Here is a 45,930-nt window from a genome sequence, read left to right on the forward strand (position 1 = left end):
AGGATCAACCAAAACGCTTGCCACCACAACCCTTCCGGGAAATCGGCGCAAACGCCATACTCAGATGGAAAGAATGGAAAGCAAGAGACGAGTAAGGGTTTCAATGATCCCGTCCAGCAGCAAACGCTTGCTAGCGCAACCTAGTAGAAAACCAGATTTTCCAAGTTTTTCTGGTTTTCGATAATTTTCGGCACCGGTGTTATCGTTGCAGCTGCCGACCAAAACGATCTTAACCGATGGTTGCCCGAAAATCATCCTGAGGCACACGCGCAGGCCGCTGAATAAACTCCGGCCAACCACTAAAATGCCCGCCGCCCCATTCGGGCGGCGTTTTTCGATTTAGAAACCAAGCCGACATAAATGCAAAATCAGCGTTTCTTTGTCGTTTGCGGGCCAACACTGTCGCGAACCGGCACGCCCAAGTAGAGCGATCGCTCTACCCATGTTTTTATGAATGACACTCAGACCCAAATCGAAGAACGCCCCAACCGTCAGTTTTCTGAAAAGGGCTTTTCCACCCAATGCGTTGACGCGGCAGGGGTTGAAGCAAAGACTTCGCCGAGAAGGCTAACCAAGTACTTCCACAACCGCGAAACGGTGGTGATTGCGTCCCTGGAGTCTTGCGTTGCAGCACATTCGGGCTGGGTGAACCAGAACGATTCAGAAGACGCTGATCACATGCCACAGGTTTTGTTCGATTGTCGGTTTGGCTGCGTACTTGCGATGCGCCCGGGCACTGCTGGCAGTGACAAATACTCGCTGAAGCAGGAGCAACTGGCGATCCGGCAAGAGATAAAGAACGTGAAGATCAAGAAAATCCACATGCTTGCACATAACCTGATCGGCAATAAACCGGGCGTCACAGCCGCTGATCTGCTGGAGCAGGCAATCGCAACTTAGGAGAACTAGGAAATGTTTGAAGGCCAATGCGCGTTGGTAACTGGCGCAGCCGGAGGCATCGGGCGGGTTATCGCAGACAAGCTGAAGGCGAGTGGTGCAAAAGTTGCCGTCGCCGATCGCACGACGGACGGCATCGAGGCCGATGCGCATCTGCCCGGCGATCTGCTTGACCCGACCTACAGCGACCACCTGGCTGCGGCGGCACAAAAGGCCCTGGGCGGCTTGGATATTGTCATCAACAATGCCGGTGTCATCACCCGTGGTCCGGTCACGGAAACCAGCGACGCCGATTGGGCCTTGTCCATGGGCGTAAATGTCGAGGCTCCCTTTCGAATCTGCCGCGCTGCCATCCCTCTGATGGCCGAAACCGGCGGTGGAGCTATCGTCAACACATCGTCCTGCTGGGGCGGAAAGGCCCCCGGCCCGAACCATGCCCTGTACTGCATGACCAAGGCTGCGATTGCGTCGCTGACCGAATGTATGGGCATGGATCATGCGCATCAGGGCATCCGGATCAACGCGGTCTGCCCCAATGAAGTGAACACGCCGATGCTGCGCTCGGGCTTTGCCAAACGCGGTTTCGATCCGGACAAGGCTGTGGCCGAACTGGGCAAAACCGTCCCATTGGGACGCATCGCCGAACCCGAGGACATCGCCGATGTCGTTCTGTTCCTCGCATCGGATGCGTCGCGTTACATGTGCGGTGCGCTGGTCGAAGTAAATGGCGGGAAACCGGTCGCATGAGGCGTTTTGAGGGCAAAGTCGCGCTTGTTACCGGTGGTCGATCCGGTATCGGGCGAGCCATCGCGGCACGGTTGGCTGATGAAGGCGCGCGCGTCTTCACAGCGCAGCGTGGAGCGGAGGACAGGTTCGAAGGGATCGCGGCGGATTTCTCGGACCCTAATTCTCCGGCGCAGGTCGTGGCCGAGGTCGTGGACCGGGCGGGGCAACTGGATGTTCTGGTCAACAATGCGGGCATGATGCAAGAGGCTCGTGTCGAAGACATGACACTGGAAGATTGGCAGAAAAACCTGACCGTCAACCTGACCGCACCCTTCCTGATGATCCAAGCCGCCCTGCCCTATCTGCGCAAGACGCGTGGCAGCATCGTCAATACCGGCTCGATCGAAGGTTTGGGCAGCAATCCAGGCCACGCGGCCTATTGTGCCTCCAAGGCCGGGTTGCACGGTTTGACACGTGCCGTAGCTGTCGACCACGGGGCGGAAGGCGTTCGTTGCAATGCAATCGCCCCGGGTTGGATCGACACCGAGTTAAATCTCGACTTCATCGAGACGATGCCTGACCCCGACGCCTTTCGCCGGGACATCGGAAAGATCCATCCGGTCGCGCGTACTGGCAAGCCCGAAGAAGTTGCTGCGCTGGCCGCTTTCCTTGCCGCCGAAGAAAGCGGCTTTATCACCGGTCAGGTTTACACCGTCGACGGTGGGCGCATGGCGAAACTGAGTTTGCCGTGAGAAATTCGCGGCGCATCATTGCTGCAGCGTTAAACTTGGACGTTGGCAAATCGACCTCAAGTGTTGATTTGCCAACGGTCTGTTCAAGCGAACCGAGCATCGACTAGTGAGGGTTCAATTACTCTCGCATCGCGCCACCTCGGCCTGTGCTTGGTGAGTGCGGTCCTCTCGACTTAAAGATACTTCCCACTTTGCGGGCAAAAAAAAGCCCGCCCATTTTCAGGGCGGGCAAGTCGGGGAGTATTATATCTTAGTAAGTCTGGTTCAGCTCATCGGCAGCAGGGATTTCCCGCTCGCGCCGTGCAATGTAGTCCAGAAGCTCTTCGTTCTTGGCTTCGTCCAGCTTGGGCTCTTCATACTCGCCCAGCAGTTTCTTTGCGTGTTTCAGCGCGCGCTCGGTGATCTCGACGCTGCCTTCTGCCTGCCATTGCTCGATCGAGTTGTTGTCAAACAGTTCCGGCATGAAGAACGCAGTCTGAAAGTTCTCTTGCGTGTGCGGGTGGCCCAGATAGTGGCCGCCTGGGCCCACGTCCGGAACCGCCGAAATCGCCTGATCGAAGTCGTGCCATTTCGGGCCTTCCGCCATGCGATAGGCCATTGCACATTGTTCCGCGTCGACGATGAACTTGGCGACCGAGCAGTGCATGCCCGCTTCGTTCCAACCCGCCGAGTGCCAGATGTAGTTCGCACCTGCATGGACAACCGCGCTGAGCGTGGTCGCGGATTCATAACCCGCCTGCGCGTCAAAGGTCTTGGCCCCGCCCAGCGTGTTCGACGTACGCCACGGTACATCGTAAAACCGCGCCATCTGGCCGATCATGAAGTTCATCAGACTGATCTCGGGCGTGCCCGCCATCGGTGCACCCGATTTCATCGACACGGTCGACAGGTAGTGGCCCCAGATCGCAGGTGCGCCTTTGCGGATCACCTGCGTATAGGCCAGCGCCGACAATGCCTCGGCGGTCAGCTGTGCAACAGTTGCCGGAACGGATGCGGGCGTGTTCGCGCCACCCAAAACAAAGGGCGAGCACAGCACGGGCTGATTGCGGCGGCAGAAGGCGCGCATTGCGCCCAGCATGGTCTCATCCCAGACCAGCGGGCTGTTACCGTTACAGTTGCCGGTGGTGACGGGATGGCTGTCGATGAATTCGTCACCAAACAGAATGGCGCACATATCCATCACGTCTTCGGCGTTCTTGGGCGACGTGGTCATTCCCATGAACATCTTGTCCGAGTACTTCATCGATGAATAAGTGATGCGCAGGTGGCGCTGGCTGATCGGGTGATCGTAAGGCTCAACGATATGGTGGGCCGAGCTGTGCAGCGCAGGCATCATGTGGCTGAGCTTGTGGAACATCGCCAGATCTTCCAGCAGCGGGTTACGGCGCACATCGTCCAGATCGCGCAGGAACGGTGCGCCGGTCATCGGCACGAAAACCGAGTGCTTGCCGCCCAGCCTGACGTTGTTGTTGGGGTTGCGCGCGTGATAGGTGAACTGCGCAGGAATGGTCGAGATCAGCTCCCGCACCATGTTGCGGTCCAGATAGACCAGCTCTCCATCCACCTTGGCGCCGGCTTTCTTCCAGTCTTCCAAGGCGATCGGATCGCGGAATTGAACGCCGACATTCTCAAGAATGTCCATGGCAGCGTTGTCGATGCGTTCAACCTGGCTGCCGTCCATAACCTCGCAATCGGGAATTGCGCGGGTCAGGCCTGGCAACATGTCAAACTTTGGAGCGGTACGGATTGCCCGGCGGGCAGAGCGCCCGCCTGAGCGGGAACGAGTGCGGGTTTCAGTGGTCATCGGGATTCTCCAGAATTTTTCTGAAAATCACATATTCCAGCTATTCCCGCGTGCCATCTTGCGAAGCAAATTTGATAGATACGACATGTATCCGATGTGTGTACCCGACCTTCTGACCCACGAAAATTGCACCATCTCAACCAGACTTGCGCACAGGTTTCAGCTGATTTTGTTGCGTTGAGCGTGAGGGGAAACACCAAAGCGTGCGCGGTAAACCTTGGAAAAATGGCCGGAACTTTCGTATCCACATGCCATTGCAATGTCCGTAATTGAATCTTCTGTTTGCAACAGAAGCGTCCGGGCCCGGTCCAATCGCATTTCGACGTAGTACTTTTTTGGGGTCGAGTTTAGGTATTTCCCAAAAAGCCGCTCAAGCTGGCGAGTCGAAATACCAAGCCTGGACGCGATCGATGATGGCGGAATAGGGTCGTCAATCTGATCCCGCATAATGCGAATTGCCGCCACTAGGTGTTTATTCCGCATCCCATTTCTGGATTGCAAAGATACACGCTGCTCTGCCGTGGCGTTTCGAACCGCGACATAGACCATTTGATCGGCAACCTCGAGCGCCAGATCCTCGCCATGGTCTGCTTCGATCAAATGCAACATAAGATCTGCGGTTGCAGTGCCCCCGGACGCTGTGATGTGCTTTTCATCCGCGACGAAAACGCTGCGTACCAGATTTATGTTTGGGAACTCTTCCATGAAGCTGTCGTGGTATTCCCAGTGAATGGCCGCTTTCATACCGTCCAGGAACCCAGCCTCAGCCAATATCCACGCGCCGGAACACAGGGCCCCGATTTCGGCTCCCTTGACCCGCTCCCGACGCAGCGCCGACAGCAAGGGGCGGGTGACATGCGCGCGCATGTTGATACCCGACAAAACCAGAAGCCTGTCGCATTTTTGAACCGAAGCGAAATTTCCGTCTACAACAGTCTTGGTTCCGTTCGAGCAAGTGGCGAATTCACCATCTTCGGAATGCAGCGACCACTCATACAAGTTTTTGCCGCTCAGCAGGTTTGCAATTCGCAGAGGTTCAATAGCGCAGGAGAATGCGAGGTGAGAAAACTCGTCCGTGAGGAAAAACACGAACTTTTGTGCCTGGGACTTTTCCGCCTCGGTCACCACCTACCCGCCTTTCAAAACTGCCTGAGAGGCAATTCGAGTATAACACGGGCTTGTGAGCGTCAAGCGGACCTGTTCCATCACGAGGGTGGAGAAGCAGTGCAAGATCGCGCAATCGAAAACTTCAGAGGACATCGATTTCGAAAACGCTTGTTACCAGTTTGGCCAATTCAATTGGGCAAGACTGTACAAGCGGTCCGGCCATTTTCATTGGTGAGCGACCGACGCTTGAGCCCAAACTTTTGCGTTTAGAAATGTTTGTACGTGGTCCGTTTTGATGGCGCAGGCTCTGATCGCTCTTATCCGGAAGGCTTTGCCATCATCGGTCCTGCAAGGCGCGAAGTCGTAGCTCCAGACATGGTGTCGACGTTCAGGCCGCAGTCTGACGCAAGATCTGTCATTCAGCCAGAGCCACCCTTTCTTTGGTTGTTTCATTTGCACTCTCAGGCCCTCACGACGCCACAGACGTTTCTCATGCTTGTCGTTGACCTGCCAGCCCGCGCCTCTCAGCAATGCCGCGATCCGCCGATAGCCATAGCGACCGCATTAACGGGCCAGCTTGATCAAATCCGCGACCAATCTGTCTTTGTTGGCTCGGCGCCTTGGCAGATTTCGTTGTGTGGATTGGTGCTGTTTCAATACACGACAGGCCCGGCGGTCCGAGATCCTGAACTGACAGCGAACCTGATTGATACAGGCACGACGACATGCGGGGCTCAGAAGGGCTTCGCGTTCAGGGCTGAAAACCACCCGCTGGATGGTTTCCCCGACGCCCTTCATCCTTTGTGGCTTCCGCCAGGATCAGCTTGTCCTACGTCGGGTCAGACGCGGCCTTTCCAAGCCGCTCATTCTTTTTCTGAAGGTGTTTGAGTTCTCTGAATTGGTCGATTCCCGTGCCGCCATATTGCTTGCGCCAACGGTGATAGGTCTGCTCGGTTATGCGAACCTCGCGGATCGCATCGACCCGCGCCATACCTTGCCCGACAAGCACTTCAACCTGCCGTAACTTCGTAACAATTTCCTCGGGCTCGTGTCACTCGGTTCCTATCGTAAATCCTCCACCCCCTGTGTCCCGAAAATCAGTGCAGCTAGCTTAGTTATTGATTTTTCAGTCAAAGGAACGCTGTTCCTTGGCGTGTTTTGCCAACCGATCCAACCTAGCTCAGGTCCGTCAGATAAATGGAGCCAAAGAGTACTGTATGCATAACCCGGCAGCTATCTTGGTCTAAGCTAGGGCTAGTTTGTTCTCTACATTTTTTCCAAGTCCGACCCATCTATGCTCGGTGAAGAACCTTGCCATGAGTCAAGCCATTCACTTTCTCCAGGATAGCATCTGCATCAATGCAGTGGTGGCGATAAAGATCGCCGATCGTTCCGGTCTGACCAAAATGCTCGACGCCCATGGGGATGGTCTGATGTCCAAGCACCGCGCCGAGCCAGGAAAGAGTCGCAGGATGACCATCGATAACGGTGACAAGCTTGCAGTGGGGCGGCAGGTCGGACATCAGGGTTTCGATGTGAGAGCGTGCCGCTCGATTACCGCGAGAACGCGCTCTTTGAGCGGCAGTCCATCCGGCATTCAGGCGATCTGCCGATGTCACGGCCAAAACGCCTATATCGCGACGCCCCTCGCCGATCATGCCGGCGGCCTTGATTGCCTCGGGCGCGACGGCGCCTTGATAGGCAATTACAACTTCGCAATTGGGTCCCGGTTTACGTAACCAATAGGCCCCATCGATGGCACCTTGGCGGAACTCGTCGTCTACGCGCTTGCCGGGTTGTTCAATTGGATTGGTCGTCAGGCGCAGATAGACAGAGCCTCCGGTTTCATCGCGCAGCCAGGTGCGCTCATCCGGTTGCCCTTCGCCGTCGCGCTGCATGTAATCAAAGGCCCACTCCATAATCACCGCCAGCTCGTCGGCAAAGGCGGGTTCAAAAGCGGCCAGCCCGTCTTGGCTCATCCCGATGAGTGGTGTTCCGACGGATTGGTGTGCTCCACCTTCGGGTGCGAGCGTGACGCCTGATGGTGTGCCAACCAGCATGAAGCGCGCGTCCTGATAACAGGCGTAATTCAGCGCATCGAGGCCGCGGCTGACAAAAGGGTCATAGACGGTGCCAATCGGTATCAACCGCTTGCCGAACAGGGAATGGGACAGCCCTGCAGCACCCAGAAGCAACATCAGATTCATTTCGGCGATACCAAGCTCGATATGCTGCCCTTCCGGCGTGAATTCCCATTTCGCCGTCGAAGGAATCCGGTGTTCTATGAAGGCGTCGGATTGTTCGGATCGGGCAAACAATTTGCGCCGGTTCACCCAAGGACCGAGGCTTGTCGTGCCTGTCACATCTGGGGAGGTCGTCACTATGCGTTCGGCCAATGGGCTGTCGCCTTTTGACAGATCATCAAGGATCTTGCCAAACGTCATCTGGGTCGAGGTCTCGCGACTGGTGTCAATCTCGATTGTCGGCACATCCAGCTTGTCATCAAGATAGCGGCGCGGACCTTTGGCAAAGAACGGGGTGCTGGCCAGAAAACCCTTGAGCGCCTCTGGGTCTTGCACCGTCGCAAGCGGCTCCCATTCTTCGCCTTCTGGCACACCCATATGCGACTGCCACGCAGCAAACTGGCTGTTGTTCATCAGCCCGCCATGATTATCCTTGTGGCCAGCAATGGGGGTGCCCCATCCTTTGACGGTGTAGGCCAGGAAACATGTTGGGCGATCATGATCTATGGCGGCAAATGTCTGAGCCATGGTCTCGGCGCAGTTGCCGCCAAGGTTTTCCATCAGTGCTGCGAGCTCTGCATCCGTGCGCCGTTCGATCAGAGCGGTTACATCCCCCTGATCCCCCAGATCGTCCATGAGACGCTGTCGCCAATTCGCACCACCCATGAAAGTCAAAGCGGAGTAATCCTGGTTGGGGCAAGCGTCGATCCAATCACGCAGGCGGTCTCCGCCGGGCTCGTCGAAGGCAGCGCGTTGCAAGACGCCATATTTCACACGAACGACATCCCAGCTGAAAGCATCGAAGATTTTCTCGATCCGTTCAAACAGTCCTTCCCGGACGATACCGTCCAGCGACTGTCGGTTGTAATCGATGATCCACCATGTGTTTCGTAGGTCGTTTTTCCAGCCTTCTTGTAATGCCTCATAGACGTTGCCTTCATCCAGTTCGGCATCGCCTACCAGGGCTACCATGCGCCCCATTGGGGCGTCGGAGCCCCAGCTTTTGGCCTTGATGTAATCCTGAATGATCGAGGCAAACGAGGTGATCGCGACACCTAAACCCACGGACCCGGTCGAGAAATCAACATCGTCGATATCCTTGGTCCGGCTCGGATAGCTTTGCACGCCGCCAAATCCGCGAAAATTCTCCATCTTCTCGCGCGTTTGATTGCCCATCAGATACTGCATCGCGTGAAAAATCGGCGAAGCATGGGGTTTGACTGCAACCCGGTCCTCGGGGCGCAAGGCTGAGAAGTAGAGCGCAGTCATGATCGATACCATCGAGGCAGAAGAAGCCTGGTGACCACCGATCTTGATCCCATCCACCTTTGGCCGAACATGGTTGGCATGGTGGATCATCCAATGCGACAACCACAGCAAACGTTGTTCAACGATCTTCAGTTGGGTGGGATCAATGTGCATGACTGTCTCCGGGTTCAGGCGGCGCTGCGGGCAGGGTAGGGCAAGGCTTGCTCCAGGTCTGCAAGGATATCTTCGACATCCTCCAGCCCGACGGACAGACGGATCAGGCCATCGCTGATCCCATGCTCGGCCCGCTCTTCCGGGGTATACGTCGAATGGGTCATGGATGCGGGGTGCTGGATCAGGGTTTCCGCGTCGCCCAAGGACACCGCACGCTGGATCATGTTCAGGCGGTTCATGAACTCAATCCCGCCTGACAGGCCGGACTTGATTTCAAACGCTATCATGGCACCGGGTTGGGACATCTGACGCTGCGCAACATCATGCTGGGCGAAACTCTCAAGCCCGGGGAAATAAACCTCGCCGACGGCGGGATGTGCTTCGAGGAAATCTGCAACGACCTTGGCGGACGCACAGTGGCGATCCAAACGCAGGTTCAGTGTCTTCAGACCACGCAGGATCAGCATTGCGTTAAAAGGGGCCATCACCGCGCCGGTCATGTCCTTCATCCCAACAAGGCGAATCTCAGCAATCTGTTCTGCGGACCCGACAACCAGACCGGCAACCACATCGCCATGCCCACCGAGGTATTTGGTGGCCGAGTGCAGAACGATATCTGCCCCGTGCTCGATCGGCCGGGTCAGATATGGGCTGGCATAGGTGTTGTCGACGACGACCGTTGCACCGACCGAGTGCGCAATTTCGGCGCTCGCGGCGATGTCCACCAAGCGCATGTTCGGATTGGCCGGAGTTTCGAAATAGACAACGCGGGTTTTGTCAGAAACGGCCGCTTTCAGGTTCTCAGGGTCTGTCATGTCGACGTGCGTGATCGTGACTCCCCATTTTGCCAAACCGTGACGCATGAAGGCGAAGGTGCAGCCATAGAGCGTTTTGTCCACGATGACTTCGTCACCTGGCGACAGCAGGGTCCAAAGCACTGCCGTAATTGCCCCCATGCCGCTTGAGAGAGCTAGCCCGGCCTCAGCCCCTTCAAGCACGGCAATGCGTTGTTCAAGAAGGTCGCAAGTGGGGTTTGAAATACGACTATAGATATGACCTTCACGCTCACCGGCGAACATCTCTCCGCCAGCTTCTGCGGTTTCAAAGGTAAACGTGGACGTCAAATGTAGCGGTGGTGTCAGAGCGCCGTCATTTTCCAGAGGGTTATATGCGTGGTGAATGGCGCGCGTGGCAAATCCGGTTGAACGAGTCATTGCAAGCTCCTGATTCATGTTGAAGCCAGTTTGCGCCTTTACTTTGGGCCAATGGTTGCGAATTATACCAACTCGAGCACTGAAATTGGCAGATTCTGCTAAGAATGAGGATGAAATGGACGCTAAGGACAGGCAGATCATCCGAGCGCTGCAGCGGGACGGGCGCATGACGAACCAGGATCTTGCCGACGAGGTGAACCTGTCCCCGTCACCGTGTTTGCGCCGGGTCAAAAACCTTGAAGCCAACGGAGTGATAAAGGGATACAGCGCCGACGTTGACGCTGCCGCGTATGGAATGGCCATTACCGTCTTCGTACGTATCCGGTTAGAGCGGCACAATGAAACGGACGTTCAGAACTTCGAAAAGCGCGTTCGGATGATCGATGAAGTTCTTGAATGCCACGTGCTGACCGGAGCAATGGACTACCAGTTGCGGGTTTTGGTATCGGATCTCGAGGCCTACGAGGAGTTTATTCGTCACCGAATTCATCCGATCGGCGGGATAGCCTCGATCGATACCAGCTTTGTCTATGGAACAGTAAAAAAGACCGCTGTTTTTCCGTCCGGATAGATAGATCGAACTAGAAAAGGTTGGCAAAATACGTTGGGCGCTGAGTGCTTGAGCGGAAACCTACCAAGAGTTGGGCGGAGATCGCCTCGCATGCTGGATACGTGAACCAGAATATGATCACCGTGATCAAGCAGGAGGGCTGCAAGGTGCCCCTGGATCGCCTCCCGGCTCTCGCGCACGCAATGGAAACGGATCCTGTCATTGTGACGTGGCTCGCCTTGGAACAGGCGATCAGCTAGACAGCGGCCGAGGCCGTGGTCGAAGTGTTTGGCGAGCCTGCTCCAGCAAATGACGTCGGTTGGCTGCAGGCTAACCGTACGCCTTGAACAACACCGACCCCCGACTGATCAGCAAGCCACAGGCGGCGAACAGTAACTTCGAGCCGATGCGCACTTGGGGAGCGGAGCAGTACTTGTCAATATGGGCGGGAAGCCGTCGTTCGCTGCAACCGTGATATTAACAGCACGAATTGAAAGAGCGGACGTTCAATCAACTGGATTGTAATCAGTAGGTCTGCGGTTGGTTTTCCTGCCATTGAAGACACGTCAGCTTATTAAACTCGTAGTGAATAGTATTTGCCTTTTCCAAGCCGCTTGCCGTCATGCATTACACGCAGCGGTGATGATGATCTCGACTTTCAGATCCGACCGAGCGAGCTTTGCCTCACCGCAAGCGCGAGCCGGAGCGTACCCGGTCGGAACCCAGCTATCCCAAACGTCGTTCATCTCACCAAAATCGGCCATGTCGGACAGCCAGATGATCGCTTGCAACATCTGTTCTCGCGACGAACCCGCTTTGTCCAGAAGCGCATCGACGCGAGACAGGCACTCGCGGGTCTGCTCGGCCACTGTGGCACCTTCACCAACCTGCCCGCAAAGAAATGCGACGCCGTTGTGTTTGACTATCTTGCTCATGCGTCGGCTGGTGTTGATACGTTCGATCACCGGGCTTCCTTCTTAGTTTGTTGCGCTGTTCACCGAACCGCCCATCGCTGCCAGTTCGCCAAGAGTCACGGGTTTCAACGGTGGCCTGATCCGATAGTATCCGGTTTCATCCATCGTAGCGCTGTTCGCTTCGGCCAGCAGGCTGCTTACGGTCAGTCCGCAATATCGGCCTTGGCATGATCCCATTCCGGCACGACTGAAGGCCTTGGCCTGGTTCGGACCCGAGCAGCCGATACCGGCATGGCGACGAATGTCCCCTGCAGTGATTTCTTCGCAGCGGCAGATGATAGTCGTATCGACGGGCTTTGTGGCTTCCATTGCGGGGGGAAATGCCGCGTCAAGGAAAGGGCGCACCGCAAGTTCTTGCGAAATGCGACGTCGGATTGGTTTGGCTGCGCTGTCCCTCTCGGCCGTCGAAATCGCACCCAGATCGGAGGCAATTTTCAATGCTGAAAGGCGGCCTGCCAAAGCAGCTACCTTCGCGCCACCAATGCCAGCGCCATCGCCAGCGATATGGATCGTTTCGACATTTGTCCCGCCCCAGTCATCGAGGTTAGGCGCGAAGCAGTGCTGCCGTGCGTCCCAGTGATGCGCCACGTCAATGGAGCGGGCCGCCTGTGTGTTAGGCACGACACCGTGATGCAGGAGCACTGTGTCGCAGGGAATATGTCGGGCCTTTCCGTCCGCAGTAAAGCGGATGCCGTCGGCGGCAGTTTCTCCTTCAATCAAAATATTCGTCGCGGAAGTGTAGCGGCGTACCCCGGCGCGACGGATTTCCGATAGCATCGTCAACCCCTTGAGCAGATATCGCCAGCCGCGAAGGGCTCCACCCAGATGCGGAAGAGCCTGCAGAAAATCTGCCCTTGTCTGCGTTTCGACCAGTGCCAGCGGCGGTGTGCCCGCTCGTATCATCTGCGCGGCGATCAGGTAAAGCAGCGGTCCCGATCCGACCAGAACCGCGTTTTTTGACAGGACGCCGGATTGCTTCAACAGAATCTGTGCCGCCCCCGCCGTCATCACGCCAGGCAAGGTCCAGCCCGGTAGCGGCATCGGGCGTTCCAGGGCTCCAGTGGCGATGAGGATGCGTTTCGCTTCGATTGCGCCCCCTCTTCCGTCAGCGGTGTAGAGAACCCGAGTTCCTTCTTCAATTGCCCAAACCACCGCTCCGCCGATATGGGTAATGTTGCCGTGATCCAGCCCTGCTGTGAAGGACAATCCGTCTGTATAGTCATTACCAAGCATTTTGCCCCTGACCCGTGCGACCCGATCCACATCGCGGTAGATCTGTCCGCCGGGACGGGGCTGTTCGTCCAGCAGGATAACATGTAGGCCAGCCTTTGCAGCGGTGGCAGCAGCGGCCATCCCGGCGGGGCCGGCCCCGATGATGACAAGATCAGTTTTCTGCATCGGTCACGTCCCTTCTTTTGCGCGGCATCGACAAGCGCAGCCCGCCAGTGACTTCGAGCATGCAGGCTTGACGGGTCACACCGTCAACCTCAATGAGGCAGTCGAAACAGGCGCCCATCATGCAGAACGGAGCGCGTGGAGCGCCCGAGGCCGGCGTGTTCCTGAACCTCCGCACCCCGGCGACCAGCATCGCGGCCGCGAGATTTGCACCTTCGGGCAAATGCAGCTCCTGGCCCTCGAACCATACTGGAACCAGGCGGCGACCTTCCTCCAACTCAAGAAATGACGAAGCGGTCTTCACTGAACACCTCCAGATTCGGTGCGGCGTCATTGCCTTCCAGCCAGTCAGGCAGGAAACGAGCGTGGGCCGCCGCAAGGGTGATGCCGCTGTGGCAAGTGACTAGGAAGGCGTCGGCCATCTCGGGACTTTCCTGGTAGATTGGCAAGCCATCGGGCGACAGAATTCGCAAAGCTCCCCAACTGCGCACGAGTTGCGCCTTGGCAAGCACCGGGTAGGCCGCGATGGCTTCGGAAGCGAGGCCGGAGAGGCCAGGCTGGGTGACGCCATCATTCAGACCCACCTCTTCGTTGGTGGCACCTATCTGGACGCCACCTTCATCTACCTGCCGTGCGATCAGCGAGGGGCGGTTGATTATTTTTGGCAGCTTCTCGGTGATCATCACTTGACCGCGCTGTGGCCGGATTGGGGCTTTGAAGCCCAGTTTGGGCCCAAGTTCCATTGCGCCCAAACCAGCGGAAAGGATCACCTTGTCGGCCTGCACGTGGCTTCCGTCCGCGCAGGTAATAGTGAAAACATCCGATTTCCTGACGTCTGTGACAGTTTTTTCGTTCAGCACCCGCCCACCAAGTCGCCGGACGTCGTCGGCGAGAGACCGAAGCAACTTCAATGGATTCACATGGCCGTCTTGATGGTGAAGGATCGCACCAACGACTTTGGGACCGATCTCCGGTTCCTCTGTGAGGAGCGCCTTCCGATCCAGAACTTCATATGGGTAGTTGCCGTCCAGCTTCGCTTTCAGCTCCTCGTATTGCGTGACTATTTTCGTTAGGGTTTCTTCCGAGAAATGCAGGTCGTAGCCACCCGTCTGCTCAAGCGACATGTCATGTCCGGTCGCGTCAGCAAGCTCATCGGCAAACCCGGCCCATGCGGCGGCGGATTGCTGGCTCCAAGCGGCATAACGTGGTTGTTTGATCCCCTTGGACTGCACCCAGACAAGTCCAAAATTTCCCCGACTGGCGCGAAAGCTGCTGTCACCTCCATCGAGGACCAGAACGCGCTTGCCGCGTTTCAATAGCCCCCATGCAACAGACAGGCCGACAACACCACCGCCTATGATTGCAAAGTCGGATTCCATGATCTCAGTTTCTGATTTTAAGTTTGAGTAAAGCCGGGGCGAAAAAAGGTGTCGCCCCGGATTGTATCAGACGAGAGGCTGCTTATTCGGAAACCTTGTCCAGGATCGCCTGGCCCCATTCCACACCCACGTCTTCGAGCACGACCGGCCAGACTTCCGCCTGAACCTTGGCCGACATTGCGGCCAGTTCCGCATCACTTAGCGAGACGATGGTAGCTCCCAGATCGGCCAGTTTCTGTTCGTTGGCCTTCTGGTCGGCTTCCGCCACGGTCCAACGGGTCGCTTCAAATTCTGCTGCGGCCGCTTTCAGCGCGTCCTGATCCTCGGCGTCCAGGCCGGCAAGGGATTCATTCGAGATGATCATGTACCAGACTTCGAAATGGGTATTGGCCGGGATGTAGGTTTTGGTCACGTCGCGGAACGAGGCATAGTAGCCTTCGGCACCCGAGCCGATCACACCGTCAACAACGCCAGTCTGTACCGCCGTGAAGGCTTCGGAAAACGGGATAGGTGCGGGGATGTAGCCCAACGCATCGCCGGTTAACTGGAAGCTCTTGATGCCGGGCACCCGCACCTTGATGCCGTTATCGACCGACGGATCGCCCGGCGACACTGCGTCGGTATTGAGCGCGATGCCACCAAAGTAAACCGGATAGGCGGCCAGCATGGTGATGTCCTGCTTGGCGTAAAGCCCATCCATGGTTTCACGCACCACGCCACCGGGGCCATAGATCGCACGGGCCTGTTCCCAGTTACCGGCGAGATAGGGGAACGAGCTGATCTGCATCTTGCGGTCTGCGGCGGCGGCGGCCGGCTGGGTCGCCATGTCGACCGCGCCGACCGAGATACGTTCCTGCACTGTTGTATAGTCGCCCAACGCCGAGGCGGCATAAATTTTGATGTTGACGTCACCGCCGGTTGCTTCGTCCACGGCGGTGGCAAAGGCGTTCAACTCGACGTCGATCGTGGTACCTTGCGGGCGCACATGGCTCATCTTCAGGTCAGCTGCCATCGCGGTGGTCGACAGCGCCATCAGCGCGCCGGTTGCGGCAGTTATCATCATGCGTTTCATTGGGTTTCCTCCGTTTGGGTTTAGTTGGTTCAGGATCAGTAGCCAAAGAGTCTGGGCAGGAAGAGCGATAGGTCCGGCCAGAGCGATGTCAGGAACACCACGGGCACATAACCAGTCACGATCAGGATCATCGCGGGCGGGATCACCTTGGTGACCTTCACGTTGCCAATCCGCGCCCCGAGATAGAGGATCGAAGCATAGGGTGGCGTCACGCCCCCCATCGCGGTGTTGACCCCCATGATCGCGGCGAACTGCACCGGGCTTACACCAATGGCATTCATCAGAGGCAAGAGCAGCGGTGCTATCAGGATGATTGCGGTGACGTCATTCACGACCATGCCGACCAGGAACAGCATAATGTTGATCAGGATAAGCAGCAGGACCTTATTGTCGGTGATCTCGAAAATCGAGGCGACCAGTGCCTGCGGAATACCTTCCATCACATACATCTGGCTCAGGATCATCGAAAACAGGATCATCAGCAGGATCGCACCGACGGCGGTTGCGGATTCCTTCCCGGCCATCAGGAAGTTTTCCCACCTGAGCCCCTTGTAGATCAGAAAGCCGACGGGCAGTGCATAGATCACCGCTACTGCGGCAGCTTCAGTCGGGGTCATGATGCCGCCATAGATGCCGCCCAAGATTATTACCGGCATCAACAGTGCGGGGAAGGCGTGAACGCCGCGTTTAGCAACTTCGCTGCTGAGTTCACTGAACGTGGGCTTTTCATCCAGTATCAGGTTGAACTTGCGCGACATCCATAGGTTCACCATTGAAAAGTTGAACATGATGAACAGACCCGGCCCAAGCGTCGCGAGGAAACAGGCGAGGATTGAGGTGTCGGTGACCCAGCCGTAGATGATCATGGTGACCGAGGGTGGGATCAGCAAACCAAGGATCGAGGAATTGGCAATCAGAGCGGTCGCGTATTCGCGGGGATAGCCGCGCTTTTCCATTTCCGGGATCAACAGCGGTCCGATCGCCGCGATGCCGGTCAGGCCGGACCCCGAGATCGCCCCAATCACCGCACAGCTGACCGCTGCCACGACACCCAGACCGCCACGCACGTGGCCGATAAAGGCACTGACGAAGCGTAGCAGAGAGGCGGCAATACCGCTTTCGCTCATGATGGATCCGGCCAGAACAAATAGCGGAATGGCCAGCAAAATCGGGTTTCCAAGTTGCTGGAATCCCCAGAGCATGTTGCCCTTCATAGTGGCACCGCCGATGAAATACATCACCATCAGCGCACCGCCGAAGCAATAGGGCAACGGCACCCCGAGGGTCAGCAGGATCACCAGGACAGCGACGGCAAGCAGGGCGACTTCAACCAAGGTGAATCTCCTCGTCAGTATCATATCCAAGAATGTGGCGGACCAGATGGATCGTCGTGTAGACCATCATCAGCGCCAGACCGATTGTCAGAGCGACTTCGGCATAGAATGTGGGAATGTAGAGCGTCGGGCTCTCTTTCCAGACGCGCCATGAATAGCGGGTGAATTCCCAGGACCAACTCAGCAGCCAGAGCCCGACAATCAGGCTGATCACTTCGCCGATAATCGCCAGAATGACGTGCTGGCGCGGCGTCTTCAGGAAGATTTCAAGCACATTTGCGCGGATATGAGTGTTTTCCCGCGAGGCATTTACCGCCCCAAGGACGTAAAGCCACAGCGCCGGGTAGGCCATGGTTTCCTCAAGCCCCATCACCGGTATTTGCAGAACATAGCGGGTAATGACCTGAACAAACTGGCCCAAGGCTACAATGCAAATGATGCTGGTCAGCAGGTATTTTACGAAACGCTCCATTTCCCCCCTCACGACGTTATTGTCCGTCGTCGCAGTACCTACTATCTCCTCTTCCATAGGGGCAAATTGGAAATTACGTTATATTCATAGTTTGCATCTATGGCTGAATGGGGATTCAACCACATGAACCTGACAATCCGTCAACTCACGACATTTCGCGAAGTGTTACGCACTGGGTCCATTTCCGAAGCCGGGCGCACGCTCGGGCGCACACAACCATCGGTCAGCGCGATGATTGCGGGCCTGGAGAATGAGATCGGATTTCGACTGTTCGAACGAGAGCATGGCCGGCTGACGCCGACGCCCGAAGCGCATTATTTTCTGGAAGAGGCCGAGGCCGTCCTGTCGCGGCTTACACAGTCCACGAACGCTTTACAGGAAATATCGAACCTGAAGCGTGGCCGCCTGCGCGTCGCTTGCCACCCAGCCGCATCAGGGTTCTTCATGCCAAGCGTTCTCGGCCAGTTTTTGCAAGACAAGCCCGCTATCAAGGCGTCGCTGATGATGCGCTCGTCCAAAGTAATCGAGGAACTTATCGCCTCGCAGCAATACGATCTCGGTTTTACCGAAACACCTGAGCCACGAAAATCAATTCATCAGCAGGATTTCGACCTGGAATGCCTGTGTGCTATGCCCGCTTCGGACCCGCTGGCTACGAAATCCCTAGTTTCAACAGAAGATCTGGATGGCGCAAACCTGGCAACGCTTTTTTCGGAACATCCGACTTTCCTTCAGACATCTGCGGCCTTCAAGAACACTGGAAAGAGTTTTGAGCGTAGGTTTGAGTTGCGGACATTCTTACCTGGTCTACAGTTTGTCAAAGCGGGCCTGTGCTATTTGATTTGCGATTTGATTACAGCTTTTAGCTGCAACGATCCCCTGCACGGTACCTGTGGTATCGTATTTCGCCGCTTTAGCCCCAGAATCAGCAGCAGCGTTTCAATTCTCACCCCCGCACATCGCCCGACGTCTCTGATAACTCAAAGCTTTAGCCAGAAACTGGCTGAGGACATAGACGCTATGAAAGCAAACGTTTTGCTCTGAACGCGGTTCTACACCAGAGCAATGGCTGGTTCCACAACCGGGCTTTGGTGCAGCTGTAGCGGAAGTCTGCTTTGTTGCGCTTTCTGTGAGTTCGTCGACCCGTGAGCTTTGCCTGTGCGGCGAATGGGCAAAGCGGATCAGATCGTCGACTTCGTTTTCGAACGCGCCACGACTGGCCACCGCGTTCAGCTTGACTTTCAGGCCCGCGTCCTGCGCGGCATCCGGCCCCGGCCAGAACCATGCGAATATCACCAAGCCGGTTCAGGCTGCGGTATCGATCCGGGCTCAGCGTGTCGAGCGAGGCGTTGACCCGTTTTACCCCGCAAGCCCCCAAACCATCTGCATGGCGCGCCAGCAATGTACCGTTGGTGGTGAGCGTCAGTTCATCTAGCGCGCCGGACCGCAGATGCCGCGACACATCCCGGAACAAATCCATCACATCGCGGCGCACCAGAGGCTCGCCTCCGGTAATGCGCAGCTTGCGCACACCACACCGAATGAAAATGTCGCTGAGGCGGGCTAATTCTTCGAGGCTCAGAAGGTCGCGCTTGGGAAGAAATGACATCTTCTCGGCAATGCAATAGGTGCAGCGCAGGTCGCAGCGATCGGTCACGGACAGACGCAGATAGGTGACGGTTCGGCCATAACCATCGACCAGCGGATCGCGCTTTTCTTTTGGATGTGGCAGATGCGCTGATATGCGGAGTTTGGATGGGAGCCAGTTCAGAAGGGTCGGCATTTTTGCCGAAACCACTGCTGTTTGTTTTGTCCAGCATCAGACCCTCCTGCAATTGATGGGGAATTCCTGAGGTGTTGCGCGGCCGGGCTTTGACCCAGCCGCGCTGCTCTTTGGGGTCTTAGTTGGCGTCGGCGGCGTTCATCATCAGGTATTCCATGACGAGTTCGCGTTCGCTGTCATCAAGACCGGCCCGTTCGAACATGGATGGCACGATGCCTTTCCATTGTTGTTGCGTGTAGTGGGTCACTTCCCGAGGGGCGTGGCAGACGGTGCAACGCTGGAAGAACATCTTTTCGCCTGGGGTCATGTCGGCATAAAGAGAAGCGGTCAAAGCTTCGAGCCGTTCCAGACCAAGCTTGTCGTCGTCAATAGCGGCAAGCTCCGTATCCTCGATAATTGCCGGCTTTTCATAGGCCATGTTCGGACCTTCCGGGTCTTCGCATTTGCGCATTTCGATCAGCACCGTGTTGGCAGACGTGGCCTCGCTGAGGCCCGAGGCGCGCTGCGTTGAGGTCAGGAAGTTCACCAGCCCCGAGTTACAACGTCCCTTGCTGTCCAGTGACGGCCAGCACCCTTCGTAGATCGAAACGACGCCTGGCATGATCTCGTCACTAACAACGGCCCCGGCGATAACGGTGCCTCGGTCGTTGTAAAGCTCGACCAGATCGCCATCGGCGATGCCGCGTTTTGCGGCGTCATCGGCGTTGATCCGAACCGGTTCGCGACCCTGTACCTTGTAGATACCCCGCAGCGTTTCCGATTGGTCCATCTGGCTGTGCAGCCGGTACCATGGGTGGGGCGACACGACGTGCAGCTGGCCTTCTTTGGCATTGCCGAGATATTCGTGTTTCTCCATCCACATCGGCATACCAGGGCAGTCCTCGATCTCCATGTTTGCGATGTTTTCGCAGAACATTTCGATTTTGCCCGATGCGGTGTGCAGCGGGTTTGTGTCCGGATCGGAGTAGAAATCGCCGTGGCGCACCCATTTCCGGGCCTCTGCAGGAACCGGCATCCGGGCGTAACCCTTTTCCCAGAACTCTTCGAACGGGGTTTCCTTGGCCGCGCCCGACGCCTCATAGGCCAGTTTGATGTGATACATCTTGTCTTCGCTGTCGGTGAACTGCGCCCACAGACCCAGTTTGTCGGCCAGCCCTTCGAAGATTTCATAGTCCGGCAGGCTTTCGCCAACGGGTTCGATCACCTTCTTCATCGCGTAGACGCGGTCGTTCGAATAGGTGCCGCCCGAGGTGATGTCATCCTGTTCCAGTGTCGATGCCGCAGGCAGGACGATATCAGCCCAGCGGGTTGCAGCGGTCCACCACACATCGACAGAGACGATGGTCTCGACCTTCTCAAGCGCGCGGATCAGCCGGTTGGTATCCTGCTGGTGCGACATGAAGTTGTTGCCGGCGTTGAAGATCATCTTGATGTCGGGATAGGTGTTGGTCTGCCCGTTATAGAAGAAGTCCACGCCCGGACTTTCCAGCGCCTCGGTAATCCGCGAGGCCGGGACGATCTTCTTGACGAAGTTCCGGCCCTGGCTCATGCCGACCGGTGTGGCGTTACCACCCTGAGGCATCCCGCCGTTACCGTAGTGCCACGAGAACCCGACGCCCTCGCCCGGTTTGCCGATCTTGCCAAGCAAGGCCGCAAAGTTGATCAGCGACCAGTAGGCCATTTCGCCATGCTGGGCACGTTGGATGGCCCAGGACCCGGCGATGCTGGTTTTCGACGACGCGATGAGTTCGGCGAGGTCCTTAATCTCCTGCTCGTCAATGCCGGTGATAGCCGAGGCCCAGGCGGGTGTTTTCGGCGTGCCGTCGGTTTCACCTTTCACATAGGCAATCCACTTGTCGCTGCCGACCGTGTACTTGTCCATATAGGCCTGATCTTCCAGACCGTTTTCCAGCACATGATAGGCCATCGACAGGAACAGGGCGGTATCGGTGTTCGGTATGATCCGCTTCCACTCTGCGTTCAAATAGTCGTCGCTGGCGGTTCGCTGCGGATTGATCGAGATGAACTTGACGCCCGCATCCCGGATTTCTTCCCAATGGGCATACATGCCGTGGTCGGCCACGCGGTATTCGATCCGGTTGTTCTTGATCGGGTCACAGCCGACAAGCACGAACAGTTCGGTATTGTCGCGGATGGTTTCCCAGGCGGACTGCGCGGAATAGACTTCCATGTCGCCGATGATATGGGGCAGACAGACCTGACCGGCACCGGCCGACCAGTCGCCCGCGGTGTTCGTGCAGCCGCCCATCAGGTTGATCAGACGTCCCTGCAGAACGTTCGGACGGAACACACCGGCATTCGACCAGCCGCCATAGGACGAACTGAAGATCGCTTCGTTTCCGTGGTTGGTGGCAGTATCCAGCAGCGCCTTGGCGCTCAGGCTCCAGGCGGTGTCCCAATCGACGCGGACATATTCTTCCTTGCCGCGCAGTTCGGGCTTGATGTCGCCACTTTCCCAACCTTCCAGATAGGATTTACGCACCATCGGATAGTTGATCCGGCTCTTGTCATAGGTGCGGTCCATGACGCCGTAGGCCAGCATCTCGGTGGGGCGGGCATCAAGCTCCATGATTTTGTTGATGCCGATCAGTTTGCCATCGCGGACCACGGCCTCGAATGGGCCGAAATGGGTCGCGTGGAACGTGCGGCCCCCAAAGGAGTTGGGATCAAGTGCTGCGAGTGCTGTCGAATTCATCAGGGCGGTTGCGCCGAATGTGGCGATGCCCCCTTGCAAAAAGGCGCGGCGGGTTGGCGTTGAGAAAGACATATCGGGCCTCCTGTGACTGGCTTCTGGGCGCACATTATTCTTTGGGCGAAGCTGTCACTTTGACTGCGCACAACTGCGGTTGTCCGAATATGTAAAGAAATGTAAAAGCAGCCTATGGCGCAGCATATCCTCATCGTCGAAGACGACCGCACGACCCGGTTGCGGCTTGCCGCTTATCTGCAAGAGCAGGGGCATCGCGTCAGCATGGCCGAAGATGCGGACGAGATGGAAAGCATCATCGAATATGATCCGCCGGACCTGTTGCTGGTCGATATCAACATGGATGGAAAGGATGGTCTGACGATCACCCGTGAACAGCGGGCAAAATCACGGGTCGGTATTATCCTGCTGACAGCCCGCGATGATCAGGTCGACAAGATCGTCGGATTGGAAATGGGCGCCGACGACTATGTGACAAAACCCTTCGACAAAAGAGAGCTGGCGGCGCGCGTGAAAAATCTGCTGGCCCGGATTGCGGATATCGGACAGGCGCCCGAAGGCGCTCCGCCGGTCGAACTGTTTGGCGTTTGGTGTTTCGATCGGATTCGGCACCGGTTGGTCTCGGCTGCAAGAACAGAAACGCTTACACCTCAGGAGTTCGCGATCATGACAGCGCTGGCGGATCACCCCGGGCAGACGCTCAGCCGTGCGCGGCTGTCCGAGTTGATCGGCCGCAGCTCAAGCCGTACTAATGACCGGATGATCGATGTGGTGGTTGGACGGCTGCGCAAGAAGCTGGAAAAGGACCCGGCCAATCCCGAATGGATTCTGACGCAACATGGTCAGGGCTATCACTTCGTTGATCCGGCCTCGACCTGAAGTCCAGCCTCGGCAGCCGTCGCTTCAAGGGTCGCCGCCGCCGTCTTGGCGCTGGCACAGACCCTGTCCAACAGGACCTCGCTGGTATCATTGTCTTGTGCCTCCAACTCGGCAAGCAGCATACACAGGGTCTCAAGCCTGAAATTCGCAGCAGCCCCTTTCAACCGGTGGGCGGCTTTGCGTTGCTGATCAGCCTGTGTGGATTTGATCGTTTCTAAAGCCTCGGGCAATGCGCGTAGAAACTCGGATACGATCAGCCCGGTTGTTTCCGGGCCCAGATCTGAAATATCGCTGCGAAGACTGTCCAGAACCGCGGTTTCGGGCAGGTGCGTTTCGGTTGGGCTGACGGGCGAAAGAACTTCCGTCAAAGCTCTCGGCGAAATCGGCTTGGCCAGAATGCGCGCAACACCCAGCCGGGCGCGGTTCTGTTCCGTGTCGTCAATCAGATGCGCCGTCAACGCGACCAGCATCGGCGCGTGTTCCCTGGCGCCGATCCGTGCGGCTACCTCCTCGCCTCGCATGTCCGGCAAATCAAGATCGATCAGGATCAGATCGAAGCGATTGTCGCGGCAGCACTTCAATCCGGCCATTCCGGTTTCGGCCTCCTGCACCCGACAGCCCAGCCGCTCCAGATACCCCCGTGCCACCATACGGTTCACGGCATGATCGTCGATCACCAGAACATTGCGGTTGAGATCAGCCTCGGACAAGTGGGTTTCGTCCTCGGCCACACAATCGGCATCGCCGGGCATCAACGGGACGGTCAGGGTAAACCGGGTGCCGACGCCGGGTTCACTTTCGACGCTCAGCGCCCCACCGAGCGCTTCGGTTAGGTTGCGCGAGATGGCAAGACCCAGGCCCAGCCCCTCAATTCCCGCGCGCTTTACCGCTGCCGTCCGCGTATAGGCATCAAACGCCTGAGCGATCGCCTCGCACGTCATGCCAATTCCGGTGTCGGCCACCGTGAAACTGACAACGGGCTGTCCGGTATGATCCGCCATCGCATGGTCCACAGTAAGCGTGACAGTCCCACGCTTGGTATATTTGACCGCGTTCGAGATTAGGTTGCCCAGAATCTGGCGGATTTTCACAACATCGCCGAACAGCACCGGGGGCGCGGGCTCTGCGAGTTCGACAACGGTCTGCAACCCTGTCTTGGCGGCCAGCGACTGCAACTGGTGACCAAGCTGGCCAACCAGATCGCGCAGGTGAAAATGCACTGGGTTCGTGCGATTGCCGCTGTCTTCACTGCTGGCATAGTTCAGGATGTCATTGGTGATCTCAAGCAATTCGCGGGCCGAGCGGTGTGCAGTTCGCACCCGGTCTTGCCGGGCCTTGTCCGTCACTTCGGCCTCCAGCAGCCCCAACATCCCGATAATCCCGTTCAGCGGGGTGCGGATTTCATGGCTCATCCGGGCCAGAAACTCGGTCTTGCTGCGGTTTGCGGCCTCGGCCTCGGTGCGCGCCGCGTCCGAGGCCTGCATTTCGGCGACGACATCGCCGGTGCGCGCGATCACCGCCTCTTCTAGATGTTCGCGCAGGTCGGCTGCTTCGCTTGCACGGCGGCGCAGGATGTTGAGCGCTTTTTCCATGCGCCCGATCTCATCATGTCCGCTGATCTGCATCGGAGCGCCATATTCACCTTCTGCCACGGCCACGATGCGCCGGGCCAGCTCTCCCAGACGGGCGACCAGTTGCCGTCGGGCGTAAAGCCACAAGATCGAACCGGTGATCACTGCGGCAGCGACCACCACAAGCAATGCGATGTTCATCACGGACGACTGCCGTTCTGCCGCCGCGATCTGGGCGATCCCCTGGGCCTGCACCGCGTCACGAGCCTGTCGGGCTTGCGACGACAGGCTGGCGATCATGGATTGCAGGCGTTGACTGTCGTTAGCAATCGCCATCTGCAATGCGATCCTGTCCCGCTGAATATCGACCAGCCCACCTTGTTCGATGGTCCCGTGTAGCTGGTGCAGCGCAGCCTGTGCCACATCCCGCGCCGTAGGTGTCGGCAGATAGCGGATGCGGCGGTCGGCCAGCGTCAGACGACCCGATAGCTCGGCGCGCAGATCGGCCAGCGCATCCGGTGCGGCAATCACCTGTACCTGCTGCAGCTTCAGCCGGATCGCATCAACCACATTTGCAAGCTCGGTCAACCGTTCGAAGGCAAAGAAATGGCGATCCGCAAGCTCGTCCAGCGCCGGGCGCGGATCGCCGTCAGACTCGGTATAAATCCCTACGATGCCGGCCGTTATCCTTAGTCGCGCCAGATCGGTCTCGTCGCTGACAAGTGAATCCAGTTCGCCCGCCAGCTGGATGATCTCGTTTGTTTGTTCCGCGATGCGGATGGCAAGCTGCAACTCCTCTTGTCCGTTTTCGGCCATTTGCGCGACAACTTCGCTGGCGCGAGATTCCGGCCCCGCGCCTGCCATGGCGGGGGTCATGCCCTGCAAAGCCTGAACCCCACGTTCGATGCTTTCGACGGTCTGGCCAAGCGCAACTGAAATTCGATCAAGGTCATCGCTGGTATCCGCCTGCGTGAATGCGGTTGCAAGCGTGCCAACAACTTCGGCAGAGGCGCCGATCCGGCTGGCCAGCTCAATTGCGGGTAGGTTGGTTTCGATCAGTTCGTTCTGAGTGCGTATAAGATATCGGTTGACGGCAATCGCGACGATACCCACCATAATGGCAAGCGCCCCCATTGCCGAAAGAATCTGGATCAGCCGCGTGTCAAATCTCGTCCGTCGCATTGTCAGACACTACGGGGCCATCTGGGCTGGTTCAATCTTGGCGACCGGACTATGTGTCGCGTTCTGGTCTGCCGCTGCGGCAGGTCCGCGGCCTCTGGTGTGCGTGCTTGTTCCCCATTTCAAAGACGAATACTGGCTAAGCGTCGGCTATGGGCTGGAACAGCAAGCAGAGCGGTTGGGGTTGGACCTTTTGGTCTATGAGGCGGGCGGCTATCGCGCCCGGTCTCGGCAGATCGAGCAGATTGAATCCTGCGTAGACCAGGGTGTCGATGCGATCCTCATCGGCGCAGTAACATCCGATCATGCGGATCTGATAGCCGCGATAGAACAGACAGCGCTGAGGATCCCTGTTTTTGGTCTGGTCAACGAGCTTCATGCAGCTACGCTGAGCGGGCGCATCGGCGTCGACTGGCAGGATATGGGACACGCCGTTGGTCATCATTTGGCCAAGTTGCATCCCGACGGATCACCGCCCAAAACCGCAATCTTCATTTCAGGCCCGTCAGAAGCCGGTTGGACAGGCCCACTGGAGGCCGGGCTGCGCAATGGCCTGAGCGGTAGCGAGGTGACAATCCTTGAGGTCTTTGGTGCCGATACAGGCCTTAGTCAACAATTGGCTCAGGTCGAAGCGGCCTTGGAACGTTATCCCGATGCCGATTATCTGATCGGGAGTGCCCCCGCGATCGAAGCGGCCATTGGCAGTATAATCCACTCCGACAACCCAAACCCGCCCCGGTTGATTGCGACCTATGTCAGCCACACAGTCATTCGGGGCCTCATGAATGGCAAAGTTCTGGCGGTGCCCTTTGACGATCCGACCATGCAGGGGACAATGGCACTCGATCAGGTCGTGGCCGTTCTGGAGTCCGGAGAGCGAAGAGGGCTGATCGGGCCCGACATCATACTTTTGACGCGCTCTGACACGGATTTGGCCGAAATACGTATTTCGCCTGCGGAGTACTTTCCAAGCATTCATTAAGCCTGCAAAAAAGATGACCATCATACATCAGTGAGCTAGTTCGAAAAAATCCAAAGGCATGTTCGACAGGACCTACATGCTTTTGAAGATAAAGGCTTCTGATAAAATCCACTACTATCAAAGCTCGGTTCTGCTGGCGATCGTCTTTCTTGTAGATTTGGGTGACTTTCGTGCGCCTCATTGAATGGGCTCCGTAGGCGTTTGCTTCAAGGCCGATAGATGTGACCCAGTCTCAAACAATCCGCGCGTATTCCTTGGCTCAACTTCGAGCCAATTGCTCAATCTCAGTCGTGCCCGAGATTACAGCCTTAGCAGAGAAGTTGGGTCGAGCGCCTGCGCAATTTTATCGTCAGGCCGTGCAAATGAAGCGGTATGTCAACAAACGACGTTCATCCAGAGCAAGAAGTTGGTTTTGGACCATATCGTTCGCTATATTCCCAAATAGAATCTGTGTCGTAACCGGCATGGCGCTATCAGACTTGGGCTTCGCAATTCTCGCTTTGAGCCAGTCGTAGCTTTCAGCAGTTGAATCTTCTTCGTCCAAAATCCTGAAACCTGCATCTTGCAGAAAACTCGCCATTTCTGCCGGGGTCGAGAGATAACTGATCGAGGCGTCCATAGCCCACGGAGTCGGATAAACGACGTCACCGCCTTCGCCCTGTAGAATGTCATAAATTCCAAATCGTGCTCCCGGCTTCAGGATACGATGCGCCTCTTTGTACATCGAAAGTTTGTCAGGGATGTTCATTGCGACATGGACTGTTACCGCACCATCAAAACTGCTGTCCGAAAACGGAAGCTGTGTCGCATCTCCCCGAATAAACGTGGTTTGTTCACTAAGGTTGACCCAACCTGAAATGGTTTTGGCTGCGTCGCAGAACTCTTGCGTCAGATCTATGCCAGTAACCTTGGCCTTTGTTTCTTCAGCAATTGTTCTGGAGACCCCACCCAGTCCGCTGCCAATATCAAGCACATTCGCGCCCGGTGCCAGCTCCAGCTTCCCCAGCAACTGCAAAGTCGCTTGCCTGCCGCGAAAATGGAACTCATCGATTGGTTCAAAATCAACGGCGCGCAGTTTCTTCGGGTCAGTGCCCGTGGCCATCAGGCTATCAGAAATCTGGTCAATCAAACTGCTGTTGCAGCCATAGTGATCGGAAACCTGTTCTTTCATTCTCAGCTCCTTCCAACAAGTATGCTGGGTGCTCCTGAAAGCATATCGGATCAAAATAGCCGAAGGGTTTGTGGGGCAATCGAGTACTTATGGTAGAGCTTCGAACCAATCGAGCACGGCGTTCCGCCAGCCCTCCGGCACGCCGTGTCCGCCTTTGGTGACTTTCAGCCGGATCGAACCGGTAGCACAGTTCACCCAATCCTTCTGCATATAACCATCGCTTTCAAAGCTGTTATCCGCACTGCCCATACACGCGTTCTCGCGGCGCCAGACATCCACGCCCTTCATGACGTTACCCTGGTGAAAATCAACACCCTCCCATGTCAGCTTTCGGCCTTCGAACGGCACCATTCGGTCTTTGAAGCCATGTACGTGAAACAAGTGAACTGGCGCATCACACTCAGTGGTCATGGGTTCCCAGAACGCCCCGGCCGCAGCGACAAAGCCTCTTGCCAACTCTGGCGCTTGGCACGCAAGGTCCCAAACCATCGAACCGCCGCAGGAGAAGCCTGCGATTAGAATTCGCGACGGGTCAAGGCCGAGGCGTTCCACCGCGTCGGTACGCACCGCGCTGATAAAGGCGACATCATCGCGCGCCAGGTCGTAACCGGCGGCCACGCCCCAATCGAGGTCTTTGTCATTTATACTGGGCTGACCGCTGGGCATAATCACGGCATAGCCGCGCCGGATGAAGGGATCGACATAGGCTGAATTCTGGATCATCGCCTTGCTGGACCGTCCATAACCGTGCAACCAAATAACAGCAGGCGGCTCATCTGGAGCCTCTGGCAAGGCCACGTAGTATTCACCGCCCTCCAATTTACAAGGTGAATCTGGCGCGCCACACTCTCCATCAGACGCAAGAGCAGGGCCTGGCCTTGCAGCAATAAGAGCAATGGCAATGCAGAGCGTCAGAATGCGATTACGCGTTTCGGGTTGCATCAAACGTTTACCTCTGTCGTTAAATATCACAAAATCATAACACAGGGTTACTCACCTCCGAAGGCACTGGCCCAAATGTCTGTGAACACCTCTACCGCAAAATTCGGTGGCAACGAGCGACCACGCCGTGAGTGAACAGGCAGTAATAAGGTTGTCTACAAGACGTCCAAAGAACCCCACCGACAAACCCGAGCCTTGTCCTGAAGCCACTCATTGAAGCCTGTAACAAAATCAAACTCCTAGCATTGCGAGTTAGCAATTTTGGACAGCTAATTCGCCGAGGTCAGTGCAAAAGGAACCGAACGTGACGCCGATGCTGCTGGTACCTAATAGAGCACTATGCGGAGTGTGACGCAGCGGCCAAATCGCTGCCAAAGTACACACGCAACAGTCAACGGATCGAGTGTCGAGCACCTAGTCAAACCCTGCCTGTCGCAAGCGCTCAAGCAGGTTTTCGAGATGGCTCTGATCCTTATAGGGTTGCGAAGCCGCAAAACTCGATAGATTGAATTCCGGCTTAAGTTCCCGGAGCTTCGCAGCCATGCGCCGTGCCTCTTCACTCTTGCCGATTTCTAGATAAGAGGCGACCAGAATAACGCAAACGTGGACGTTGCTCTGGTCCCCGCTAAGCGCTGACATCGCGGCATCAATCGCATCGTGGTATCGACCGGAACTGTACAGTGCACTGGCAAGTGTTGCCGGGTACATCGGAGGATGCACCGGGGTCAGACGCATCGCAAATTCCGCGTGCTCAAGCGCCTCATTGAACTCGCCAAGGTAGTTTAGGACACTCGCCTTGAGAGCATAAGCGGCAGGGCAACTCGGCCTAGCGGAAATGGCATTTTCCGCCTCGCAGTAAGCTTTATCGAATTCCCTGCGGATCAAATGCAGGTGCGCGAGAACCAAGCGAGGGTAACCGGTCACGTCGTCGAGTTCGATAGCCTCTCGAGAGCGTTGCTCGGCCAAAGCCTGCACCTCCGCGAGACGTTCACCGCTTGCTGAAAGAGCTTCGACCCAGTAGGCTAGCGCGGCTGTTGCGTATCCGACAGAAGCCGTGGGCTCCAGCCGGATAGTCTGCTCGAGCAGGTCCTGCGCGTTGTGAAGCTCAAGGTTCGACTGCGCGCTCCAGAACTCATATTCGCCGTGCGCATAAGTATCTCGCGCCACAGGATTGGTCAGAGATCCGCGAACCAACCGTGCGGCCTCGCTGCTGAGCAGCTTCACATCCAGTGAAGTTACCACCTGTTCGATAATATCGTCCTGAAGGGAAAAAAGATCTTCCGATCCTGAGAAATCCCAGTCAAATTTCTCCGCCCAGAGATACTGACCGGTCGACAAATCCACTAGCTGGATACTGACCCGGGCTCTGTCGCCAAGTTTCCGTAGGTCACCTTTGAGAAGGTATTTCACGCTGAACTGGCCGGCGATCTCTTGCTCTGTCATGGCCTTGGATCGTGCCAACTGCGGTGACTCGTCCTGGACGAGGATGAGACCGGGCAAGCGGGTCAGAGCCACAAGGATCCCGTTCGACAATGCGTCGGCAAACCGTCCTTGTTCCGATTCATTGGAAAGGTTCTCGAACGGCTTTAATGCCAGAGACGGAATGGCCTGGTGATACGTCGGCGTTGGTTCGGCTGGATTGGGACGTGAGGCGCCAGGCAGTTCGGTACATACGACATGGCGGTAAGCCCGCACCGGTTTCTCGATGTTCTTGACCATCTGTTCGCCGGCAAACTCGAAGCGGGCCGCCAGTTCGCGTCCGATGGCATCATGCACGGTTCCCGAAATGCAGATCCCGCCCGGCTCCGCAAGGCCCTCCAGCCTGGCCGCCACATTGACGCCCTCGCCGTAGATGTCGTCTCCGTCGGGAATTACATCGCCGAGATTGATGCCAATCCGGAGTTCCAAATTCCGGCCAGAAGGGGCCGCGGCATTCTTGTCAGCCATGCGCCTCTGCATCTCAACTGCACACTGAACCGCATCCACAACACTAGCGAACTCGGCCAGCGTCCCATCACCCATGAGCTTTACGATTCGACCGTCATATGCCCCTAACAAAGGATCAATTACTGAGTTTCGGTAGTCCTTCAATGTTGCCAGAGCTTCAACCTCATCAGCTTCCATCAAACGGCTGTAACCGACAATGTCGGCTGTCAGGATCGCCGCGAGGCGGCGCTGCATGCGCTCAATAGCCATGCTGAACTTTAGCAAAATTCGTCGCGTTTTGCATACCAAATCGCCTAAGGGTAACTCCTATCAGCACTTCCGCTGGCGTGACATGAAGTTGCTCAACCAGTTATTTCAGAAATGAAGCAAGGTAACCGTTTAGTTGCGCATCTACAAAACTGAAAATTCCAATTGTGGATGTCCGGTTTGGGCTGCGATCAGAACTTGATGTTCAAACCAGGCATCGCCTAGCCGGTCTCTCTCGCTAATGAAGCATGTTTTTCGTCAACATCAGAGGTTCTGCACTATCAAAATTTTTAGCTGCATGTTGAGTTGAGCCAAGTTGATTTCACATGCCGTCATACAGCTCACGCGTGATTGTCTGGCTGCAACGACTGTACGGGTTTACATGCCTCAATGATATATTGCCGAACCGCGGCGACCTGCGGAGCGGCCAAGCGTTCAGGGCGACAAAGCAAAGTCAGGGAAACCGGTTCGGTAGACCAGTCAGGAAGCAGGCGCACGAGGCTCCCAGCGTGTTCATCCTGTTGCGCCAGCAATGTAGGCAGCATGGCAACTGCATGCCCTCTCAAAACTACCGAATAGGCAAGCTCCATCGTGTTGACCTGTAACCCAACGGGCGGCGTGACAACTTCTTGTCGGCCGTCGTCGTTCTTGAACACCCATTTGCAGGGTTCCTGAGTTCGTAAGACACATGGAAGCGGCAATAAGTCAGCAGGCCGGGTAACGTCTTGCACCTGTTCCAATAGGGCCGGGCTGGTGTAAGGGGCCCGCCGAGTTGGCGGTAAGGTCGCCGAGATGAACCGCCCTTTGGCGGCGGAACCAGTCCTGAACGCCAAGTCGATGTCCTCTGCCGCAAAATCCGACCTGTAGTCGTCTGCATGAAGCTCAAGTTCGACATCCGGATAGCGAGACTGAAGTCCAGCCAGGAGGGGAACAAACAGTGTGCCAAGCAAGCTATTGGGACCCGAGACCGAAACTCGACCAGCAATCTTCCCGCTCCTTGCGAAGCCAAGCTCTGCCTCGGCCTCAAGCGCCGCGTCAACCGGACCGGTGCAGATCTCGAATATCCTGCGTCCGGCCGTGGTCGGGGACACCGCCCGACCTGACCGGTCCAGCAATACAAGCCCCAATTCAGCTTCGAACAACGCAAGCTTCTGGCTGATCGCCGATTTCGTGGTGTTCAACTCTACTGCTGCGGCACTCATTGAACCGGCGCGCACAGTGGCCACCAGGGCCTTGGCGCAGGAATAGAATCTATCGTTCATAAATACGAACGATAGTTAACAAAAGGATCATTTACCAGAACGAAGGAGATCCCTAAATTCTATCTCAGCAAACAGGGCAGGAGATGAACAATGCAGACAGAGATGGTCTACCACCCCGCCGCAACCCGTGAGTTCAAGGACTTCGGCTTCATGCAGGCGCATTTGTCGTTCAAGCCGCATCTGGAAGTAGGGCGGCGCAGGTTCGGCCCGCTGATTACAATCGACGACGGAACGCTGGCCGCCGGTGCTCAGGGATTTGGTCTGCATCCGCACCAGGACGTCGAGCTCGTTACCTTCATGGTAGACGGAGAGGTGTCGCATAAGGGCCGATTTCAGACATGGACGGTTAAAAACGAACCGCAGCTTTGATGCATGTCTGGTGTGATGCTATTTGTATGAGCAAGGAAAGCCCGAGGGAGTCATGCGGTCATTCGTTGCTATATCGCCAAGCGATGAGGCAAAAGATGCTTTTACACTACTGCATCGCGAGCTGCCGGTTGGCCGACCGGTATCGCCGGACAACATGCATCTAACGCTAGCCTTTCTGGATGATCAACCAGTGGAGGCGTTGGAGGCATTGCATGAAGAACTTTTGGCAATTACCTCCTCGCCCTTTGAAGTTTCTTTTACAAGGATCAGCAGTTTTGGTCAGGTGGTGGCCGTCGATGTGGCGGATTGCCCGACACTCACTGCTTTGCACCAAAAAATCCAGACCGCCGCGCGACGAGCCGGTATCGTGCTGCCCCGTCGGCGCTTCCGCCCGCACGTTACCATTGCCCGCTTAAAACCAAAGCATCGCGGTACTGTTCAGTACTTACAATGTCCCGGCAATATAAACACATTACAAGAAATGCTCGTCACCGGCTTTACCCTTTATCAATCCACTTTGCGCCCTGATGGCGCGCGGCATGACGTTTTAGAGCATTATAACTTCTAGCGAACGACTGCCGTTGTGGTTGGTTTGCGAAGCCTTCATCGGGACGCCCAACGGGCACCTTGCCTTGTGTGGAACGATGTTGCTTCAGAACTCGGCAAGCACGGCGTTCTGAGACATTCAGTTCATTGCGGACGCGATCAATGCATGCGTGGCGACGAGCGGGGCTCAGAAGGGCTGTGCGTTCAGGGCTGAAACCATCCACTGGATAGTTTCCTTGACGCCCTTCATCCTTTGCTGCTTCCGTCAGGATCAGCTTGTCCAGCGCCAGATCAGAAACAGCCTTGCGCAGCCGTTCGTTCTCTCCCTGAAGGCGCTTGAGTTCCTTCAATTGATCCGTGCCCATCCCACCGTACTTCTTCTTCCAGCGGTAATAGGTTTGTTCAAAAACTCCGATCTGCCTGATCGCATCAAGACGCGGCATGCCTTGTCCAGTCAAAATCTCAGCTCGCCGTAACTTCAAGACAATTTCCCAGGGCTTGGGACGCTTGTTTGCCATCTGTTTCCTCTGTTTTCCTAAACATAGCGGAGGACCACTTCAGTGGGGGAAGGCGATATGATTGACTATACCGTCCAGACGGTATAGTAAAGAATCAACTTGGCAGAGGAGGCGCCAAGTTTCAGCAAGGGAGGAACTCAGATGAGACCAGAGGCGAGGCACTTTCTGTGGGGGGTCACGGGAGCTGTTGCCCTGACAACCGGGGGCACTGCTGTATCGGCGGCCGAAGTATCGATATTCTGCAGTTCGGCGGGCACCGAGCTTGAGCTTTGTGAAACTGCGTCCAAGGCATGGGCTGAAGAAACCGGCAACACGGTCAAGATCAATAAGATGCCAGCCAGCTGGGGCGAAGCGCTACCGCTTTACCAGCAACTTTTGGCAGGAAAGTCCGGTGATATTGATCTGATGACGCTGGACAATATCTGGGTTGGTGCGCTTGCGCCGCATCTGCTGAACCTTCGAGAACACGTCCCCGCCGAAGAGTTGGACCAACACTTTGCCTCCGCGCTTGCTGATGCAACGATCAACGACGAATTGCTGGCGATGCCCTGGTACATCGACGCGGGGATGATGTTTTATCGAAAAGATCTGCTGGAAAAACACGGCAAACCTGTACCGACGACCTGGCAGGAGCTGACCGAGACCGCTGAGTTCATTCAGAATGCTGAGCGCGAAGGTGGAAACTCGGACATGTGGGGATACGTCTGGCAGGGTCGTGCTTATGAGGGTTTGACCTGCGATGCCCTCGAACTTGTTGCATCCTTTGGTGGTGGCAATTTCATTGCGCCGGATGGCAACATTACCATCAACAACCCCAATGCCATCGAGGCGCTGGATCTTGCGGCTTCCTGGGTCGGCACCATCAGCCCCGAAGGTGTTCTGAACTATGACGAGGAAGCGTCGCGCGGCGTGTTCGAAACCGGGAATGCCGTGTTCCACAGGAATTGGAGCTATGTTTGGGGCACGTCGCAGGAAGACGGTGCGCTGCTGCAGGATAAAGTCGGCGTAATGGCGCTGCCGGTTGGCGCAGAAGGGGAAAAATCCAGTGGTTGCTACGGCGCAGGTATGCTGGGCGTTTCAAAATACTCGAAAGACCCTGAGGCCGCGACGAGCCTGGCAGTTTACCTGACCAATGCGCGTGAGCAGAAGCGACGCGCAATGGAAGCGTATAGCCCAACGGTCGAAGCGCTCTATCGCGACGAGGAAATTCTCGAAGCCTATCCTTTCCTGAAAGATGCGGAACAGGCTTATTCGGAAAGCGCCTCGCGGCCATCGCAGGTAACCGGCGCGTCATACAATCGCTCTTCTCAGCGGATTTTCAACGCTGTCCACAATATTCTGAGCGGTAAGGTCACGGCAGCAGAAGGCGTTGAGCAGGCCGAAAGCGATCTGGAACGCATCAAGTCGCGCGGCTGGAGATAGAATCTCCCGGAAGGTGCTCTGGCCAAGCTCCCAATGGCTGGGGCGCCTTCAAAAACTGTATTTTTTGATCAGGTGGGAATAGCAATGAAACTTGCGATTGCTCCATGCTGTTGGGGTGTCTACTGGCCCGAAGGCAATACTCTGACATGGGAAGAGTATCTGTCGAAAATCCACGAGGCGGGATACCGGCAAACTGAGCTGGGTCCCTTGGGTTTCGGACCAACCAGCGCTGTTGAACTGAAAGCGTCCGTCGAGGCAAAGGGCATCGAAATCGTTGCCGCGGCGCACGTACACACACTTGCCGACATTGCGACATTGGAGAAGCTGCGCCAGCAGACCACCGAACTCTGTAAACTGCTTTCCGCCTGTGGCGCGTCACAATTTATTCTGATGGATGAATCCGAGTTTTATCCAAAGGACGCAATGGGCGTTGTCACTGCGGAGCAATGGAAGAACGTTATTACTCAGGTCAATGAAGCCGCTCAGATTGCCCGCGACCACCAGATTGAGTTTTCGTTTCATCCGCATGTCGGAACCTGTGTTGAAACAGAACAGCAGATCGAAAAACTGTTGAATGACACCGATCCTGATCTGGTGAAACTCTGTCTGGACACGGGGCATCACGCCTACTGGAATGCCGACCCGATTGCGTTCTTTAACAAACACCGTAGCCGCATTTCCACCGTTCACCTGAAGAACGTTGACCCGGATGTCCTCGCCCGCGTTCACGCGGAAAACATCCACTGCGACACTGCGTTTGAAATTGGCGTAATGACCGATCTGGACAAGGGAAGTGTCGACATCCAGGCGTTCGTTGACGCGCTGAAACATACGAATTTCCAAGGTCTTGTCGTAGTCGAGCAGGACTTGTCGGATGAGAATCCCCGTAGCCCTGAAGAGATCGCCAGATCAAACCTGGCGTTTCTGACCACTTGGCAATCTACGGAGGCAAAGCTGTGACTGCCGCTGTATTCACATATGACACTTCCGAGATGGCCGGTGAAGCGATTGCAGATCGTATCCTCTTGCTTTTGGAAGCCAAGGGGCACGGCAAGCCGTTTCTGCTTGGGTGCCCGGGCGGGCGCAGTCCTAAACCCGTTTACAATGCGTTGGCCGACAAGGCAGCCCAACAGGGTCTGGATCTGTCAAACCTGATCATTGTCATGATGGATGAATACGTTCTCGGCCATGATGATGATCAGAAGCTACCGGACCGAAACGCGCATTTTTCCTGCCGTGGTTTCGGTGAGAGAGACATTCTGGGGCTCATAAATGCCAGCCTTCCGGAATCGTGTCAGATACCAGCACGGAACCTTTGGCTGCCTGATCTTTCCGACCCTTTGGGTTATGACCAGAAGATCGCTGATGCGGGCGGGGTGGATTACTTCATCCTAGCATCTGGCGCTGGCGACGGGCACATTGCATTTAATCCTCCCGGTGCGGAGCGTGCCAGCCGGACGCGCGTAGTACGGCTTGCCCGCCAAACTCAGATCGACAATCTCAGCACGTTTCCGGAATTTTGCAGCGTCGACGACGTGCCCGAACACGGATTGACTGTCGGTATCGGAACGATTGCAGACCAATCCCATGAAGTCGGGTTGATCCTCTGGGGTGCAGACAAAACGGATGCCTTTCAACGGATCACCCGAGCGAAAGCCTATGAACCGAGCTGGCCCGCCACAATAGCCAGCGTTTGTAAACGCGCGGCGATCCATGCTGATCGCGCTGCCGCCGGGAAGGTGCAAAATGGCGCTTGATTATGGCAAAGAGCGAAACGGCGTCAGCATCGGCATCGATATCGGTGGCACTAAGATGTTGGGGTGCCTTTTCGACGGAGACATGCAGGCACCGGTCAAGTCAATCACCTGGCCAACAGCCCGGCGCGAAGGGGGACAGGCGGTTCTGGATCAGGCGTCTGAACTTGCCCGAACACTTTTCTCTGAGACAGATCAGAAAGTTCAATGTCTTGGGGTAGCTGTACCGGAACTTGTCGACAACAATGGCCAGCCCGCTTCTGACTGGAATTTCGATTGGCGGGGTCTGGAACCTGAGACCGCATTCGATCTAGGCCTGCCTGTTCGTATTGTCAGCGATGTCCGCGCCGCGGCCTTCGCCGAAAGCCGCCTGTCCAGGTTGGCAGATGCCGATCCGTTTTTGTACGTCACCTTGTCCACGGGCATTGCCCATACTCTGGTGATCAACGGAAAGCCTTATGCTGGAGCCAACGGTTACGCCCTCCATTTTGCCGGCAGTGATCTGCTGACCCAATGCGACACGTGCAAAACCCTGTCGCCATTTAATCTGGAGCTTTTTGCCGGAGGCCGGGCGCTAGGGGAACGGTATGCTGAGTTGAAAGGCAACCCGGATCTTTCGGCCCGCGACCTGTTCGAAGCCTGTCAAAATGACAATGATGCCCGAATATTAGTCGATGAGGTCATAGATTCCATCTCATCTTATCTCGGTCAGCTGATCAATACTCTTGATCCCGCTGCGATGGTGATCGGTGGGGGGATGGGTACCCGCACAGATGTTTTTGACCGTCTGTGTAGACGGACCAGAGATTTTATCTGGGCGGAAGGCGCGCGCAATCTGCCCATCGCTGCCAGCAATCTCGACGGCAACGCCGCCGCAATCGGCGCTGTCCTTCTTGCCGAACTTCAAGAAAAGGATGTTAGCAAATGACTTCTTTGACGCTCAGGCAAATCCGGAAGAAATTCGGTGGTGTTGATGTCATCAAAGGCGTGGACCTTGATGTCCGCCCCGGTGAGTTCATCGTGTTCGTCGGACCATCAGGTTCCGGCAAGTCAACCTTGTTGCGGATGATCGCGGGTCTTGAAGAAATCAATGGCGGCGATCTGTCAATTGGCGAAGACCGTGTGAATGACGTGCCACCGTCGAAACGGGGCATCGCGATGGTGTTTCAATCCTACGCGCTTTACCCCCATTTCAATATCGAGCGAAACCTCGGATTTGCGCTTGAAACCGCCGGAATGGAAAAAGGCGAGATACAGGCCCGGGTGCACCGTGCAGCGAAAATTTTGCAGATCGAACACTTATTGCAGCGCAAACCAAGCCAGCTTTCGGGGGGGCAGCAACAGCGCGTCGCAATCGGGCGCGCCGTGGTTCGCAGTCAGAAACTGTTTCTGTTCGATGAACCGCTGTCCAATCTGGATGCTGATCTTCGGATGGAGATGCGTGTTGAAATCGCAAAACTGCACGAACGGCTCGACGCTACCACTATCTATGTGACCCACGATCAGATGGAGGCGATGACACTCGCCGACCGTATCGTCGTGCTCAAGGAAGGTCAGGTTGCTCAGGTCGGGTCCCCGATGGAACTTTATTCCTTTCCGGCCGATAAGTTTGTTGCCGGGTTTATTGGGTCCCCCCGAATGAACTTCCTGTCCGCCGAAATGGATGGCACGCAGATCACTGTCGCAAGTCAGAGCCGCGAGTTTCCGATCCCGCATCAAGGCAAGGTCAATTTTGGAATTCGTCCGGAATCCGTTGTGTTTGGGTCGGCGGACATCAACTTTGGCGCCAAGGTGGTTCTTGTCGAGCCTTTGGGGGGAGAGGCGCTGGTTCACCTCCAACTTCATGACGGCCAGAAGCTTGTGGCGCGCCACACCGGTGTTCCGAATTTTGCCGAGGGTGAAACGATCACCGTCGGGGCCAGCTTTGCCAATTCTTATGTCTTTGACGCTAACGATGCAGCGATCTGGCCGAAGCGGGAGCTGGACTGATGGCGGTGACCGACCATATTTCCGCTGAACCCACCCTGGCCGATGACGCCCCAAGCGTGCTTGCCCGCAAGAAAACCCGGATAGCCTGGCTTTTCCTGCTGCCCAGCCTCGTCGTGCTGTCAGCCGTCGCCCTCTGGCCACTTGTCCGGACCATCTATTTCTCTTTTACGGATGCCATTCTCACCCTTCCGGGTGATTACTCGCTGGTCGGTCTCGACAACTACTATGCGCTTGCGACTGACGCCTTGTGGTGGAAATCGGTCAGCAATACGCTGATATTCACCAGTGTTTCCGTCACGATTGAAACCGCTCTGGGGCTGGCGATTGCGTTGCTGCTGTCCTCGCACTTGCGGGGGCGTGGACTTATGCGGGCGATCATTCTTATACCCTGGTCCATACCTGTCGTCGTCAGTGCGCGGATGTGGCAATGGATGCTGCACGACCAGTTTGGTGTAATCAACCATATCCTGATCAACCTCGGCCTGATCGAACGCGGAATTGCATGGACCGCCAATTCCAGCCTGGCCATGCCTGTCATCATCGCGGTCGATGTGTGGATTACGACCCCCTTCATGGTGCTGCTGATCCTTGCCGCGCTGACCATGCTGCCCCGCAGCCTTTATGAGGTAGCGGCCGTCGATGGGGTGCCAGCGTGGAAACAATTCACCTCTATCACGCTGCCGCTGGTCGGGCCCGGCATCGCCGTGGCGGCGCTGTTCCGGATGCTCGACGCGCTACGGATGTTCGATCTGGCCTATGTTCTGTCCGCCAATAGCGACGACACCAAAACTGTATCGATCTACGCCCGCGAAACATTGGTGAATTTTCAGGAGATGGGCTATGGCTCGGCCGCTTCGACCGCCGTGTTTTTGTTGCTGGCGTTCATAACGGTCATTTACCTGACCCTCTTCCGCGTCAATCGTAAAACCATGGGGGCCTGAGATGGTTAGAGGAAAAGGCACAAAACGCGCGCGCATTATCGCGATATACGTCCTGTTCGGTGTCGTGGCGCTCTATACCTTGTTTCCATTCTACTGGATGATTGCATCGGCATTGAAATCCAGTCAGGCCTTGTTCGATTCCAACCTTCTGCCGGATTTCGACCTGACCAACTTCAGGATCATGCTGGAAGACAGGGTTTTTGTCGGATCAATTCTGAACTCGTTCATTGTGGCCACATCGGTCGTCCTGATCTCGCTGGGGCTGGCCATTGGAGCTGCCTATGCTTTGGCCCGCGTTAATTTTCGTGGCCGCAGCGCGATCATGATGACTGTTCTTGCGGTATCGATGTTCCCTCAAGTCGCGTTGCTGTCCGGTTTGTTTGAACTGATTACCTGGCTGGGGTTGTACAATCATATCGGCTCGCTGATCGTGGCCTATATGATCTTCACACTGCCGTTCAACATCTGGGTATTGACGGCCTTCATGCGAAACCTTCCGAAAGAGGTTGAGGAAGCGGCGATCATGGACGGCTGTTCTCCGCTGCGGATTCTTACGCACATCTTCCTGCCAATGATGGTCCCGGCCATGATCTCTACTGGCCTGCTGGCGTTCATCGCCGCGTGGAACGAGTTCATGTTCGCGTTGACGTTCATCCTGACGGACGAAAACCGGACTGTGCCAGTCGCCATCGCTCTGATCTCTGGCGACAGTCGCTTTGAGACACCGTTTGGCGCGATCATGGCGGCGTCGACGATCGTTACCGTCCCGCTGGTTATACTCGCCCTCATCTTCCAGAAGCGCATCATGGCTGGCCTGACAGCAGGTGCGGTGAAAGGCTGACCCTCGATCTCATCGGAGAAAAATATGACAAACCCCATTCGCGTCGGCATCCTCGGACTTGGTGAAGTAAGTCAGTTGATGCACCTGCCGATCCTGGCGGATAACACCCACAAATTCACCATCTCAGGTGTTTTCGACGTCTCACAAAGCGCAATCGATAACGCCTGCGCGCGCTACCCCACCGCCAGAGCTTTCGAGACCGCCGAAGCACTTATCGCCGACCAGGATATTGACGCTGTTTTCATTCTGACACCGGACAATACTCATGGCCGGTTTCTGGAAATGTCGCTGAAAGCCGACAAGCACGTCTTTCTGGAAAAACCAGCCTGCCTGACTGTCGGCGAGATCGACGCGGCGGCACCATTGGCGGAGCGGAGCGATAAGACACTCTTCGTTGCTTACATGCGCCGATACTCGCGCCCGTTTACCAAGGCGAAGGATTTGATGCCGGACCCTTCTGAAATCCGCACTGTTCGGGTTCGCGATCTGATCGCCGAAGGCCCGTTTTTCATCGGTCAATCGCGGCGGATTCATTATCCCAGCGACGTCGCCCCCGAGATCATCGCACAGGGGCGGGCGGAAACGGATGCCCTTTTGCGCACAGTCGTGGGTGCAGACGCACCGGAGGGTCTGAAGCGCGCATATCAGGTTCTGACGGGGCTTTCCTCGCATTCGCTGTCGGCAATGCGCGAGTTGATTGGCCTACCTAAGCGCGTGATCTCCGCCAACTGGCGGCAAAACGGTGAATCCATCGTCGTAGTGATGGATTACGGCCATTTCCTAGCAGTCTACGAGGCAATGATCGACAATATCGCTCGTTTTGAGGCGCGGATCGATGTCCTGTCCGACCGACAGCACCTCGAGGTCAGCTATGACACGCCCTACATCCGCAACCTGCCGACCCAACTGAAAGTGGTCACATCCGATGACGACGAAACCAGAACCACCTTGTATGGTCCGGACTTTCTTGACCCGTTTCAGGTCGAGCTCGACGCGTTCCATGCTCATGTGACCGAGGGCACGACACCCAAAACCTCTCTGTCGGACTCGCGCGAAGACCTTGCTCTGCTGACCCAGATTGCCGAAGCAATGAATCGCAGCTAGGAAATTTGCCTTCAAATCAGGGAGATCAAAGTGGGACGCAAACCAAACGCCAAAACCCTTATTCTAAAAACAGCCGAAGATATTGTTGTAAATAACGGTGTCAGCAGCCTGACCTTCGACAAGGTCGCCGAGGTTTCCGGCCTCAGCAAAGGCGGCATTCTCTATCACTTTGCCAGCAAGAATGAGCTGATCAAAGCGATGGTTGAGCAGTTTGTGTCCAGATTCGAAAACGGTATCGACGAGCTGAAAGATGCTGACGACGTGGAAAAGGGCCGCTTTTCGAGAGCCTACCTTCGCGCAACCTTTGGCGAGGCCGCAACGACGGGCGCGGATTTTGATCGACTCGGCGCCCCGATAACGACGGCCTTGTCTTCCTTCCCTGACTATCTCGAGATCGTGCGGCAGCAGAACATCCGGTGCCAGCATGGTGTTGAAAACGACGGGTTGGACCCGGTTCTCGCAACCATCATCCGGCTGGCCGCCGAGGGTATGTGGCTGGCCGAAGCATTCGACGTAATGAAGCTGAATCCGCAAATGAAACGCGATGTGATCGAAAGGCTCATCGCCATGACAACTGGTGACCAGGTCGCCTGAAATGGAGTAGATATGGGATACAAAGCCTCACCACGACCAACCTTTGATCAGCCGAGCAAGATCGCCTACGAGGATGTCACCCGACACCTTTGGGGCGAACCTGATGCAGGTCAGGTCGATGACTGGATTTATGCCTCAACCGACAAAATCCATCAGCTGCTCTTCGGGCTGGCGCCTGGCGGGAAATTCACGCACAGCGAGAGCTTTCGCACGATTTTTGGTGCCGATGAGTTGATGTATGTCATCAGTGGGACGTTTGGCCTTGCTAACCCTCAAACCGGTGAGTTTCACGTCGCCAAACCAGGCGACACACTGTTCTTCCGCGCCGGAACCTGGCACCACGGCTTCAATCTCGGGCACGATCAGGTTCGTATCCTGGAGTATTTTTCGCCGCCCCCGTCGCAGGGAACGTCAGGCCCCTATGCGCGAACAAAACCGTTTCTGGATCCCGCTGACAGCCGTTACTGTCAGGACAAGTGGTTGGGAAATTGGCCCATGGGGCTCGAAGCACAAAAGACGGAGCGCACCATCATCCCGGTTTCGCCAGCAGACGCCATCTGGACGCTGGATGCTGAAAGCCATGGGGCCTTCACGCGCATATTCTGCTCGACCGAGCATCTGACCTCGGGTGAGATGACGGTATTGCCGGGCCACAAAACGGTAATGGAGACACATAAGGGTGACGAGTGCCTGTATGTGACGGAGGGCATCCTGAATGTCTATGCGCCCGGTGCAGACGGGCAAGTATGGTTCGAGCTGAAGCCCGGTGACGGCTTTTTCGTTCCCGAAGGGTTCGAGCATCAATACCACAACACAAGTGCCAACCCGGCGAAGTTTGTGTTTGGCGTCGCGCCTGAACTTTAACTGGCGGATTGGAACCCGGTTCGAAGCACCACCTTCAGGCCGGGTTCCACTGTGATTCTTGCGCCAGTACGATTTTCTTGGGCTTTGTCAAAAGTTTGCAACGGATCCACCTAAATCATCGCAACGGATTCCTTATTGAGTGCAAAACCTCTTCAGCACCCGATCACCAGCGCCGATCACTCATCTGTCCACTGATCTGGCGTCACGACGCCGACATTTTCGGCATAGTCTTCCCACAGTTTTTTGAGCTGGTCCAATTCATCCGATCATTCGACCGCCAATTGATGACAGCGTCCACGATTTCAGACCTGTTTTGCCCTACTCGGATAAATCCCGAATGACAAAGTGCTTAGTCGTTGTCTCAACAACTTCCCAGTAGCCCTGAAAACCGTTTGGAATCATGAAGCTGTCTCCGGTGCGAAAATCCTGCCGTGTTCCGTCTTTGTGAATCAACGCGCAATGCCCCTCAACGATATAGCAATACTCATCCTTGTCCGTGAACGCGTGCCATTTCCCAGGAGTTGATGTCCAAGTGCCCGCCGAGAGTGCACCATCGGGGCTGGAGAAATGCACCCCGATCTTGTGGTAGGGATCACCCTCTACCACGCGGTCAGGCAGATCGCTAAGGCGTCGCTCGCTGCGCGTTGCGGGTTCGTCGAACAGGTTGATGACATGTACATTCATCGCGAAACCTCCGGATTCCATTGCGTCTTTGTTTCGTTTGCTTCGGCCTGGGCTGCGGTTACGGCGATCATGTGCAGAATATCCTCGGCCGAGCATCCGCGGGACAGATCATTGGCGGGCTTGTCCAACCCCTGCATGATCGGGCCGACAGCCACTGCTCCTCCGACCCGCTGGGCGATCTTGTAGGCGATGTTGCCGGCTTCGAGGTTGGGAAACACAAAGATGTTTGCGTCGCCGCCCAGAGGTGAGTCCTTGGCCTTTTTCGCCGCAACCTCGGGCACGAAAGCTGCGTCAAACTGCAATTCGCCGTCAATGAGAAGATCAGGTGCCGCGTCTCTGGCCAATTGCGTGGCCTCAACGACCTTCGACACGGCTGTACTGCTGGCGCTGCCACGGGTCGAAAAGGACAACATCGCAACCCGCGGAGTATCCTGCGTCAACGCCCGGAAGCTTTTGGCCGACGCCAGCGCGATCTGAGCCATTTCTTCCGCCGACGGATCGACGACCAGACCGCTATCCGCAAAGACATGCGCGCCTTTTTTGAGGTGATGGTCCTTGCAGAACAGCATCAGAAAAAAGCTGGATACAAGCTTTTCACTAGGCTTTGGGCCAATGACCTGAATGGCAGTCCGCACGATCTCAGCCGTGGTTGCCACCGCACCGCCAAGGGTTCCGTCCGCAAGCCCTTTCTTCACCATCAGCGCGGCGAAAACATGCGGTTTGCGTGTTTCGACGACAGCCTGTTCCTGCGTGACGCCCTTGTGCTTGCGCAGCTCATAAAACAACGTCGCCAATTCATCGAAATGTGCTGACGAGGCGGGATCTTCGATCTCGATCCCGCTACTCGGTTGGGCATTCAGGGATGCGAGCTGGCGTAAGATAAGCCCTTCATCCCCCACCAGCACAATTCGGGCAACGCTCTTTTCCCTGGCTTCAAGCGCGGCTTCGACCGCGCGAGGATCAGACCCTTCTGACAGGACAATTTTCTTTTGTGATTGCGCAGCATTCCTGAGCAGTTCTTCCAACGGCTTCATGGCAGGTCCTTTCAAAAATGCACAAGGTAGACGCCCGCAAGAACCAGCACGGCGATAAAGACGGTTTCGGCAACGATCAGTGCGATGGCCTGTCCGCCCACATCCAGAATGCGCTTGAGCGAGGTTTTCATCCCGACCGCTGCGATTGACACCAGCAGCGCCCAGCGGCTGAGGCTGGCCATGGCCGAAGAGATGAATTCAGGGATGAACCCCAGTGAGTTCAGGGTTGCGAAGATCAGGAAGCCCACGACAAACATTGGCAAAATCGGGGGTCGCTTACCTTCTTCTTCGCTGAACTCTGCATAGCGGCGGACAAGCGCAGAAATCACCAGAACGACCGGGGCCAGCATGGCAACACGGATCAACTTCACCATCGTCGCGACTTCACCGGCCTCGTCCGACACTGAAAAGCCTGCGCCCACAACCTGAGCGACGTCGTGAATAGTGCCGCCCAGAAATACCCCCGAAATCTGATCGTCGAAATCAAAGGTCTCGGTCAGGATCGGATAGGCGATCATGGCAACTGTGGACAAGACAGTCACCGACAGAACGGTGAAGATCAGATTGCGCTCGGAATGTTCGTTTTTGGGCAGAATGGCGGACAGCGCCATCGCGGCGGAGGCACCGCAAATCGCGACCGAACCGCCGGTCAGAACACCGAACCTCCAGCCGCGGCCAAGCAAGCGCGCGCCGAGCAATCCAAACAGGATCGTCAGAATAACGCCCGTGATGACAACTGCAATCAATTGCGGCCCCAGACCAACCATCAGTTCAACTGAGATACGTGCACCCAACAGCGCGACGCCAAAACGCAGGACAGTACGCGCCGTAAAATCGATCCCGGCCTTGCAGCTTCCGGTGTCTTCCTCGGCCAGAAAATGAAACGCAATGCCAAGCAAAAGCGCCATCAGCATCGCCGGCGCACCGTAGTGTTCCGACAGAAACTGCGCCGCAACTGCTACAACCACGGAAATCAGAAATCCGTGGCCGTTCTTGCGAACGAAATCTTGCGCCCACGACAGGGGCGTCCGGGATGCATTTAACGCCTGCATCATGTTTCCTTTGTGTAAAAATTGCGCCCTCTTGGCCGGAGAACTCAATGGAACCCGGGCCTGATTAGGCCCGGGTTTGACGTCTGCTTAGGCGATCCCGGCCTGTTGGTTCATGTCGTCGGCGCTGATGCCTGCCACTTCGACCGGCTTCTTCATCGCGTCGCGGCGGAAGGGCTCACCCAGTTCC

Annotated in this window: 40 protein-coding genes and 3 pseudogenes; 19 read left to right on the plus strand and 24 right to left on the minus strand. The window is 56.4% G+C overall.

Features of this window, described 5'->3' with window-relative positions; genetic code table 11:
* Nucleotides 1-678 precede the first annotated feature (678 nt).
* From ACR0KW_RS21700 to ACR0KW_RS21710, 3 genes are read left to right on the plus strand one after another with little or no spacing between them, the layout of a single operon-like run.
* A complete protein-coding gene (locus ACR0KW_RS21700; protein WP_480806871.1) occupies nt 679-900 on the plus strand; it encodes a hypothetical protein in 222 nt (73 codons plus the stop codon).
* Nucleotides 901-912: 12 nt separating this feature from the next.
* A complete protein-coding gene (locus ACR0KW_RS21705) occupies nt 913-1,644 on the plus strand; it encodes an SDR family NAD(P)-dependent oxidoreductase (RefSeq protein WP_480806872.1) in 732 nt (243 codons plus the stop codon).
* Complete coding sequence (locus tag ACR0KW_RS21710; protein WP_480806873.1) at nt 1,641-2,375, plus strand: SDR family NAD(P)-dependent oxidoreductase; 735 nt, start codon at nt 1,641-1,643, stop codon at nt 2,373-2,375. Before ACR0KW_RS21705 ends, ACR0KW_RS21710 begins: the two co-directional genes overlap by 4 nt.
* Before the next feature lie 250 nt (nt 2,376-2,625).
* On the opposite strand, the gene ACR0KW_RS21715 is transcribed toward ACR0KW_RS21710, so the two are convergent.
* The 5 genes and pseudogenes from ACR0KW_RS21715 to ACR0KW_RS21735 form a co-directional block, all read right to left on the minus strand.
* Nucleotides 2,626-4,179, minus strand: a complete 1,554-nt coding sequence (locus tag ACR0KW_RS21715) for a trimethylamine methyltransferase family protein (protein ID WP_480806874.1) — start codon at nt 4,177-4,179, stop codon at nt 2,626-2,628.
* 159 nt (nt 4,180-4,338) lie between these two features.
* A complete protein-coding gene (locus ACR0KW_RS21720; RefSeq protein ID WP_480806875.1) occupies nt 4,339-5,304 on the minus strand; it encodes a GlxA family transcriptional regulator in 966 nt (321 codons plus the stop codon).
* Between the two features lie 303 nt (nt 5,305-5,607).
* Nucleotides 5,608-6,322, minus strand: a pseudogene (locus ACR0KW_RS21725) (IS3 family transposase); the annotation flags it as partial.
* A gap of 256 nt (nt 6,323-6,578) precedes the next feature.
* Nucleotides 6,579-8,951, minus strand: a complete 2,373-nt coding sequence (locus tag ACR0KW_RS21730; RefSeq protein ID WP_480806876.1) for a 1-deoxy-D-xylulose-5-phosphate synthase N-terminal domain-containing protein — start codon at nt 8,949-8,951, stop codon at nt 6,579-6,581.
* Nucleotides 8,952-8,965: 14 nt separating this feature from the next.
* Entirely contained in the window at nt 8,966-10,165 is a 1,200-nt protein-coding gene (locus tag ACR0KW_RS21735; RefSeq protein ID WP_170446561.1) for a methionine gamma-lyase, read from the minus strand.
* A gap of 115 nt (nt 10,166-10,280) precedes the next feature.
* Here ACR0KW_RS21735 and ACR0KW_RS21740 point away from each other — a divergent pair, with 115 nt between their 5' ends.
* Entirely contained in the window at nt 10,281-10,736 is a 456-nt protein-coding gene (locus ACR0KW_RS21740) for an Lrp/AsnC family transcriptional regulator (RefSeq protein ID WP_480806877.1), read from the plus strand.
* Nucleotides 10,737-11,335: 599 nt separating this feature from the next.
* On the opposite strand, the gene ACR0KW_RS21745 is transcribed toward ACR0KW_RS21740, so the two are convergent.
* The 7 genes from ACR0KW_RS21745 to ACR0KW_RS21775 all read right to left on the minus strand — a co-directional run bounded on the left by ACR0KW_RS21745 (nt 11,336) and on the right by ACR0KW_RS21775 (nt 17,341).
* Nucleotides 11,336-11,680: a RidA family protein gene (locus ACR0KW_RS21745; RefSeq protein ID WP_480806878.1), complete on the minus strand. Its 345-nt coding sequence runs from the start codon at nt 11,678-11,680 to the stop codon at nt 11,336-11,338.
* Between the two features lie 12 nt (nt 11,681-11,692).
* Nucleotides 11,693-13,087 carry an FAD/NAD(P)-dependent oxidoreductase gene (locus tag ACR0KW_RS21750; protein WP_480806879.1) on the minus strand — a complete coding sequence of 465 codons (1,395 nt, stop codon included), beginning with the start codon at nt 13,085-13,087 and terminating at the stop codon, nt 11,693-11,695.
* Nucleotides 13,074-13,388, minus strand: a complete 315-nt coding sequence (locus ACR0KW_RS21755) for a (2Fe-2S)-binding protein (protein ID WP_480806880.1) — start codon at nt 13,386-13,388, stop codon at nt 13,074-13,076. Before ACR0KW_RS21755 ends, ACR0KW_RS21750 begins: the two co-directional genes overlap by 14 nt.
* Nucleotides 13,363-14,463, minus strand: a complete 1,101-nt coding sequence (locus tag ACR0KW_RS21760) for an NAD(P)/FAD-dependent oxidoreductase (protein WP_480806881.1) — start codon at nt 14,461-14,463, stop codon at nt 13,363-13,365. The genes ACR0KW_RS21755 and ACR0KW_RS21760 overlap by 26 nt, the downstream gene beginning before the upstream one ends.
* A gap of 82 nt (nt 14,464-14,545) precedes the next feature.
* A complete protein-coding gene (gene dctP / locus ACR0KW_RS21765; RefSeq protein WP_480806882.1) occupies nt 14,546-15,535 on the minus strand; it encodes a TRAP transporter substrate-binding protein DctP in 990 nt (329 codons plus the stop codon).
* 35 nt (nt 15,536-15,570) lie between these two features.
* Complete coding sequence (locus ACR0KW_RS21770; protein ID WP_480534002.1) at nt 15,571-16,869, minus strand: TRAP transporter large permease; 1,299 nt, start codon at nt 16,867-16,869, stop codon at nt 15,571-15,573.
* Nucleotides 16,862-17,341, minus strand: coding sequence for a TRAP transporter small permease (locus tag ACR0KW_RS21775; protein WP_480806883.1), 480 nt, complete (start codon nt 17,339-17,341; stop codon nt 16,862-16,864). Before ACR0KW_RS21775 ends, ACR0KW_RS21770 begins: the two co-directional genes overlap by 8 nt.
* Nucleotides 17,342-17,464: 123 nt before the next feature.
* Between ACR0KW_RS21775 and ACR0KW_RS21780 the strand changes: the two genes are divergently transcribed.
* Complete coding sequence (locus tag ACR0KW_RS21780) at nt 17,465-18,385, plus strand: LysR substrate-binding domain-containing protein (RefSeq protein WP_480806884.1); 921 nt, start codon at nt 17,465-17,467, stop codon at nt 18,383-18,385.
* On the opposite strand, the gene ACR0KW_RS21785 is transcribed toward ACR0KW_RS21780, so the two are convergent.
* Together ACR0KW_RS21785 and ACR0KW_RS21790 are read right to left on the minus strand one after the other, a co-directional pair.
* Complete coding sequence (locus tag ACR0KW_RS21785; RefSeq protein WP_480806885.1) at nt 18,360-19,124, minus strand: radical SAM protein; 765 nt, start codon at nt 19,122-19,124, stop codon at nt 18,360-18,362. The genes ACR0KW_RS21780 and ACR0KW_RS21785 overlap by 26 nt on opposite strands.
* Nucleotides 19,125-19,242: 118 nt before the next feature.
* Nucleotides 19,243-21,912 (minus strand): molybdopterin-dependent oxidoreductase, encoded by a 2,670-nt coding sequence (locus ACR0KW_RS21790; RefSeq protein WP_480806886.1) that lies wholly within the window; start codon nt 21,910-21,912, stop codon nt 19,243-19,245.
* Nucleotides 21,913-22,026: 114 nt separating this feature from the next.
* Here ACR0KW_RS21790 and ACR0KW_RS21795 point away from each other — a divergent pair, with 114 nt between their 5' ends.
* Nucleotides 22,027-22,731 carry a response regulator gene (locus tag ACR0KW_RS21795; protein WP_480806887.1) on the plus strand — a complete coding sequence of 235 codons (705 nt, stop codon included), beginning with the start codon at nt 22,027-22,029 and terminating at the stop codon, nt 22,729-22,731.
* Here ACR0KW_RS21795 and ACR0KW_RS21800 read toward each other — a convergent pair.
* Nucleotides 22,704-25,484, minus strand: a complete 2,781-nt coding sequence (locus ACR0KW_RS21800) for an ATP-binding protein (RefSeq protein ID WP_480806888.1) — start codon at nt 25,482-25,484, stop codon at nt 22,704-22,706. The two genes, ACR0KW_RS21795 and ACR0KW_RS21800, sit on opposite strands and share 28 nt — an antisense overlap.
* Between ACR0KW_RS21800 and torT the strand changes: the two genes are divergently transcribed.
* Complete coding sequence (gene torT, locus ACR0KW_RS21805; RefSeq protein WP_480806889.1) at nt 25,462-26,463, plus strand: TMAO reductase system periplasmic protein TorT; 1,002 nt, start codon at nt 25,462-25,464, stop codon at nt 26,461-26,463. The genes ACR0KW_RS21800 and torT overlap by 23 nt on opposite strands.
* Nucleotides 26,464-26,608: 145 nt before the next feature.
* Here torT and ACR0KW_RS21810 read toward each other — a convergent pair.
* The 5 genes and pseudogenes from ACR0KW_RS21810 to ACR0KW_RS21830 form a co-directional block, all read right to left on the minus strand.
* A pseudogene (locus ACR0KW_RS21810) lies at nt 26,609-26,719 on the minus strand (integrase); the annotation flags it as partial.
* Between the two features lie 93 nt (nt 26,720-26,812).
* Nucleotides 26,813-27,634: a class I SAM-dependent methyltransferase gene (locus tag ACR0KW_RS21815; RefSeq protein ID WP_480806890.1), complete on the minus strand. Its 822-nt coding sequence runs from the start codon at nt 27,632-27,634 to the stop codon at nt 26,813-26,815.
* 87 nt (nt 27,635-27,721) lie between these two features.
* Nucleotides 27,722-28,576: a CE1 family esterase gene (locus ACR0KW_RS21820; protein WP_480806891.1), complete on the minus strand. Its 855-nt coding sequence runs from the start codon at nt 28,574-28,576 to the stop codon at nt 27,722-27,724.
* A 414-nt stretch (nt 28,577-28,990) separates the two neighbouring features.
* Nucleotides 28,991-30,772 (minus strand): adenylate/guanylate cyclase domain-containing protein, encoded by a 1,782-nt coding sequence (locus ACR0KW_RS21825; protein ID WP_480806892.1) that lies wholly within the window; start codon nt 30,770-30,772, stop codon nt 28,991-28,993.
* Nucleotides 30,773-31,110: 338 nt separating this feature from the next.
* A complete protein-coding gene (locus ACR0KW_RS21830) occupies nt 31,111-32,031 on the minus strand; it encodes a LysR family transcriptional regulator (protein WP_480806893.1) in 921 nt (306 codons plus the stop codon).
* 90 nt (nt 32,032-32,121) lie between these two features.
* On the opposite strand from ACR0KW_RS21830, the gene ACR0KW_RS21835 reads away from it, so the two are divergent.
* Together ACR0KW_RS21835 and thpR are read left to right on the plus strand one after the other, a co-directional pair.
* The gene (locus ACR0KW_RS21835) at nt 32,122-32,400 is read left to right on the plus strand and encodes a pirin family protein (RefSeq protein WP_480806894.1); all 279 of its coding nucleotides are present in this window, start codon (nt 32,122-32,124) and stop codon (nt 32,398-32,400) included.
* 52 nt (nt 32,401-32,452) lie between these two features.
* Nucleotides 32,453-32,968: an RNA 2',3'-cyclic phosphodiesterase gene (gene thpR / locus ACR0KW_RS21840; protein ID WP_480806895.1), complete on the plus strand. Its 516-nt coding sequence runs from the start codon at nt 32,453-32,455 to the stop codon at nt 32,966-32,968.
* 34 nt (nt 32,969-33,002) lie between these two features.
* On the opposite strand, the pseudogene ACR0KW_RS21845 reads toward thpR, so the two are convergent.
* A pseudogene (locus ACR0KW_RS21845) lies at nt 33,003-33,464 on the minus strand (transposase); the annotation flags it as partial.
* Nucleotides 33,465-33,605: 141 nt separating this feature from the next.
* Between ACR0KW_RS21845 and ACR0KW_RS21850 the strand changes: the two are divergent.
* From ACR0KW_RS21850 to ACR0KW_RS21895, 10 genes are all read left to right on the plus strand, one after another.
* Nucleotides 33,606-34,886 carry an ABC transporter substrate-binding protein gene (locus ACR0KW_RS21850; RefSeq protein ID WP_480806896.1) on the plus strand — a complete coding sequence of 427 codons (1,281 nt, stop codon included), beginning with the start codon at nt 33,606-33,608 and terminating at the stop codon, nt 34,884-34,886.
* A gap of 84 nt (nt 34,887-34,970) precedes the next feature.
* Entirely contained in the window at nt 34,971-35,846 is an 876-nt protein-coding gene (locus ACR0KW_RS21855; protein WP_480806897.1) for a sugar phosphate isomerase/epimerase family protein, read from the plus strand.
* 32 nt (nt 35,847-35,878) lie between these two features.
* Nucleotides 35,879-36,643, plus strand: coding sequence for a 6-phosphogluconolactonase (locus tag ACR0KW_RS21860; RefSeq protein ID WP_480806898.1), 765 nt, complete (start codon nt 35,879-35,881; stop codon nt 36,641-36,643).
* Nucleotides 36,633-37,568, plus strand: a complete 936-nt coding sequence (locus tag ACR0KW_RS21865; protein WP_480806899.1) for an ROK family protein — start codon at nt 36,633-36,635, stop codon at nt 37,566-37,568. The genes ACR0KW_RS21860 and ACR0KW_RS21865 overlap by 11 nt, the downstream gene beginning before the upstream one ends.
* Nucleotides 37,565-38,629, plus strand: coding sequence for an ABC transporter ATP-binding protein (locus ACR0KW_RS21870; protein ID WP_480806900.1), 1,065 nt, complete (start codon nt 37,565-37,567; stop codon nt 38,627-38,629). The genes ACR0KW_RS21865 and ACR0KW_RS21870 overlap by 4 nt, the downstream gene beginning before the upstream one ends.
* Nucleotides 38,629-39,570, plus strand: coding sequence for a carbohydrate ABC transporter permease (locus tag ACR0KW_RS21875; protein WP_480806901.1), 942 nt, complete (start codon nt 38,629-38,631; stop codon nt 39,568-39,570). The genes ACR0KW_RS21870 and ACR0KW_RS21875 overlap by 1 nt, the downstream gene beginning before the upstream one ends.
* Nucleotide 39,571: 1 nt before the next feature.
* Nucleotides 39,572-40,411, plus strand: a complete 840-nt coding sequence (locus ACR0KW_RS21880; protein WP_480806902.1) for a carbohydrate ABC transporter permease — start codon at nt 39,572-39,574, stop codon at nt 40,409-40,411.
* Nucleotides 40,412-40,435: 24 nt separating this feature from the next.
* On the plus strand, nt 40,436-41,515 hold the full coding sequence (locus ACR0KW_RS21885) for a Gfo/Idh/MocA family protein (protein ID WP_480806903.1): 1,080 nt from the start codon (nt 40,436-40,438) through the stop codon (nt 41,513-41,515).
* A gap of 30 nt (nt 41,516-41,545) precedes the next feature.
* Nucleotides 41,546-42,109, plus strand: coding sequence for a TetR/AcrR family transcriptional regulator (locus ACR0KW_RS21890; protein ID WP_480806904.1), 564 nt, complete (start codon nt 41,546-41,548; stop codon nt 42,107-42,109).
* Between the two features lie 12 nt (nt 42,110-42,121).
* Nucleotides 42,122-42,973, plus strand: a complete 852-nt coding sequence (locus ACR0KW_RS21895) for a cupin domain-containing protein (RefSeq protein ID WP_480806905.1) — start codon at nt 42,122-42,124, stop codon at nt 42,971-42,973.
* A 318-nt stretch (nt 42,974-43,291) separates the two neighbouring features.
* Here the strand turns inward: ACR0KW_RS21895 and ACR0KW_RS21900 are convergent, their stop codons facing one another.
* From ACR0KW_RS21900 to ACR0KW_RS21910, 3 genes are read right to left on the minus strand one after another with little or no spacing between them, the layout of a single operon-like run.
* On the minus strand, nt 43,292-43,657 hold the full coding sequence (locus ACR0KW_RS21900; RefSeq protein WP_480806906.1) for a cupin domain-containing protein: 366 nt from the start codon (nt 43,655-43,657) through the stop codon (nt 43,292-43,294).
* Nucleotides 43,654-44,691: a phosphate acetyltransferase gene (gene pta, locus ACR0KW_RS21905; RefSeq protein WP_480806907.1), complete on the minus strand. Its 1,038-nt coding sequence runs from the start codon at nt 44,689-44,691 to the stop codon at nt 43,654-43,656. The genes ACR0KW_RS21900 and pta overlap by 4 nt, the downstream gene beginning before the upstream one ends.
* A gap of 11 nt (nt 44,692-44,702) precedes the next feature.
* Nucleotides 44,703-45,746: a YeiH family protein gene (locus ACR0KW_RS21910; protein WP_480806908.1), complete on the minus strand. Its 1,044-nt coding sequence runs from the start codon at nt 45,744-45,746 to the stop codon at nt 44,703-44,705.
* Between the last annotated feature and the right edge of the window lie 184 nt (nt 45,747-45,930).

It is taken from the genome of Ruegeria sp. CG11, from assembly GCF_056537245.1.

What these genes read in the sequence shown, in the direction of transcription:
- ACR0KW_RS21740 (WP_480806877.1), top strand. Translation starts at nt 10,281, where the DNA reads ATGGACGCTAAGGACAGGCAGATCATCCGAGCGCTGCAGCGGGACGGG.
- ACR0KW_RS21785 (WP_480806885.1), bottom strand. Translation starts at nt 19,124, where the DNA reads ATGCCGACCCTTCTGAACTGGCTCCCATCCAAACTCCGCATATCAGCG.
- ACR0KW_RS21835 (WP_480806894.1), top strand. Translation starts at nt 32,122, where the DNA reads ATGCAGACAGAGATGGTCTACCACCCCGCCGCAACCCGTGAGTTCAAG.
- ACR0KW_RS21790 (WP_480806886.1), bottom strand. Translation starts at nt 21,912, where the DNA reads ATGTCTTTCTCAACGCCAACCCGCCGCGCCTTTTTGCAAGGGGGCATC.
- ACR0KW_RS21900 (WP_480806906.1), bottom strand. Translation starts at nt 43,657, where the DNA reads ATGAATGTACATGTCATCAACCTGTTCGACGAACCCGCAACGCGCAGC.
- ACR0KW_RS21880 (WP_480806902.1), top strand. Translation starts at nt 39,572, where the DNA reads ATGGTTAGAGGAAAAGGCACAAAACGCGCGCGCATTATCGCGATATAC.
- ACR0KW_RS21855 (WP_480806897.1), top strand. Translation starts at nt 34,971, where the DNA reads ATGAAACTTGCGATTGCTCCATGCTGTTGGGGTGTCTACTGGCCCGAA.
- pta (WP_480806907.1), bottom strand. Translation starts at nt 44,691, where the DNA reads ATGAAGCCGTTGGAAGAACTGCTCAGGAATGCTGCGCAATCACAAAAG.
- ACR0KW_RS21715 (WP_480806874.1), bottom strand. Translation starts at nt 4,179, where the DNA reads ATGACCACTGAAACCCGCACTCGTTCCCGCTCAGGCGGGCGCTCTGCC.
- ACR0KW_RS21730 (WP_480806876.1), bottom strand. Translation starts at nt 8,951, where the DNA reads ATGCACATTGATCCCACCCAACTGAAGATCGTTGAACAACGTTTGCTG.
- thpR (WP_480806895.1), top strand. Translation starts at nt 32,453, where the DNA reads ATGCGGTCATTCGTTGCTATATCGCCAAGCGATGAGGCAAAAGATGCT.
- ACR0KW_RS21815 (WP_480806890.1), bottom strand. Translation starts at nt 27,634, where the DNA reads ATGAAAGAACAGGTTTCCGATCACTATGGCTGCAACAGCAGTTTGATT.
- ACR0KW_RS21750 (WP_480806879.1), bottom strand. Translation starts at nt 13,087, where the DNA reads ATGCAGAAAACTGATCTTGTCATCATCGGGGCCGGCCCCGCCGGGATG.
- ACR0KW_RS21735 (WP_170446561.1), bottom strand. Translation starts at nt 10,165, where the DNA reads ATGACTCGTTCAACCGGATTTGCCACGCGCGCCATTCACCACGCATAT.
- ACR0KW_RS21825 (WP_480806892.1), bottom strand. Translation starts at nt 30,772, where the DNA reads ATGGCTATTGAGCGCATGCAGCGCCGCCTCGCGGCGATCCTGACAGCC.
- ACR0KW_RS21710 (WP_480806873.1), top strand. Translation starts at nt 1,641, where the DNA reads ATGAGGCGTTTTGAGGGCAAAGTCGCGCTTGTTACCGGTGGTCGATCC.
- ACR0KW_RS21895 (WP_480806905.1), top strand. Translation starts at nt 42,122, where the DNA reads ATGGGATACAAAGCCTCACCACGACCAACCTTTGATCAGCCGAGCAAG.
- ACR0KW_RS21795 (WP_480806887.1), top strand. Translation starts at nt 22,027, where the DNA reads ATGGCGCAGCATATCCTCATCGTCGAAGACGACCGCACGACCCGGTTG.
- ACR0KW_RS21865 (WP_480806899.1), top strand. Translation starts at nt 36,633, where the DNA reads ATGGCGCTTGATTATGGCAAAGAGCGAAACGGCGTCAGCATCGGCATC.
- ACR0KW_RS21700 (WP_480806871.1), top strand. Translation starts at nt 679, where the DNA reads ATGCCACAGGTTTTGTTCGATTGTCGGTTTGGCTGCGTACTTGCGATG.
- ACR0KW_RS21875 (WP_480806901.1), top strand. Translation starts at nt 38,629, where the DNA reads ATGGCGGTGACCGACCATATTTCCGCTGAACCCACCCTGGCCGATGAC.
- ACR0KW_RS21780 (WP_480806884.1), top strand. Translation starts at nt 17,465, where the DNA reads ATGAACCTGACAATCCGTCAACTCACGACATTTCGCGAAGTGTTACGC.
- ACR0KW_RS21800 (WP_480806888.1), bottom strand. Translation starts at nt 25,484, where the DNA reads ATGCGACGGACGAGATTTGACACGCGGCTGATCCAGATTCTTTCGGCA.
- ACR0KW_RS21820 (WP_480806891.1), bottom strand. Translation starts at nt 28,576, where the DNA reads ATGCAACCCGAAACGCGTAATCGCATTCTGACGCTCTGCATTGCCATT.
- ACR0KW_RS21775 (WP_480806883.1), bottom strand. Translation starts at nt 17,341, where the DNA reads ATGGAGCGTTTCGTAAAATACCTGCTGACCAGCATCATTTGCATTGTA.
- ACR0KW_RS21830 (WP_480806893.1), bottom strand. Translation starts at nt 32,031, where the DNA reads ATGAACGATAGATTCTATTCCTGCGCCAAGGCCCTGGTGGCCACTGTG.
- ACR0KW_RS21860 (WP_480806898.1), top strand. Translation starts at nt 35,879, where the DNA reads ATGGCCGGTGAAGCGATTGCAGATCGTATCCTCTTGCTTTTGGAAGCC.
- ACR0KW_RS21910 (WP_480806908.1), bottom strand. Translation starts at nt 45,746, where the DNA reads ATGATGCAGGCGTTAAATGCATCCCGGACGCCCCTGTCGTGGGCGCAA.
- ACR0KW_RS21870 (WP_480806900.1), top strand. Translation starts at nt 37,565, where the DNA reads ATGACTTCTTTGACGCTCAGGCAAATCCGGAAGAAATTCGGTGGTGTT.
- ACR0KW_RS21850 (WP_480806896.1), top strand. Translation starts at nt 33,606, where the DNA reads ATGAGACCAGAGGCGAGGCACTTTCTGTGGGGGGTCACGGGAGCTGTT.
- ACR0KW_RS21885 (WP_480806903.1), top strand. Translation starts at nt 40,436, where the DNA reads ATGACAAACCCCATTCGCGTCGGCATCCTCGGACTTGGTGAAGTAAGT.
- ACR0KW_RS21760 (WP_480806881.1), bottom strand. Translation starts at nt 14,463, where the DNA reads ATGGAATCCGACTTTGCAATCATAGGCGGTGGTGTTGTCGGCCTGTCT.
- ACR0KW_RS21705 (WP_480806872.1), top strand. Translation starts at nt 913, where the DNA reads ATGTTTGAAGGCCAATGCGCGTTGGTAACTGGCGCAGCCGGAGGCATC.
- dctP (WP_480806882.1), bottom strand. Translation starts at nt 15,535, where the DNA reads ATGAAACGCATGATGATAACTGCCGCAACCGGCGCGCTGATGGCGCTG.